Genomic DNA, 57,671 nt, shown 5'->3' on the forward strand with positions numbered 1-57,671 from the left:
AGAAGACGTAACCGGCGGCGCCGTCGTCGGAGTCCAGCATCACCGGTCCCCCGGGCTCCGGCGAGCGCATCGGCTCCCGCAGGTCCAGCGAGGTACCACGTAGCTGGGCCACCGGCAGCAGCTGCTTCGTCCAGGCCACGTCGCCCTGGAAGCGACTCCAGTCGATGTCCTGCCCGGATTCGTGCAGCTCGGCGACGATCGAGGCGAGGACACCCGCCACCGCCGGTACGTCGGTGACGCCGGCCAGCCGGTCGCAGACGTCCACCGCACCGGCGAGGTCCTCGGCCGGCGCTCCCTCGTCGGCACCGACGACGGCGGCGAGTGCCTGCTCCAGGGGCACCCGTCCGTACGCGAAGTCGAGCAGCGGCGCCCACGCTTCGGGTAGCCGCACGGCGGTTTCGGGCACACCGCGTTCCCGCAGGGCCACGGTCAGGGCGATGCCGGAGCAGATGCCGACCAGCCGGCCGGAGAAGTCCACGAGTTGGCAGCCGACCGCGTCCTCGAACCGGGTCACGATCTCCCGGACCGCCGGGGTCGACCGGTCGACGGCCAACAGCCATGCGGGCGGGCGGGGGGCGTCAACGGGACGGATCGCGGCCGGCACCGGGCGGGACCGGGTCGCGTCGGCGGGGGCGGCGCGGAGCAGCCTGGCCCGCAGGGCCGTCACGAGCGCGTCGGCGTCGTGGCCGGCCACCGCGATCCGGGCGGCACGGTGGGGTCGTGCCAGGCGGGCCGTGGCGCAGACGTCGCCGAGCCGGTCCGCAGCCGACGGCAGGAACTCCACCCACTGGGCGACGAGTTCCCGCAGCCCGTCCGGGCTGTCCGCGGAGAGCGGCAGCACCTGCGGGACCAGCTCCGCCGGGCCGGTCGGGTCGGCCGCCACCGGCACCGCCTCGGCTACGACGTGTCCGTTGGTGCCGCCGAAGCCGAACCCGCTCACCGCGGCCCGCCGCACCGGCGCCGCCGGCCACGCACGGGCGTCGGCCGGCAGGTAGAAGGGGCTCCGGTCGAGCTTGAGCCGGGGGTTGGGCGCCTCGACCGGAGTGCCGGGGAGCAGCCCCTCCCGCAGACAGGTGATGATCTTCGCGAGACCCGCGAGGCCCGCGGCGGAGTGCAGGTGCCCGATGCGGCGTTTGACGGACCCGAGCGCCACCGAGCCGGGCACGACGCCCCGCTGGGCGAAGACCTCGGTCAGGGCACGCACCTCGATCGGGTCACCGATCGCGGTGCCGGTGCCGTGCGCCTCGACGTACTGGACGGTGCCGGGATCGACCCTGTCGTACGCCTTGGTCATCAGCTCGATCTGGGCGTCGAGGCTGGGCGTGGTCACCCCCATCGTGCGGCCGTCGTTGTTCACCACGGCCTCGGTGATCGCGCCCAGGATCAGGTCGCCGTCAGCGACGGCCGCGGCCATCGGCTTGAGCACCAGCGCCGCCGCGCCCTCACCGGGTACGTAGCCGTTGGCCCGCTCGTCGAAGGTCTTGCACAGGCCCTCCGGCGACAGCGCCCCGTTACGGGAGAGCAGGACGAAGGTCAGCGGGTCGATCAGCAGGTCGACCGCGCCCACCACCGCCGTCGAGCAGGCCCCCGCGGCCAGGCTCTGGCAGGCCAGCCAGACCGCGGTCAACGACGACGAGCAGGCGGTGTCCACCACGAGGCTCGGACCGGACAGGTCGAACCGGTCCGACAGCCACGCCGCGATGAAGTTCTGCGACCGTCCCCAGAGGGCGGCCGGCGTCGGCCGGTCCGTGTCGGTCGGCGGGGTGGGCGTCAGCCCTCGGCCGTGGTCGAAGCCGTAGGAGTTCATCCGGGCACCGACGAACACGCCGATGTCCTGCCTGCGGTCGCGGGCCAGGTAGCCGGCGTCCTCCAGGGCGCGGGCGCCGACCTCCAGCATCATCCGCTGCTGCGGGTCGAGCAGGACGGCCTCGTCGGCGCTCAGCCCGAACGCCTCGTGGTCGAAGGAGAACGGGTCCTGGAGGAACCCGCCACGGTGGTGGGTGCCCTGGTGGTCACCGTCGCCGAGGTACAGCCCGCGGGCCCAACGGCCGGCCGGCACCTCGTCGACCTCGACCGAGTCGTTGCGGAGCATCCAGCTCAGGTCGACCGCGTCTTCGGCGCCAGGCAGCCGCACGGCCATGCCGATCACTGCGATCCGGCGGTCCATCTCGGTCACGGTGCTCCTTCCGTTCCGCTCGGTGGTCATGTCACTGCTTGCTGGCCGGGGCCAGCAGGGGTCGCAGTAGCGAGGTCAGTACCGGCTCGGTCGAGGGCGGAGCCGGCTGCGGTGCCGGCGGCCCGGCCTCCGACGACCGCCGGTGGGTCGGGACGCCGGTGGCGGGCTGGTCCGGGGCGGTGTCAACGGTGGCGAGGCGGGCGGCGATGTCGGCCGCCGTACGGGCCCGCATCAGCATCGACGGGTCGACCGTCACGCCGCTGCGCCGCTCGATCGCGCTGGTCAGGTCGGCGATCGCCAGGGAGTCCAGGCCCATCTCGTCCAGGCTGCGGTCATCCGGTGCCTCGCCGAGCACGTCCATGAAGGCGGCCCGGACGGCGGCGGCCAGCACGTCGTTGCCCCGTCCCCGCGACACCGGCACGTCCGGGCCGGCGGCGCGGGAACCGACCGCGACGGTCGGGTCCGTGCCACCGGAGTTGGCCGGCTCGACCACCGGCACGGGTTCGGCCGGTGCGACGCCGCCGGGGACGACCACGCTCCCGCCGGAGCGCAGGTGTGCGGCGAAGACGGCCAGCGCCTGGTCGACGCCGATCGAGTGGGCGGCGGAGAAGGACTTGTCCGCCGCCATGCCCACACCCAGCCAGTTGGGCCAGGCGTGCGCGGTGACGGTCAGGTCGGCGCCGTCCTCCCGTTCGGCGAGGGCGAGCTGGTAGGCGTTGGCCATCGCGTAGTCCACCAGCCCCCGGCCGGCGTCGGGCAGGACGCCGGCGATGGAGGAGACGAGTACGACGAACTCGGCGCCCTGCCCCCTGGCCACCCGCAGCACGTGGTGCGAGCCGGCGACCTTGGGGCCCGTGACGCGCGCGGCGTCGGCCCAGTCCCGTCGCTTCACCGCCCCGAAGGGGTTGACCCCTCCTGCGCAGTGCACGACTCCCCTCAGTCGGCCCCAGCGCTCACCGAAGTGGGCGACCGCGTCGGCCAGGGACCGCTCGTCCTGGACGTCGCAGGGCAGGTACGCCACCTCGGCCTGCTGGCCCAGCCGCGTCAGGAACGGCGAGTCCGCGCCGGCGGCGGAGCGACCGAGGACGGCGATCCGGCGGGCCCCACACACCACCAGGTGTTCGGCCAGCCGTTGACCGACCGCGCCCAGTCCTCCGGTGACCAGGTAGTAGCCGTCGGCGGAGAGTTCGGGCCCGGCGCCCGGGATGGCCACGGCCGGCACCGGGACGAGCCGGGTACCCCGGCGGTAGGCGGCGACCGTGTCGTCGTCGGGTTGCAGCGCGGCCAGTTCGGCGGTGATCCGCGCGGCGTGCTCGGCGACCGGCTCCCGCGGGTCCAGGTCGAGGACCGCGAGGGGATGCCGGTTCTCCGCGCAGGCGGCCCGTACGGCGGCCGCTCTGGCCGCCGCGGTCGGCAGCAGGGTGATCCGTTCGGCGGGCTGGACGGCGGCGCTGGACCAGGTGGCCCAGACCATCCTGGCACCGGCCGGCAGGGTGGTCAGGAGTGACCGCAGCCGCGCCCAGAAGGTCTCCAGGTCCGCGTCGGTGCCGGACGGGTCGTCGACGACCACGAGGCGGGCGGCGGGACTGTCGTCGGCGACCACCCTGGCGCCGGCCGCGAGGAGGGCGCCCACCATGGCGGCGCGGTACCGGTCGGCGGCGACGACCCGCACGGTGATGCCGGGTTCCAGCACGCCGGGTGCCAGGTCGTCGGCGTGCCACTCGGTGCGGTACGCCTCCTGGCGCCCGGCGTCGGGCGGCGTCGAGGCGGTCGGGGGCACCGTCCGGTCCCGCCAGTAACGGTGACGGGCGAACGGGTAGGTGGGTAGATCGGTGATCCGTGCGCCGGGTGCGGACAGGGCTGGCCAGTCGATGTTCCGCTGGCCCCGGCGTACCGCGTCGACGACTGCGGCGTGCCGCTGCGACAGTGGGGCCGCGCCGAGGTCGGCGGTCAGCCCCGTGACGTCGTCGTCGGCGGCGGCGGCGGCGACCGGAATGTGCCCGGCGGCGACGGCGCGCAGCTCCTGCGCGATCTCCCCGGCCGTGGTGCCCCGCACGGCCGTCTGGAAGGCGAGTGGGGAGCGACCGACGTTGGCGGTGTGGCAGAGGTCCGCGGTCTCCCGGTCGTCCCGCGACCGGGCGAACCGGTCGGCGTACATCCCGGCCAACACCCGCACCGCATCCTCCGACGCCGCGGACACCCGCACCACAAAACTGTCCTGCCCCACCACCGGCGCCCGCCCCACCACCGGCGCCTCCTCCACCACCACATGGGCATTAACCCCACCCATACCAAACGCCGACACCGCACCCCGACGAACCCGCCCACCCCGAGGCCACAACACCGGCCGATCCACCACAAAGAACGGCGACTCCTCAAACCGAATATGATCATTCGGCCGCACCACATGCAACGTCGGAGGAATCACCCCGTTCTCCAACGCCAACACCACCTTCACCACACCAGCCAAACCCGCAGCCGGCTCCAAATGACCCACATTCGACTTCAACGAACCAATCCCACAAAACTGCACCCGATCCGTGAACACCCGCCACGCCCGAGACAACCCCTCCACCTCAATCGGATCCCCCAAACCCGTCCCCGTCCCATGCGCCTCCACCATCTGAATCCCCACCGGATCCACACCCGCATCCCGCAACGCCGCACCCACAACCTCCGCCTGCGCCGCAGAACTAGGAACCGTCAAACCACTCGTCCGACCCCCGTGATTAACCGCCGAACCCTTCACCACCGCCCGAACCCGATCACCATCACGCAACGCATCCCGCAACGGCTTCAACACCACCGTCACCACACCCTCACCCGGCACGAACCCATCCGCCGACGCATCGAACGCCCGCGACGCACCAGTGGGGGACAACGCGCGCAGGCTCCGCATCGCGTGGTAGTGCAGAGGCGACATCGCCAGTCGTACGCCGGCGACGACAGCCTGGTCGCACTCGCCGTTGCGCAGGCTCCGCACAGCCGTGTGCAGGGCCACCAACGACGACGAACACAGCGTGTCGATGGTCATGCTCGGCCCCGACAGATCCAGGAAGTAGCTCACCCGGTTGGCGAGGAAAGCGTTGTGGTTGCCCAGACCGCTCGGCGCGTCCAGCTCCGGCTCGATGTTGTGGTCCTTGTAGTGCTGGTAGCTCGCGCCGACGAAGACACCCGTTCGGCGGGGGGCCGCCAGCGGCGGCACGCCGGCCGACTCCAGCGCCTCCCAGGTGGTGCGGAGCAGCCAGCGGGCCTGCGGGTCCAACACCTCCGCCTGCTTGGGGAAGAAGTCGAAGAACTGGGCGTCGAACTCCTCGACGCCGTCGAGGAACCCGCCGGGTGGACGTTCCCCGGCGCCCCACCGGAACTCGGGCGCCGGGCCGATGCCACTCGTGCCCTGCGACAACATCGACCAGAACTCGTTCGGATCCGTCGCTCCGGGTACCGCGCAGGCCATTCCGATGATCGCGATGTCGTCCCCGTCGTGCCCGGGGCCCACATCGGTCGGGTCGGCCTGCTCGATCGCCGTTGCCGCGGTGACCGGACTGACCGGCGCGGTGACCGGACTGTCCGGTGCGGACTCCGGCTCGGCCGTGGGCCCGACGTGCGCCGGGGTGTCGGGCGGTCCCGGCTCCCCGTCCGAACGGGCCTCCCCCTCCGGTGCGTCGGCGTTCCGGGCCGGACCGCCGGGCCGGCGGTCGACCCCGATCACGGCGGCCAGGGACCGGCAGTCCCGGGCGTCCAGGACGTCGGTGGGGCTCAGTCCCACCTCGAACGACTCGGCGACGGCGGCGGCGATCTCGGTGGCCAGCATCGAGTCCATGCCGAGGTCGGAGAGCCGGCTGGTGGCGGTGACCGTGGGATCGCGCAGCACCCGACGTACCAGGGCGACGACGTCGTCCTCGCCGTCCACCCGGGCAGGCGGCGTCTCGGAGCGGGAACGGGACGCCGGGCGCGGCGACCCGGCCGGCGGTACGGGCGCCGGCACCGGCCGGTACGCCACCTCGTCGAGGGTGACCAGGACCGTACCGTCGGCGCTCAGCAGCGTCGCCGTGCCCCGCCGGGCACCGTCACCGTCCTGCGTGACCCCGTGCAGGTGCACGAAGGCTGCGGCGGCGGGATCGGCCCAACGGACGACACGACCGGCCGACACCGGCAGGTAGGTCTGGGCGGACGCCGACGGGTCGGCCATGGTCAACACCGCCATGCTCTGCAACGCGGCGTCCAGCGCGGCCACCGCACGCACCCGGAGGTCCTCCCCCTCGGCGTGCTCGATCCGGGCGAGGACACCCGTCGGGCCGAACCGGATGTCGGCGACGGCGCGCAGCGGACCGTCCAGGTCCATGCCCTTCGCGGCGAACCACGCGTACAGCCCGGCCGGGTCGAGCTGCCGCGGGTAGCGGGCGCGCAGTTCGTCGACCGACTGCCGGTCGGGCCGCTCGGCGGGCTCGACCGGGGTACCGAGGGTCAGCCGGGCGATGGCCCGCTCACCGTGCCGGATGCTCACGGTCCGGCCCGGCCCGGCGTCGGCCGGGTCGACGGTGAGCAGGTGCCGGCCGACACCCCGGGCGGTGAAGGTGACCGACTCCAGTTCGGTGCCGCGGGACAGGGCGAGGTCCAGCACCAGCGCGGCCGGCACGGTCTCCTCGCCGAAGACGCGGTGCGCCTGGACGACCCGGTCGTCGGTGGCCTCCGAGCGGGGCCCGACCGGCTCTGCCGCTGTCGGCGGGGCCGTACCCGCCCCCGTCCGGAAAGGGTACGGCGGTAGGGCCAGCCGCGGCGGACGCACGGCACCGTGCACCTTCCGCCAGTCGACGTCGCCGCCGCCGACATGGCGGAAGGCCAGGTCGACGAGGTCGGTCGAAGCGGTCGGGGCGGCTCCGTCGGTCAGCACGGTCGCGCCACGGACCACCAGGCCGGACAGGTCGCCGCCGTGGCCCAGCGCCCGACGCAGGCCGGCGCCGAGCTCGTCGGCCGTGGCGCCGAGGACGGCGAGCCGGTGCGCCAGGTGACGACGGCCCACGGCGGCGGCGAAACACAGCACCGCCGGATCCAGGGACCGGTCCCCGGCGATCAACCGCTCGACGTCACCGGCCCGACGCACCAGGGCCTGCGGGGTGTGCGCGGACAGGACGAGCAGGTGCTCGCCGGACGGGTCGAGGGACCGTTCGCCCCCGGACAGCTCGGCGACGTACTCCTCCACCACGACGTGGGCGTTGGTGCCACCCATGCCGAAGGCGCTGATGCCGGCGCGGCGTGGACCGTCGGACGGCCACGGGTGCGCCTCGGTGGGAACGACGAACCGGCCCGTGGAGAGGTCGACGTGCGACCCCGGTACCTCGAACCCGGCCAGCGGCGGGATCTCCCGGTGCCGGATGCACAGCAGGACCTTCAGCAGGCCCGCCAGACCGCTCGCCGGTTCCAGGTGCCCGATGTTCGCCTTGACCGAACCGATGTAGCACGGACCGGTCCGGTCAGGTGCGGCACCGAACACCTCGGTCAGCGCGGCGATCTCGATCGGGTCACCCAGCCGGGTCGCGGTGCCGTGCGTCTCGACCAGCGACAGGTCCGCCGCCGAGAGACCGGCGTCGGCCAGCGCGGCGCGGACCACCGCGGCCTGGGCCTCGCTGCGCGGCACCGGCAGGGCGCTGCCCCGGCCGCCGTGGTTCACCGCCGCGCCCCGGATCACCCCCCAGATCCGGTCGCCGTCGCGCACCGCGTCGGCGAGCGGTCGCAGCATGACCGCGATCGCGCCCTCGCCGGGGACGAAGCCGTCGGCGCGCTCGTCGAACGGTCGTGGCCTGGTCGGTGACAGCGCGCCGAGCTGGCTCAGGCTCCGGTAGTACCAGGGGGTCAGACCGACGTGGCAGGCGGCGACGATGGCGGCACCGCACTGCCCGGCGCGCAGGCTCAGGACCGCCTGCTGCACGGCCACCAGGGCGGACGAGCAGAGGGTGTCCACGGTCTGCGACGGCCCGGTCAGGTCGAGGGCGTAGGAGATCCGGTTGGCCAGCACCGCGTTCATCGAACCGAGCGCGGTGTGAGGGCTGATCCGGTCCAAGCCCTGGGCGTCGCGGTGGTGGGTGTAGGTCGCGCCGACGAAGACGCCGATGTCCCGCCGGCCGGCCAGGCCACTCTCGTCGACCACCGACCAGGCGTGCTCCAGCAGCAGCTTCTGCTGAGGGTCCATCTCCTCGGCCTCGCGGAGGGAGACGCCGAAGAACCTCGGGTCGAAGCGGTCGATGTCGGAGACGAAGGCACCCGTCCGGCAGTAGGTGCCGGTCATGTCGGGGCCGCGTTCCTCGAAGAGGGCGTCGACGTCCCACCGGTCGGCGGGCACGTCGGTGAAGGCGTCGCGTCCGGCGCGCAGCATCTCCCAGAACCCGTCCAGGTCGGACGCGCCGGGCAGGTCCGCGGAGACCGCCACCACCGCGATGTCGGTACGTGCCGGGTTCCCGGCCGCCGGCTCACCGTCGAGTCGGTCGGCGGACCGTTGCGGCGGTTCGGCGGCGGTGTCGGCCGACGCCCGCGGTGGCGTCGGCGCGGACCCGGCGGACGCCGCCGGGGACGCCCCCAGCGGTTGCGGCTCCGCCGGGTTCCGCTGCGCCGCGGGCTGCCCGGCGGAGGGCTGGACGGACACGGCGTACCGGTCGACGAGCGCCTGGGCCAGTTCGGCGAAGTCGCCGTACTCCAGGAAGAGAGTGGCGGGGAGAGTCACGTTCCACCGGCGGGACAACTCCTCCGTCAGCTCGACGCTGAGGATGGAGTTCATGCCGTAGTCGCTCAGCGGCGCGTCCCGGTCGAAGTCGGGGATCTCCAGCCGTTCCGCGAGGAACCGGGCCAGGTCGTCCTCGACCCACCGTCGGGCCCGGTCGTCGGCGTCGACCTCTCCGGTGGCCCCGTCGGGAGTGGACCCGCCGGTCCGCTCCGGGCGGGTCGTCGCGGGGCCTGCGGTCGGGGGCGGAGCGTCGGTGGCCGACACGTCGGGGTGCGCGACGACCACCTGCCGCAGGTCGTGCCGGAGCACGGCGGTCAGCGCGTCGAGCGCCTCGACGGTGCCGAGCGGCCGGACCCCGCGTCGCCGGAGCTGCTCGGCGACGGCGGTGCCCATGCCGACCTCGCCCCACAGTCCCCAGTCGACACTGATCCACGGCCGGCCGTGGGCGTGCGCGTACGCGTCGAGGTAGGCGTTGGCCGCCGCGTAGCCGCCCTGGCCGAGGTTTCCGAAGGTTCCGGACACCGAGGCGAACAGGACCGCGAAGTCCAGGTCACGGACGTCGAAGGCGGCGGCCAGCGCGCGCACCCCGTCGACCTTGGGCCGCAGCACCCCGACGAGGTCCTCCTCGGTGGCGGAGCGGAGCAGGCCGTCGCGCAGGGTGCCGGCCGCGTGCACCACACCGTGCAGCGGGCCGTGCTCACGCTCGATCCGCCGGACCACCCCGGCCAGGGACTCCGGGGCGGTGACGTCCACGGCGTACGAGACCACGGTGCAGCCGGACGCCTCCACTGCGGCGAGGACGTCCGGGGCGACTCCCGTACCGCCGGAGCGGCTGACCAACGCGACCAGCCCGGCGCCGTCCCGGGCGAACCGGGCGGCGACCGCCAGGCCGAGACCGCCGTGCCCGCCGAGGATCAGGTACCGGCCGCCCCGGCGGACCGCGGGTCGCCCGCCGTCCGCCCCCGTCGCCGGTACGCGCTGCGGTACGTGCCGCACGCCGTGGCGGTAGCCGACCTCGACCGGGCCGTCGCCCAGTTCGGCGATCAGGGCGTCGGCCGACCCGGAGTCGAGGTCGACGAGGCGGGGACGCAGCCCGGGGTACTCGATCGCGGCGGTTCGCACCAGACCCCACAGCGCCGCACGCGCGGGTTCCGGTCGGTCGCCGTCGCGGACCGGCTGGGCGTTGTCGGTGCCGACCAGGAACCGTGCCCGGCGGTGCCGCTCGGCAAGGGTACGGATCGCCGCGGTCGCGGTGTGCAGCCCGGCCCGCAGTTCGTCGGCCTCCTCCCGGGCCGCGCCGGTGTTCCACAGGTGCACGACGCCCTCGACCGGGTCGGCCAGTTCCGACCAGAGGCGGCGGAACCAGTCGTCGTCGGGACGCTCGACCACCCGGCGGTCGGCGGTCTCGCCGGCCGGTGGGTCGACCGGGCCGGCGACCACCTCGACCACCCGGGCGCCCTCGCCGCGCAACGCCCGGACGGTCCGCCCGCCCACGTCGTCGGGGTGGCCGTGGTGCAGCACGACCCAGGTGCCCCGGGCGGGCGGGCGCGGCGGGGCCGGTGGTGCCGACGTCCACCGGATCGCGGTCACCAGCCGGGGCAGTTGCCCGCTGGTCGGGACCCGCCGCATCCGGATTCCGGTGAACTCGATGACGACCTCGCCGGCCGGGCCGAGCAGCACGGCGTCGGCGACGGAGTAGGCGTTGCCGACCTCGGTGCGGTGGACCCGTACCGTCACCTCGTCGACCGACGGCGGCAGCTCGGCGAGCAGGCGCATCCGGGCCATCCCGATCGGCAGCATCGGGTACGGGCCGTCGCCGTCACGCAGGTCCTGAAGTGCGCAGCTCACCACCTGGAACACGCCGTCGACCAGGAACGGGTGGGAGTACCAGGGCCCTGGCTCGGCGACGGCCCGCAGGACAGCCTCGGCGGTCCCGTCGCCGACGGCGAGCGTCCGCACCGTGCGCAGCTGCGGGCCGTACTCGAGCCCGGACTGCGACCAGGTCCGGTAGAGCCGCTCGGGGTCGACCGACGTCGGGCAGGTGACCTCGAGCGGGGTCACCGTGCGCTCGTCGGGCCGGAGCAGTCGCCCCCGGCCGGTGGAGATCGTCCGCAGTCCGGTTTCGGAGGCGACACTCAGCTCGAACCGGGTGTCGTCGCCGACGGTCACGTCGAGCCGTACCCGCGCCTGCTCGTCCTGGTCGACGATCAGCGGCCGGACGAAGGCCACGTCGCCGAGTTCGATCGGGGTGAGCGCCCGACGGCGCAGCACCGCGAGGACGGCCATCTCCACCTGCACCGAGGCGGGCAGCACCCCGATCCCCGCGAAGCGGTGCTGGTCGATGAAGGACTCGCTCCCAGTGAAGGTCTTCTCGTAGGTCTCGACCCGGTTCGTCACGATCCCTCGCTCTGGTGCTCGTAGTGACGGTCGAACAGCGGGTGGCCGACGACCAGTTCACGCGCGGCGGCGGACAGGGAAGGGTTTCCGGCCGGCGCCTCGGGCGCGGTGGTGCCACCGCCCCGGGTGACCTGCGGCGCGGCCAACGGTCGCCCCTGGAAGGGGTAGGTGGGGATGGTGGTGGTGCGGTGCCCGCGTTGGTGGTGCAGAGCGGGCCAGGTCAGGTCGGTGTGGCCCTGGTTGTAGTAGTCGACGAGGTTGTCGTGGAGTTGACGCTGGTCGGTGTGACCCCGACGCAGGGTGTGCAGCCAGGTCAGACCCGCCTCGGGAAGAACCTGACGACTGATCGGGACCAGGACCGGATGCGGACCGATCTCCCAGAACACCTCCGCACCACCCTCACGCACCAACCGCACCGCCTCGGCATACCGCACCGGCCGACGGATCCCCTCGGCCCACACCCGCGGATCAGTCACCGACTCCCCGGTGTGCCAACCACCCGTGATCGTCGACGCGAACGGCATCCCCGGCGCCCGCAACACACCACCGGCCACCGCCTCCGCGAACACCGGCACCGCCGCACTCATCGCCTCCGAATGAAACGCGTGACTGACCGTCAACCGCTGCCCACGCCCCACCGCCCGACAGAACCCGTCCACCGCCTCGACCCCACCGGCAACCGTCACATTCGACGGCCCGTTGTAAGCCGCGACCTCCACCCCCGGATGCTCCACCAACAACCGATGCACCACATCAACATCGGCATTCACCACCGCCATCGCCCCACCCGACGGCTGCGCCTGCATCGCCTGCGCCCGCGCCCGCGTCAACCGCATCAACTCCGGCAGGTCACACACCCCCGCCGCCCACGCCGCCGTCAACTCCCCCACACTGTGACCCGCCACCACCTGCGGACCCACACCCCACGACCCCAACAACCGCACCAACCCGACCTGCACCGCAACAATCGCCACCTGCGCAAACCCGGTCTGCCCCAACACCTGCGCCGGCGCATCACACAACAACCCCGGCAACGACCACCCATCCAACGAACCCAACAAACCCGCACACTCATCAATAGCCTCACGGAACACCGGCTCCGCGGCATACAACCCCGCACCCATCCCCGGATACTGCGAACCCTGCCCCGTGAACAAGAACCCCGTCACCGGCCCCCGACCGGCCAACCGACCAATCGGCCGATCCCCCGACGCCACCCGCCGCAACCCCGCAGCCAACTCATCACCATCAGCACCCGCCACCGCAACCCGGAACCGATGCACCGCCCGACCCACATTCGCCGTGAACGCCACATCCCCCACCTGCGCCCCCGACACCCCCACCAACCGATCCGCATAAGCCCCCGCCAACACCCGCACCGCATCCTCCGACGCCGCGGACACCCGCACCACAAAACTGTCCTGCCCCACCACCGGCGCCCGCCCCACCACCGGCGCCTCCTCCACCACCACATGGGCATTAACCCCACCCATACCAAACGCCGACACCGCACCCCGACGAACCCGCCCACCCCGAGGCCACAACACCGGCCGATCCACCACAAAGAACGGCGACTCCTCAAACCGAATATGATCATTCGGCCGCACCACATGCAACGTCGGAGGAATCACCCCGTTCTCCAACGCCAACACCACCTTCACCACACCAGCCAAACCCGCAGCCGGCTCCAAATGACCCACATTCGACTTCAACGAACCAATCCCACAAAACTGCACCCGATCCGTGAACACCCGCCACGCCCGAGACAACCCCTCCACCTCAATCGGATCCCCCAAACCCGTCCCCGTCCCATGCGCCTCCACCATCTGAATCCCCACCGGATCCACACCCGCATCCCGCAACGCCGCACCCACAACCTCCGCCTGCGCCGCAGAACTAGGAACCGTCAAACCACTCGTCCGACCCCCGTGATTAACCGCCGAACCCTTCACCACCGCCCGAACCCGATCACCATCACGCAACGCATCCCGCAACGGCTTCAACACCACCGTCACCACACCCTCACCCGGCACGAACCCATCCGCCGACGCATCGAACGCCCGCGACGCACCAGTGGGCGAGAACGACCGGAGGCGGGAGCCGAGCTGGAAGTACTGCGGGGAGAGGGCCATGTGCACGCCGGCGACGATGGCGGTGTCGCACTCGCCGTTGCGCAGGCTCCGCACAGCCGTGTGCAGGGCCACCAACGACGACGAACACAGCGTGTCGATGGTCATGCTCGGCCCCGACAGATCCAGGAAGTGACTGACCCGGTTGGCGAGGATGGCGTTGTGGTTGCCCAGACCGGCCGGGGTCTGCACCGTGTCACCGACGACCATGTCCCGGTAGTGCTGGTAGCTGGCTCCCACGAACACGCCCGTGGAGGTGCCGTGGATCCGTCCGGACAGGCCGGCGTCCTCCAGGGCCCGCCAGGCGGACTGGATCAGGTGCCGCTGCTGGGGATCGATCCACTGCGCCTCGGCCGGGGACATCCGGAAGAATCCGGCGTCGAAGGTCGTCAGATCGTCGACGAAGCCGGCACGGCGGAGGTAGACGGTGCCGGGCTTCGATTCGGTGGAGTAGTAGGAGTCGAGGTCCCACCGGGACTCGGGAACCTCGCGCAGGCAGTCCTGCCGGTTCATCAGGACCTGCCACAGTTCCGTCGGGTTGCTCGCCGACGGGAAGACCCCGTCGAGGCCGACGATGGCGATGTCGTGCCGGTCCGTCGGCGTCTCGTCGGCCGGCGCGGACTGTCCCACCGTCGGACGCTCGACCACGGTCACCGGGGAGCCGACCGGCGCGGCCGGGGCGGCGGCCACCGATGCCACGGCGCTCGGGCGCACAGGCACGGGTACCGCCGCCGGCACGGCCTGGGGCGCCGGCTCCGGCACGGGTACGGAGACCGCCGCGGTGGCCGGCGGAACCGGGGCCGACACGGTCGGGGATTGGGCCGGGCCCGGCCGGGACGCGGGCACGGACGCGGAGGTGACTCCGTACGCGTCGCGCAGCTCCTCGGCGAGCTTGTCGACCGTACCGACCTCAAGCAGCAGCGTCGCCGGGATGTCCACGCCCAGCCGGGAGCGGATGTCCTGGGCCAGCGACACGGCCAGCATCGAGTCGAGCCCCTGCTGCTCCAGCGGAACGTCTCGTTCCAGGGATTCGAGGTCGGTCTCCAGCGCCTCGGCGATCCACTCGGCGAGGGTCGGCCCGAGGACGTCGGCGCCGCCCACGATCGGACCGGGGGCGCCGGCACCAGCGGGGGCCGGACCGGCGCCGGCACCAGCGGGGGAACCGGCGCCGCCGGGAGCCTCGGCGGTGTGCCCGCCATGGAAGCCGTTCGACCCACTCGCCCCGTTCGTCGAGCCCCAGCCGTTCACGCCGCCCCGGCCGCCGGCGGCGACGAGGGAGTGCCCGTTGCGTGAGTTCGAGGTCGCCGGCGCGGACGGTTCGAAGCGGACCTGGTCGCCCGCCGAGAGGGCGGGGCTCGCCTGCGGCGGCGGGGCCGGGGCGATCCGCTTCCAGGTGACCCGGTGGGCGTGCAGCACCGGCCGGTCGCCGTCGAGGATCACCAGGCTCGCGGTGAGCAGTCCGGCGTCCGGGGCACTGTCTCCCACCCGGCGGGCGTAGACACGGGCCGAGGACGGAAGCGGGCCGAGGACGGTCAACCGCTCGACGGTGAAGGGCACGTAGAGGCCCCGGGCCCCGCACGCGGCGAGTGCCACCTGGTACGCCCCGTCGAGGAGGCGCGCGTCCACGGGCGCCGCGGCGACGGTGGTGGCGCGAAGCGCACCGATCGCCTGTCCCGGGGCGACGACCAGCGACGTCACGCAGCGGAAACCGGAGCCGTAACCGAGCCCCTCGCGCTCGAACGCGTGGTACATGTCCTCGACGTCGACGGGGGTGGCGCCGTCGAGAGCGGCCGGCGGCACGAGCGTGGCGTCGGCCGGTTCCACGTCGCCGACCCGGACGTCGCACACCACACTTCCGGTGCCGTCGCGGAACCGCACCGTGGTGCCGTCGCGCTCGCCGGTGAGCCGGGCGGGGGTTCGTACCGGCGCCCGCAGGGTCAGCTCCCGGATCGTGAAGCGGTCCTGGCCGACGATCTCGGCGACCTTGCCGGGGTACGCCGAGCCCGGCAGGGTCGGGTGACCGAGCACCAAGTGTTCCTCGGCCTCCGGGTGCGCGGTCCAGGTGTGGCCGGGCACCGGATCGACGATGTTCGGCTCCGGTACTGCCGCCCGGCCGTCGGCCGGCTCCGGGGTGGACCGCGGAACCTGCGGCCCCGGTTGCCCGGCCGGTTCGAGCCAGAGGTGCTTCTCCTGGTGGGGCGCGGTCGGGAAGCGCACGCCGGCACGCGGCTGCGGAGGCAGGTCCGCACCCGCCACGAACTGCCGGGCGACCTGTTCCAAGGTCTCCCGGTCGGGCTCGGCCCCGAGCGACGGCAGCACCGGACGCCCGGTGTCACCGTCGACGACCCCCAAATGCAGGCGGGCACCGTCGACCTGCGCCAGGAAGAGCAGGAGCTTGTCGTCGAGCTGTTCGATGCTGTCCACCACGCAGGCGAGCCGGTGGGTGCCGGTGGCCCGCTGCCGGCTGGCCGCGCAGAGTCGCACCAGTGGTGGGCAGTACGGCGAACGCAGCAACCGGACGACCCGTTCCGCCAGGGTGCGCAGCGCCTCGGCCGATCCCGCCGACAGGGTCAGCAGGTCGTACCCCGGGGTGGCCGGAACCGGCAGGGGGGCCGGGGCCGCGAGGACGACGTGCGCGTTGACGCCACCGAATCCGAAGCTGCTGACCCCCGCCACCTGCGGGCCGGACCACAGCGTCAACCGGTCCGGCACGTACAGCGGTGAGTCCTCGAAGCGGAACGCCCGGTTGGGCGAGTCCAGGTTGGTCGACGGTGGGATGTGTCCGGCCTGCAACGCCAGGATGGTCTTGATCAGCCCGGCGATGCCTGCCGCCGGTTCGAGGTGACCGATGTTCGTCTTCACCGATCCGACCGCCACGGAGCCGTTGCCGGCTCCGCGCAGTGCGGCGCGCAGGCCGTCCAGCTCGATGAGGTCGCCGAGCTGCGTGCCGGTGCCGTGCGCCTCGATGTAGCCGACGTCGTCCGGGGACACTCCGGAGACCGCCATGGCCTGGCGGATCACCGCCTCCTGGGCGGTCACGCTGGGAGCGGTGAGGAAGCCGGCGCTCCCCCCGGTGTGGTTCACGGCGGTGCCGCGGACCACGGCGAGGATCGGGTCGCCGTCGCGTTCGGCGTCGGCGAGGCGCTTGAGGACGAGCACGCCGCAGCCCTCACCACGCACGTACCCGTCGGCGGCGACGTCGAAGGTGCGGCACACCCCCTGCGGCGACAGCATGCCGTTGCGGGCGAAGGAGCGGGTCTTCGACGGGGTCAGCACCAGGTTCGCGGCCCCGACGACGGCGGCGTCCACCTCTCCCGCGCGCAGGCTCAGCGCGGCCTGGTGCAGGGCGACCAGCGAGGACGAGCAGGCGGTGTCGACGGCGAAGCTCGGCCCCGACCAGTCGAAGGTGTGCGAGAGCCGGTTGGCGACCATGGAGATGGCGGTGCCGGTGGCCACGTGCGGGTCGTGGTGGCCGATGCTGCCGGCGACCAGCTCGGGGAAGTCGCTGGCGATGGTGCCGACGAAGACACCGGTCCGCGCCCCCAGCGACGCGGCGTCGTGACCGCAACTTTCCAGGGCCTCGTCGGTGACGCTGAGCAGGAGGCGCTGGAGCGGGTCCAGTCGCCGGGCCTCCCGGTCGGTGAGACCGAAACGTCCGGGGTCGAACTGTTCCACGCCGTCGACCCATCCGGTGGGCACCTCGTCGGTGTCGGTCCACAGGTGACCCCAACCGCGGTGGCCCGCCGGCGGCGCACCGGTGCTGACCACACCGTCGGCGAGGTTGCCCCAGAACTCGTCGGGTGTGCTCGCGCCGGGGAACCGGCAGGCGAGGCCGATCACCGCGAGGGCCCCGTCGGGGGCCGGCTGGTCGGCTGGTACGGGCCGGGGTGCCGATGCGACCGCCGGCGTCTCCTCCCGCGCCTGCGCAGGCGCGGTCACCGGCGTCTCGTCGCGCACCGGCGCGGTCACCGGCGTCTCCGCCCGGACCGGTGCCGGGCTGGTGGCGTCGGGGGCATCCGCCGCTGTGGTCTGCGCCTGCGGCCCGGCGGCCACGCCCTGCCGCTCGTCGGTGGCCGCGGCCTCCTCGGGCGTGTCCTCGGGGCCGGGGTGGAGCAGGGCGGCCAGCCTGCGCGGGGTTCCGGTGGCGAAGATGACGGCGGGGCTCACCTCGACCCCGATCTCCCGGCTGAGCGCAGCCGCCGCGAGAGTGACGTTCCCGGAGTCGCCGCCGAGGTCGAAGAACCCGTCGTCGGCGGAGAACGTCTCGTGCCCGAGCACGCCGGCGAAGACCCGGATGATGGTGTCGGTCAACTGCGCGGCGGAGACCGGCGCTGTCGCCGCGACCGTCGGCGTGGCCGTCACCGGCGGTGCGGTCACGGCCTCCGGTGCGGTCGCGGCCTCCGGTGCGGTGGCGAGCGTCGCCCCGGGGGCCGTCGACTCGACGGTCGACCGGATGATGGTGTGCCGCGTCGGTTGGGGTAGCCGGGCGCGGTCGGTCTTGCCGTTGCCGGTCATCGGCAGCGCGTCGAGACGCACGTAGGTGTCCGGGACCATGTAGTCCGGCAGTCGCGCGCCGACGAACTCGTCCAGCCCGGCCTTGGTGAGGGTGCCGTCGGCGACGAGGTACGCGGTCAGCCGGGGCTCGCCCCGCCCCTCGAAGGGCACCGCGACCACCACCGCCGCGCTGACCGGCCCGAACTCCTCCAGGACGGTCTCGATCTCGCCCGGCTCGATGCGGTTGCCGCGTACCTTGACCTGGGCGTCGGCGCGGCCGAGCCACTGGATCCGGCCGTCGGTGTGCAGGCGGACCAGGTCACCGGTCCGGTAGAGGCGGACGCCGGTACCGGGGTGAACGAGGAACACCTCCGCCGTCCGGTCCGGGCGGTTGGCGTAACCCCGGGCCAGCCCGACGCCGGACAGGTACAGGTGCCCCTCGTGGCCGGGAGCGCACTCGCGCAGGTCCTCGTCGAGCACGTGCAGCGTCATGCCGGGCAACGGGTCGCCGAGCGGCAGGAACGATCCGACCGACTCGACCCGGTGGCAGGACACCCAGATGGTCGCCTCGGTGGGGCCGTACAGGTTCCACAGTTCCCGCGCCCCGCCGTGCAGCCGGGCGGCGGTCGCCGTCGGCAGCGCCTCCCCTCCGGAGAGAACGACCAGGTCCGGTTGGGGCGTCCATCCGCTCTCCAGCAGCAGCCGCCACATGCTCGGCGTCGCCTGGGCGACGTTGACCTCGGCGATGAGGTCGGCCAGCTTCTGCGGGCTGCGGGCGACCTCACGGGTGGCCAGGGCGACGGTGCCACCGACGGTCAGCGGCAGCAGCAGTTCCAGCAGCGAGATGTCGAAGGCGACGGTGGTGTGCGCGAGCACGACGTCGGTGTGGGAGGATCCGAGCCGCTCTCCGATGCCGGTGAGGAAGTTCGCCAGCGCGGCGTGGGTGATCTCCACGCCCTTGGGCTCTCCGGTCGAGCCGCTGGTGAACAGCACGTACGCGAGGTCGTCGCCGTCGATCCGGGGTGGGATCGCCAGCACCGAGCCGTCCGGCGCGGGCACCCGCAGCGCCGGCCCGAGCGAGGCCGCCAGGGCGTGGGTCCGGTCGTCGGTGAGGATGAGGTCGCACCGGGAGACCTCCAGGTACCGGCTGAGCCGCTCCACCGGGTAGCTCGGGTCCAGCGGCAGGAACGCGGCACCGGCACGCAGGACACCGAGCATGGCCGGCAGGAGTTCCGGCCCCCGGTCCGTCAGCACCCCGACCACGGTGTCGGCGCCGACACCCTGCTCGTACAGGTGGGCGGCGACGGCGTCCGCCCACGCGTCGAGGCCCTCGTAGTCGAGGTGGTGTCCGCCGACGCGGACCGCGGTCGCGCCGGGCTGCCCGGCGACGGCCGCCGCGACGAGGTCCAGCACCGTCCTGGTCGGCTCCGCCGGGGCCTGCCCCGGCTCGGCGGCGGGGATGGCCGCGACGTCGGGTAGGACATCCAGGATGCGGGGCGGGTCCTCGCCCCGCAGCAGGGTGTTGAGTGCGACGTCCTCGACGCGTTCGGTGAACTTCAACGCGTCGTCGTGGTCCATCGCGGTCTCCCGGATGAAGACCGTGGGCGGACCGACGGCGTGGCAGACGAGGGCCACCTCGGTGTCCGGGTCGACCGCGGCCTCCTCGTCCGCCTCCCGCTCCAGGACCATGATCCGGGTGAAGCTCGGCACGTCGGAGCCGAGTGGACGCTGGGCCAGGCCGAGCCGCACCTCCAGGTCGGTGGCGTAGCCGTGCCGGGTGGCCGTCTCGTCCAGCTTGTCGGCGAGCGCGCCGGTGCGGTCGTCGTCGAACCGCACCGGGACCCGCGCGGCGGCCAGCCCGTGGGTCTCCTCGGCCAGGGTCCGCAGGCGCGACGGTGCCCAGGCGAAGTCAAAGGTCGTCTCGCCCATGCGCTCGGCCAGGACGGTGAGGAAGGCGCGGATGACGCTGACCGTGCCGTCCCGGGACTCCGGTTCGTAGGCCAGTTCGTACCGGCCGTACCCCGATGACGCGGCGGAGAAGTCGTCGGCCGACAGCGGCGGCGGACGCAGGTCGGTCAGTCGCTTGCGCCACCACGGTTCGTTGGTGCGCAGCGGTTCCTGGGCGGCGGCGAGGCTCGCCAACCGTCGTTCTGACACGGCGGGTACGGGCTCGCCTGGTCTGATGCCGAGCCGCTGCGCGGCGGCCCGGCCGCTGAGCGCGCTGCCGTCGACCGCGACGAAGTCGCTCAGCAACACGTCGGCGTCGGGGGCGGCGAGCTTGAGGGCGGTCCCGGTCACCGACACCGCGACCATCGCGGCGCGACGGTCGGCCCGGGGTACGACCCGAACCTGCCGCACGAAGACCGCGCCGGACTCGGTGACCAGTGTCGGCACGGCGAGCGGGTTCGGAAAGGAGCCGTAGTCCAGGGCCCGGGAGATCCGTTCGGCCTCGGCGGCGGTGGTGCCGGCGTGGATGAGTCCGCCGGCGGCCATGCGCGCCGAGCGCAGGTAGAACCGGCGTTCCCGGCCACTGGTGTCGACGGGTTCGGGCAGGGACCGCTTCGCCAGGTGGGGTACGAGGTCGGCGAAGAGCTCGATTCCGACCTCGGCTGTCTCGTAGGTCAGCGACAGCGCCGTGGAGTGGTTGCGCACCGGGAACCACTTCTCCAGCAGCACGGCGCCGCCGTCGACGGCCTCCGTCATCACGTGCCAGGTGGCCGCGTGCCGTCCGGCACCCTCGTAGAGGGCCCAGGCGGGAACGTGGCTGCCGGAGTAGCGGGGCAGCGGGCCGTCGTGGAAGTTGATGGCCGCCACCGCCGGCAGGGCGAGTACCTGCGGGGTCAGGATCCGGAAGTTGACGATGCTCAGCAGGTAGTCGAAGGGGCGTTCGCTGAGCACCGACACCAGGTCGGCACGCGGGTCGAGGACGCGGATGCCGCGGTCCCCGGCCCAGGCGACGACGGCGGAGTCGTCGCTGAAGACACCCTCGACGCGGATCCCGGCATCCAGCAGCCGGCTCGCGCACTGGACCAGGACCCGGGTGCCACCGATGAGATAGCAGGTGACCGGCGTGCTCATCGCGCGTCCTCCTCGGTCTGCCCGGCGACCCAGGCGTCGATCTGGGAGACGACCTCCTCGTCGAGGGAGAGCTGCCCGGGCGACCACATCGGGTTCGACAGGCCCCGGTGCGTGCGCTCGCACAGTTCCCAGTCCTCGTAGTTGGCCTTGTCCCAGAGGGCGAAGACCGCCTCGTGCGAGAAGTCGCTCTTCGCGGTCTCGGAGGGGTGGAACAGCCAGAAGTGGCGGACGACGCAGGTGCCGGGGCTCTCCGGCCAGACCCACTGCATCATCACGTAGTCGGCGGTGAACCCGAACAGCAGATTCGGCAGGATGGTGATCCAATTGATCTTGCGACGGTCGGCCTCCGGCACCTGCGGCATCGGTGCCCGCTGGCTGTGTCCGGTCATCGAGACCGAGTTGAATCCGTCCCGGATCACCTGCCACGCCCCGACGATGTCGCCCTTGAGCTCGTACGTCCCGGCGTCGTCGAAGTCGGTGATCCGGTGCAGGTCCTTGTGCGCGGTCGGGAAGTGCAGGCTCTCGTTGACGTTGTGGGCGACGAGCTTCCAGTTCGACGCGACCGGGTAGTCCTTGGCCTGTACGCACTCCAGCGTCTCGAGTTCGTACGCCTGGGCGAACTGGCCGAACTCGCCCAGCGACGCGTCGAGGTCGGGGGCCTCGTCGGAGAAGGCGACGAAGATGATTCCGTGCCGGATCTCGGTGCGGATCGGCAGCAGCCCGTTCTTGGCCTTGTCGAAGAAGTGGTCGAAGTAGGTTCCGTTGAGGCTCTTGAGGGCGCCGTTGCGGTCGTAGACCCAGCAGTGGTACAGGCAGACGATGCTCTGCCGCTTGCCCACCGCCTCCTCCACCAGCCGGTAGCCACGGTGCCGGCAGTAGTTGTGGTAGGCCTGGATGCCGTTGTCCCCGTGGATGATGAGGATCGATCCGGTGCCGATGTCGAGGGTGGCGTAGCACCCCTTCTCCTTGAACCGCGACACGTGGTCGACGGGGAGCCAGCGGCGGTGGTAGATGCGCTCCATCTCCCGCCGGAACTGCTCCTCACCGGTGTAGAACTCGTGTGACCTGCCAACCCCTCCGGTTTCGAAGTAAGGGCGTTCCTCATCCTGCTTGCCGATGAGGTCGAACATGCTGAACGCGCGAGTCATCTGCTGGCTCCCCAGGAGTCAAGAAGGGCATCAACGGTGACGGGACGGACGGCCTCGGCCGCCTCGTGGGCACCCACGCGGCCGGCTGGTGATCAGAACGGGTCGTAGATGCGCTTCTCCTCCGGCACACCCGCGTCGTCGTAGAGGCGCTTGAGGCTGTCCGGCGCGAAGATCTCGTGGTCCTCGACCCCGCCCGCGATGACGCCGAGCATCTTGGTGGTCCACTCGTCGCTGGTGCTGATCGCCCGCAGCACCGCGTCGAAGAACGGCGGCAGCTTCAGCTCGGCGATCATCGTGGTGTAGTCGTAGACGCCGGCACTCTGCTCGTCGCGCTCCTTGTTGTAGTCGGCGAGCGCCTCCTCCATGATCCGCTGGCCCGACAGTCCCTCGTGGATCCGCTCGGCGAGCATCTCGCCGTGCAGGAAGGCGTCGGTGATGCCCCACCCGGTGATGGGGTCCTTGTGGTACCCGGCGTCGCCCACCAGGGCCCAGCCCGGCCCGTACGCGCGGCGGTAGTAGTTGTCCGGGTACCGCATCGGGCGCAGCGGTTCCTCCCGGCGGCCCTGCTCGCGCAGTTGCGCGCCCATCTCCGGCGCGACGTCGTCGAGGACGGCCTGGAAGCGCCGCTCCGGGTCCTGCCGGAACTCCTTCAGGTGGCGCTTGGTGCAGATGATGGCCACCATGTTCAGGTTGTCGTTGGTGGGCCAGGTGCCGAACCACTGCTCGTTGAACCCGGTCTTGTGGTGCATGCCCCAGTCGAGGCCGCTGTAGTAGGAGTAGTAGGTGAAGCCTGCGGCGGGACGGACGTTGTACAGTTCGGCGCCGACCTTGCTGGCGACCTTGGAGTGCACACCGTCGGCACCGACGACCAGGGAGGCCCGGAACTCCCGTTCCGGACCGTCGGCCTCCCGACCCCGGACGCCGACCACCTTCCCCTCGGAGAAGACCAGGTCGGTGACGGTGAACTGCTCCAGGACCTCGACTCCCGCCCCGCGGGCGGCGTTGACCAGGATCTCGTCGAGGACGATGCGCCGGGGGCAGTAGACCGCGTCGATCCCGTCGATCGGGTCGGCGAAGCCGTTGAGCTCGATGCCGTTGTTCAGGTAGTGCATCTTGCGGATCGGCGGGGTCTTGGCGTCGATCACCGCGTCGAGCAGCCCCCATGCCTTCAGGCGGGACAGCCCCGTCTGGTGCAGGTAGTGCGTGGAGATCGCGTCGCTCGGGAAGGACGACCGATCGACCATCAGGACCCGGTGGCCGCGACGGGCGAGCAGCATCGCCACAGGCGAACCGGCGCAACGCGCTCCGACGACGATGACATCGTGCATGATCGACTCCGATCGGTAGGAGGAGAAACCGGTGAGGGACAGCCAACGAGGACCGAACCCTCGGTGAACAACCGACAACGAGTACTCCGACTCACCCGCAGGCAGGCGGAATCGATCCCGGACGTCATACATCCAGCCGGGATGGTCGGCACAACAACCGCGCGCCCTCACACCTGAGAGGCAGCGCGGGTCAAACCTCTGTTCACTAACCCAGCAACGGTCGTCGACCGTCGAACAAATCGTCGACAACGGACCCGCGGCAACCCCATTCCGACATTGATCGAAATGGCAGAGGGCGGATCATTCTGACGACAATCGGAGGAAAGGTCGTGGTGCCCCGACAAACCGGGTGACTGCTGCAGCACCGTCACCGAAGTGAACCGGGCGCAACGATCGCGTACGCTTCCCGCCACGCCCGATCGAAGCGCGATCAACGCTTCGACGGCCGTCACCTGGGATCGTGGACCACAATCTGGCCTGGGAGAGAGAGGACGTCACACGCCCGCGCCCCGCAGCGACACCGAGCTGGCCGGACTGGCCGGACGACCACTCGAACCGGCAGCCCCACCCGCGAACGGCCTGGTCGGCACGCAGCAGGGGAACACGCGGTTCGGATGGGCCCGACAACCGGCAGCGTCAGGAGCGACGCAGCTCAGGGCATAGGCGGACGAAGGATGCGTCAGTCATGGCGAATCGGCGGCGCCAGCTGGGCTGCAACCCAGCTCGGGGCTGGGCAACCCCTCGACGCCACCCCCCCCCCCCCCCCGACGGACTCCATCCCGGATCGCGGCTCGAACCACAATCGAGTGCAAACCTTCTCGACTGCGGGGTCAATCAATCGGTGGTTGCGGACCACAGACACGATTCCCCTTCCGACCTGTCAACGCACATCATCGGCACATCGGCACATCGGTCGAAGGTCTTCCCGAGCCGGCGAAGAGCCGGCCCGCGCAACCGGGACCCCGAAGGGTCCGTATTGTCGGCTGCGCGTCCAGTGGCGGGTACTCCCCCTCGAGCTGATCCCATTATCAACGAATCCCGCTTCATGTGTCCAGCCCTTCCGCCATGAAGATGCCTCGGATCCACACCTGATCATGGCATTGAACGGGTCGCCACATTTCCCCGGAGAGCGCAGCTGATCTAGCTTGGAGAAGTAGGTCCGTTTAGGTGGTTTCGTTTCGTCAGGCCGGACGCCATTCCCCGCGGCGGTGGCCGCCCACCGGTCACGAAATGCAAAAGCCCAGGTAGGTCCACTGTGGCGCGACGTGCGGCATCGCCCCGGACCGTCGGCGACGACCCCACGCGCCATCACCACAGCTGCCGTCGGCAGGCGACCACGCGGGGTCGGGCGGACAGGATCAACCAGAGAGCCCTCGGGGTTCGGCCGGCGACACGATGCCGGCGTCGCGCGCCAACAGTGCGGCCTGCACCCGGTCGCCCACACCGAGCTTGGCGAAGACGGTGGACATCTGATTGCGTACCGTCTTCGCGCTGACCCCGAACCGTCGGGCGATCACCGGGTTGCTCTCCCCCGCCGCCAGATGCCGCAGGAACTCCTGTTCCCGCGGCGTGAGCTGGTCGAACGGCGGTGGCAACACCGCCGGTGACAGCGACCGGCCGGCCGGTGCGACCGACCCCGGCAACCGAACTCCCGGACCGAGCACCAGCCCGCCGGAAGCAGCGGTACGCAGCGCGTCGACCACCACGTCCGGGTCGGTGTCCTTGAGCAGGTAGCCACGGGCGCCGGCCCGCAGAGCCCGGGCGACCAGCTCGTCATCGTCTGCCATGGTCAACATCAGCACCGCGGTCCGCGGCCGGTGCCGCAGGATCTGCGCCGTGGCGCGCACGCCGTCACCGTCGGGCAGGGCGATGTCCATCGCGACCACGTCGACCTGCTGGTGGACGACCGCCGCGAGCGCCTCGGCGCAGGACGCCGCCTCCACCACCTGCGCCACCCACGACTCACCGTCGAGCATCGTCCGCAGACCACGGCGGACCACCGGATGGTCGTCAACGATCAGCACCCGCACCGGTTCCGGCATGCCCGCTCCTCCAACCACATCCGGTCGTCCCGCCGAGACCAGTCGTCCCCTGGACATGATCCGGCCACGGCAGCCGGACCCGCACCACCGTCCCGCCGGCCGGGTTGTCCCCGATCTCGCAACGTCCCCCGAGTTCGGCCGCACGCTGCCGGATCGAGTCCAGACCGACTCCGCCGGGCCGGGGACGGGCCGCGCCGACACCGTCGTCGACCACCTCCAACAGCAGAAAGCCGTTGTCATGGCCGACCCGGACGTCGCACCGACCGGCCCGGGCATGCCGGGCCACATTGGACAACGCCTCGGCCACGATCCGGTACGCTGCCACCTCCACCGCCGCTGGCAGCACCCGCAGATCGTCGCCGACGTACAGCCGTACCCGCAGCCCTGGTCCGTCGAAGCGCTGGCACTCGGCCCCCAGCGCCGCCTGCAGCCCCTGGTCGAGGGCAGCCGGGCGGAGCTGGTCGACCAGCCGGCGGACCTCCGCCGTGCAGGTACGCAGGTCCTCGGCCAGCTCGTTCAGGATCGACCCGAGGCGGTCGCCACCGCCGGCGAGTTTGCTGGCCGCCCGCACCTGCATCGACATGCCGGCGAAGGTCGGTCCCAGACCGTCGTGCAGGTCCCGACGAAGTCTGCGGCGTTCCTCCTCGCGGGCCAGGACCAGCCGTTCCCGGGAGTCCCGCAGCTCGCGGATCAACCGCGCGGTCGCCACCGCCACCGAGGCGTGCCGGGCGACGTCGCTGAGCAACCGGCGCTCCACCGGCGTGAAGCGGTCGCCGGGGCGGCGGTGCGCCACGACCAACTGACCGATCCGCTCGCCGTGAGTCACCATGGCGAAGCACTCGGTCGATCCGGTCGACCGGCCGTACACCGCGTCGGCCAGGTCGGCACCGGCCGGATCGTCGACCTCCACGGCGACGTACGGCACCCGCAGCGACAGGGCGATCGTGCCGGTCAGCAGCGCCGGCACGGCGTGCGGCTGCACGGTGTTCGCCAGCAGTCCACCCAGGCGGGTCAACACCCCGTACGGATCGTCGCGGTCGCCGTACAACAGCCGGTTGACGCCGCGCTGCACCCGGTGGCGCACCGGCTCGAAGGTGACCGCGATCAGCCCGGTCGCCGCCAGCGAGGCGTTCGACGTGTCACCGGCGAGGAGCAGGTCCCGCAGCAGCGCGACGGTGGCCACGAAACCGGCGATGACCAGCAGACTCATCACCGACCAGACCAACATCCGGTTGATCACCTGTTCCAGCTGGTAGAGCCGGTACCGCAGCACCGCCAGGGTCAGTCCGCCCGGAACGGCCACCACCATCAGCACCCAGGCACCGGCCAGGTTCAGCCCGTCGAGCACGAGACCGAGCAGGAACAGCGCCCCGGCGACGAACAGGCAGGCGAGCTGCTGACGGGTCTCACCCCACGCGCGGCGCCACCGGCGCACCAGCGACCACAGGACCGCACCCACAGCGAGCAGTTCCACGGCGATCGCCACCAGGGCGAACCGGACGAGCAACTGCGCCCGGCCGGTGGCGGCCAGTTCACCGGTCAACAGCAGGCCACGCGGGTCGTCGACGGCGGCCGCCGCGAACCCGGCGGTGGAGATCGCCGCGCAGCCGACGAGGACAGCGGCCACGACCCGCCATCGCGGACCCGGCAGCCGCCCGTCCGGGAAGACCAGCAGAGCCAGGAAGACCAGGGTGTACGGCGGCCACCACAGCCACTGCGCCAACCAGGCCAGCGGCAGCCACGACGACCAGCTCAGCGCGAGCGTCTCGCCGACGGCGAGCAGGCCGGCGGCAAGCATCAGTCGACCGACCGGGTGACCGGCGACGCCGGCCAGCACCAGCCCACCACACGCGGTGAACGCCGCGGCGAAGACCGCGGTGAGTGAGCTGGGCCCGAGAAGCGCACCGTCGCGCTGGTGGAACTGTCCGGCCAGGACGAGCAGCGCCACGACCACTGTCGCCCCGGCCAGCGGCAAGCGGCGTACGCGGTGATTGTCCGATGCCACGGCGACCTCCCGCCTCGACGAGGCCGGTCAGTGTGCCCAGCCGGCCGCGTGCATCGCGTTGTGCAGGAAGTTGCCCTGGTTGCCCTCGTGGTGCCGGGGCAACAGGTCGATGTCGTCGGTCAGCCTGCGGCCGGGCGGTGGCAGGCTGGCGACGGCCTCGGCGACACTCAACCGGGCCCGTTCGGCGACGTCCGGGTAGGTGGTGAGGAACCACTCCACGTGGTCCCGCACCGCTTGTAGGCGATGCTGGATCGCGGTGGGGTCGGCCGGCTCGTCGCCGGGTCGCAGGTCGATCAGCACCCACTGCGCATCGAACACCGGGGCGAGCCGGCGTCCGGTGGCGTCGAAGAACTCGACGGCACCACCGAGCTTGTCGCCCTCAGCCGGCTCGGCCAGCAGTTCGGCCAGGTCGGCGTAGGTGTGCGCGAAGGTGTTGTCGCTCGCGATCAGCAGGATCCGGTTGTCGGCTCCACCGCCAGTTGCCAACCCCATTGGACTTTCCTCTCCTCAGCACCAGTTCGTCGATGGCGAACGGTGGGTCGGGACGCCCCCCGGTCGTCCCGACCCACCTGCTTGCCTACAGACCTGACGCTTTCAGTGCAGGTTTGCGTTGACAGCGCGGGTGTAGTCGACCGAGGCGGTCACCTTCGGCAGGCCTTCGACGTGGCTGCCGGCGGCGATCCGACCCGACCAGTGCGCGTACCGCTCGGCGAGCAGTCCGACCCGGATGTCGCCGACGCTGACCAGACACGAGCCGATGGGATCCCGCGGCCTGCCCGGCACGTCGGCCTGGGGGCAGGCGAAACCGTACTGCGGTTGTCCCGTGCGGGGGTCGAATCCGGACCGGTCGTTGGCGCAGGGATCCCAGGAATCCGTCTGTACGCAGTCGTCGTAGTTGCCCAACGCACGCAGGAACGTGTTCCGGAAGTGTTGGTTCGCCGTCTGGTCGACGTCGGTGCGTGGCCGCGACCAGTCGCTGGGCAGCGCCCGGGTGCCGAACAGCATGCCACTCATCGCGTCGTCGGACTCCAACGCCGTGGCCCAACCCAGCTCCGAGTACGCCTGCAGCATGCGGACGGCGTCGGAGACGGCCTTGCCGCGCTGCCACAGGATCCGGGAGTTGTCCCAGCCATGCCCACCGGCCGGCGGGTTGACGCCGCTGCCGTCGAGCAACACCCGGTAGAAGTAGCGCTGCCGACCGGCGAGCATCGCGGCGGCCTTGGCGCGGGCGGTCTCGGTCGCGGCAGCGACCGGCGCCACCGGGGCCGACTCGAACGCCGGCCGGTAGTTGGTGTTCCACCGCTGGTTCAGGTAGTGCACCTCGTCGTAGCAGTAGCCGTTGGGCTCGTGCGACCGCACGTCCCACGAGCAGTAGACACCGATCGGGAAGACCCGGGTGGCGGTCTGCGCGACCTGCCAGTCACCGCCGTGCCACCTGACCCGCGACCGCACGGTGACCTGGAGGTCGCCGCTGGTGGTGTGGAAGCGCGGGCCCTCGTTCTCCACGACGTTGACGAAACGCGCCTCGTAGCAGGTGTGGAACTCGGGTCGCTTCGCGGTCGGCAGACCGTGGTCGGCGAGGTGGTACGCGTTGGGCAGGGTGGCTCGCCGCAGTGTGGACGGCACGGCGCGGGATCCCTGGACGTTCGAGCACGACGACATCGTCGACGCCTCCGGGATCCGGGCCGTGACCGCCTGGTCGGCATCACCCCAGAGGTCGTACTGCGGCAACGGCACGTCGTGGCCGTTCCACATGACGGCCCGACGGATCTCCTCCACCTGGGCGGCCCAGCCGGCCATCGCGTCGCGGTAGTCCTGCACCAGCGTGGTGAACAGCGGGTTGGTGGCGCCGCCGGTGGCGGGTTTGCTGAACTGGCGTACCCGCTGGTTGATCTGGTCCCCGGCGTCGGCGATCGCCTCCGCGCGGGCGCTGGTGACCTGGGCAGCGTAGGTCGGGTTCTCCAGTTGCAGGATGTTGTAGGTGCGGGCGGCGGTGCTCCACGCCCCCGGGTGGGCCACCCGCTCGTTGGGCCAGTCGCCGCCGACCCTGCCGGCCGCCCAACTGGTCAGGTAGTTGATCGACCCCTCCGGCAGGTAGGTGTTCAACACCGACACCGGGTCGGCCTGGTTGGCGCCCTCCGGCGCGGTGAACGTGACCTGGTTCGCGGCGGTGACGGTGGCGAACTTGAACGTCGGCGACTCCGCCTTCGGGTAGTAGACGGTGGCGTAGTCCGGGATCGGCACGCCGGCGATCTCCCTGTGGTGCACGTACGTGGTGATCACCGTGTTCAGGTCGCCCTGCTCGATGCCCTGCAGCGCGACGTGGATCGCCAGTGCCATCGAGTCGATCTTGCTTTCGATGGTCTGCAACTGGGTGGCGATCTGCCCGAGCCGGGCGCGAACCTCGGCCACCGAGCGGGTCAGGTCGGTGAGCAGGCCGACCAGGTCGGCGTACATGGTGTTGAGGGCGGTTTCGATCCGGTCGAACCGACTGTTCATTCCCACCGCGAGCCGGTTGATCTGCTCGCGCAGCTTGGCGATCTCGCCGAGGATGAGCGCGTTCGGGTCGGGGCCGCTGCCGGCGAAGAGCGACACCAGGCTCATCGCCGCGCCGAGCAGGTTACCGGTGAGCACCGCGGTACCCATCGCCGTCGCCGCCGCCGTCAGGCCCTGCCCCAGCACGGTCGTCATGTAGGTGTTGATCGCGGTCACCGAGGTCACGATCGCCTTGCCCACCGTCTGCAACTGCTTGCCGAACCGCGGGTCGGCGAAGCCCATCAGGGTGGAGAGCACGTCGACCGTCGCACCGAGACCCTCGAAGACCTTCTTGTTGCTCTCGGTCCTGACCCGCTCGGCCTCGCGGGTGGCGGCGTCCGGCTTCGGGTCCTGGTTGAGCACGTACGTCGTCGAGTAGTGGATCACCTCGGTGATCCGGGTGTCCGCGTCGGATCCCAACACCGTCAGCACCCGGGTGGCCTGCTGCTCGACCAGCGCCTTGTACCCGGCCGCGTCGCCTCTCTCGGCACGCAGCGCGGCCAGCGGCACGTAATGGCCGAGCGTGCCGGGGTTCCCGGAGCGCGGCGGGTGGATCTGCACGGCCAGCAGGGTCGCCTCGCCGGCCCGCACACTGGCGCCGGCGCGGGCCGCGAACGCTGTGTCCCAGCCGGTCGCCAACGCGTCGTCGGTGGTGGCCCGCTCGTGCAGGGTCCGCCAGGTCGAGCCGGCGACGTCCCGCACCCGGGCGTTCCACGCCGCGTCCTGGTAGCCGCCCCGGACCAGGTCGAGGGCGTCCTGGACCACGTTGGCCCCTTCGGCGCCGACCGTGCTGGTCAGGAACGCCCGGACCGCCGGACCGTTCGCCCTGGCCGGGCTGCCGGGCCCGGCGAGCTTCGCCAGCACCGCCGAGGCGAACGCGAACCGGGAGAGCTGGTCACCCCGGCTGTCCGGCACCGCCTGGTCGGCCAGCGCCCGCACCGCCGCCGCGTGCGCGGCCACGTCGCCGCTGCTGGCGGCCGGGTTCGCCGACCGCCAGTCCAGCAACTCGGCGGTGAGCAGGGCATTCTTCAGCCCACCGGTGTCCGGCCCGGTCAGCTGCACGGCCGCGGCGAACAACGCCGCCTGCGCCTGGCCTTCGTCGAACGCCACCGGGTCGGACGCCCGTACCGGTGTCTGGTGGGCGGTCGCCACCATCAGCCCGGCCAGGACGACGGCACAACCCCGCCACCACGGACCAGTGCCGGGCCGTCTCCGGCCGCGCGGTATTCCTCTCGTACGCACCACGTGCTCCTCTGGCCAGGCGGGCCGCTGCCCGGCCCGCTTCCTGTGGCGCACACAGTGCCGGGCCGGTCGTCCCGACCGACAGGGACGGTCGTCCCACCCGGGTCGGGACAGCCGTCCCGGCACCGACCGCCGGTGAGAGGCCCGTACCCATCGACGAGTTCGCGCTCCGGCGCGAACGCCCGCACCGGAGCCGTGTGCGTCGCCCGGTCGACACCAACCCGTCGGCACGTCACCAGCCCGGAGCTGTTTGTTCAGGCCGCTCCGGGGTAGGCCACCGGCATGCGACAGCTTCCCAGCGCAGCACTCGCCGGTGCTGCCGGCTCCACCGCGCTGAACATCGTCACTTACCTGGACATGACGCTGCGTGCCCGACCCGCGAGCCAGACCCCCGAGCGGACCGCCGACCGGCTCGCCAGTACCCTGCACGTCGACCTTGGCGACGAGCAGACCGCCGCCAACCGGCGCGCCGGGATCGGCCCGTTGCTGGGATACGCCGCCGGTATCGGCGCCGCCGCCCTGTACGCCCTCGCCGCCCCTGGCCGCCCCCGCTGGACCACCGCCACCGCCGCGCTCACCGTTACCGCGATGATCGCCGCCTCCACGCCGATGACCATGCTCAAGGTGACCGACCCGCGGACGTGGAGTGCCGCCGACTGGATGGCCGACCTGATACCGCACCTCGCGTACGGCGCGGTCACCGCGACGACCTACCGGGCCTTGAGGTCCTGACCCCGGGCTGGACCCGGGTGCCGTCGTCGCAGCCGCCGGTACGCCACACCGAACACGACCGTCAAGAGCAACGCCTGCCGCGAGCTACGGCTCGCCTGCCCCTGAGAAGCGGGTCGCTGCCGGTCCCTCGCTGGTGGTGCACGGGTTGCGGTGGTTGCACCGCTGCAACACCGTCCGATGCCGTTCTCGGCCCGGTGAGAGCAGCAACCGATCACCGACGAGAAGCACCCCGGCCAGCGCCAGCCATACCGGCCCGGCCCAACATGAACCCCGTGTCCGAGATCAGGGGTCAAGCCCGTGCCGGCCGCCACCACAGGGACGCGCTCGGGCCGGTCAGGGGGTTACCGGGATGTTGGTCAAGCCCGACGCGGCATTACGGAAAGTGTTCGACGCGTATACGACATTGAGGTTGCCGGAACACTTCGACCGGGAGGTGATGTAGACGGCGTAGACCCCGACCCCGCCGAGGTCGGACGAGTTGGACCGCCACACGTTGCCGCATCCGTTCTGGAACGTCGGTGTCGTGGTCGGGTTGTGCGTCTCGTACCCGTTGGCGAACGTCCCCGGCGGGGCGAACGTGCCGGTGTTGTTCTCGATCACGTACCCGCTGCCCTTGACGTCCACCCACGAGTCCGCCGAGTTCTGGCCGGCGATACCGCGCCCGTCGAAGGTGTTGTCCCGGATCACACCATTGAGGGTGCCCTCCTTCACGTCGACGTGCTCGGCAGCGACGTACGGGCCGATCCGGTTGCCGATCACCTGCACGCGGTCGGAGCGGTCGGCGCCGCCGGAGTTGCCGTGACAGTTCCAGTTCGACCCGGCCGAGCCGATGTAGACGCCCTCCCCGTATCGGGGCTGCACCAGCCCGGTGTGCTCGACCACCGAGTTGCGGATGATCCCGTCGGCCGACGAGCGACGGAAGTGCACCCCCTCTTCGTCGATGTGGTGTACATGCAGGCCGTCGATAGTGACGTGGGGGGAGTTGTCCAGCACGACACCCTTCTTCGAGTCCCTGACCGTGAAGCCGACCAGGTTCCAGTGCGGGGCGTCGACCAGCCACAACCCGTATCCCGGATCCCAGCCGACAGTCGGGTTCGGACACGACGGCGCACTGCCGGACGGCCCGTCGTTGACCAGGACCGCCGTACGCGGCCCGGTCAGGGTGATCGGTTGGGCGGAGGTACCGGACCGGCGGGCAAGGAACGACCCGCGATACTCCCCTGACGCCAACCGGATCGTCTGCCCTGGCACGGCGGCGGCCAGTGCCGTGCTGAGCTGGGCTCCGGTCGCCACATCGACGACGTCGCCGCTGCCCGTCGGCGACGGGCTCGGTGAGGATGACGGGGTCGGACTCGGCGACGGGCTGGACGACGGGCCGGGTGTCGTCGTCTGACTCGGCGACGGCGTGCCGGCGGAGCACGGCACGCCGTTGACGGTGCAGTTGTACGGCAGACCCAGGCCGCTGACGTTGAAGCCGAAGCTCTCCTGCGCACCGGGGACGATGTCGCCGTTGTAGGCGGCGTTGACGAACGTGTGATGCTGCCCGCTGCCGGTAGGCACCGAGCTCCACGAGTTGGTGATCGTGGTGCCGGCCGGCAGGTCGAACTCCACGGTCCACGTGCTGGAGGCAGCGTCGCCGACATTGACTATGGCGACGGTGGCACCGTACCCGGTGTTCCAGACCGAGGTCTGCACGATGTTGACGGTCAGCAATGGCCCCGCCGCAAGCGCGGGTACCGCGACGGTTACCGAAAAGGCCAGGAAGATCGCGGCCAGGCCGATCAGAACACGGTGACGCATCTCAGCTCCTGATCCGGTGGGAGGACGCCACCCACCCGTGCCCACACAGTGTGCGGAAGCGCTCCCATGGAAGCAATGCCGCACCAAGTGCCGTCCTGAGTCCGGGGTGGCGCGGCGCCGCGCCACTACACTCACCTACAGCCCCGGTGAAACAAAGTCAGCGTCGAGGCCAAGCCCGACGCTGATTACTGTGACGAAACCGCCGGGCAGGAACGACAGCCCGGCGTGGTAGAACAGCACCACCCCGACGGCCACGGCTCGCAGCCCGGCGACGTCGCCCCGGAACCGGCTCGGGCCGCGCCCACTCGCCTCCTCGACGCGGGAACCGTCCCGGGCAACCTGGTTCGTCAACTCCGGGGAAGTCACCGCGATCCTCGAACTCTGGGCCCGTCTGGCCAGGGAACGCTAGCGACTCTCACAAAAGCCGGCAACGGCCGCTGTCACGCCCCTGGCGGTCAAGTCGTCTCCCTGGTAACCCTCACCGCACCGGGCTGGCCGGGTGTCCCGTGCCCGGGTAGCCATGCGAAGGAGAGTCGTGAGCGGATACAGAGCTGGCCCCCTGGTCGGTTACGAGCTGCCCGCCGGCACGGAACCGGTCGCGACGGCCCGGGCGGCCGAGGCAGCCGGGGTGGACTTCCTGGTGCTGCCCGACCGGCCCGCCGCGCCCGATGACCGGCCGGGACCGCCGGCCGCGCTGATCACCGCGTCCTGGCTGGCCACACGAACCGAACGGATCGGGCTGGTGATCGAGATGCCGCCCGCGTACACCGAGCCGTACAACCTGGCCCGGATGCTCGCCTCGCTGGACCACGTGAGCGGGGGGCGGTCCGGGTGGCTGGCGTCGAGCGCGCCGGACCCGGCCGCCGACGCGAACCACCGTCGTGCGGGTGTCGACCCGGCGGTGGACCGGGCGGCGCGCACCGCGGAATACCTGCCGCTGCTGCGCGACCTCTGGGACACCTGGGAGGACGGCGCGTTCACCCACGACAAGGCGACCATGCAGTTCGTCGACGGCGACCGGGTGCACACGCTGAACCATGAGGGACCGCTGCTGCGGGTGGCCGGGCCGCTGAACGTGATCCGACCGCCGCAGGGGCATCCGCTCGTGCTGGCGGACGCCGACGACCGGGGCGCGGCGGCCGACGCGGACGTGCTGATCGGCCGGTCGCCGGGCGACGACGACCGGCCGTGGTTATGGGCCGCGCGGCCGGACGACGTCCGGCGGTCGGGGCCGGACGACGCGGACGGCGCCGTCGGCTGGCTCGTGCGGTTCGACAGCGCCGAGGAGTGCGTCGCGTTCACCGAGGCCGGGTTGCCGACGTGGACCGCCGACCGGCCCGCGGAACGGCCGTTCCTGCTGCGCGAACGCTTCGGTCTGAGCCGACCCGCGAACCGCCTCGCCCACTGCGTCGGCGCCCGGACCGGCCGGACGCGCTGACGCCCGCGCGAGAGCGCCGCCTCCGCGACAACGCGCCGCACCCCACGAGCGCCGACCGACAGGAGCCGACCGACGTGACCGCACGCATGATGCACCTCGGGCTGATGTTCTGGGCCACCGGCACCCACCCGGCCGGCTGGCGCCACCCGTCCGCCCGCGCCGACGCCGCCTACGACATCGCGTTGATCCAGCAGGTCAGCCAGGCCGCCGAGCGGGCTCGGCTCGACTTCATCTTCCTCGGCGACCGCCTGGCCAGCGACCCGGCCCTACAGCACAGCAATCCGGCGCAGATCTCCCGGCTGGAACCTTTCGTCACCGCCACCGCGATCGCCGCCGCCACCGAGCGGATCGGCATCGTGGTGACCGCCAACCCGACCTACTCCGACCCGTACGGCATTGCCCGGCTGCTCGCCTCCCTGGACCATCTCAGCGGCGGCCGGGCCGCCTGGAACCTGGTGACCGGCGCGGACCCGGCGGCGGCCGGCAACTTCGGCCGCACCGAGCACTGGCCGACCGATCGGCGCTACGACTGGGCGGAGGAGACCCTGGTCGTGGTCCGGGCGCTCTGGGACAGCGAACCGGGCCGGCCGGTGCGGCATCGGGGCACGTATTTCTCGGTGGATGGGCCGCTCGACGTGGGCCGCCCGCCGCAGGGTCAGGTGGTGCTGCTGAACGCGGGCACCTCGGACCGCGCCCGGGAGCTCAGCGCGAGCGCGGCGGACGTGGTGTTCGCCGGCCCGCAACCGGATCTGGAGGCGCGTGCGGAGTTCTACGCGGACATCAAGGCGCGGGCTGCCCGCCACGGCCGCGCCGACGACGTGACCATCCTGCCCGGCCTGATCGTCGTGGTCGCGCCAACCACCCGGGAGGCGGTGGCCCGCTACGACGCGCTGAACGCGCTGCTGCCGCTCGATCCCGAGCGGGAAACCGGCACCCAGGTGCGGGCCGGCGGCCTCGGCGAGGGGCTACGGCATAATCGCGGTTCGGCGGCGCGGCTGTTCGGGATCGGCATACCCGACGACCTGTCCGCAGCCGTGCCCGCCGCGGAGCTGGCGGCGGTGGCACCGGAGGCCCGGCAGCGGCTGGCCGACATCACCCGGCTGACCCGGCGCACCGCCACCGGACCGGACCGGATCACCTACGCGGATCTGGTGCACGCCTGCCCGACGCAGCCCGCGCACACCGTGGTCGGGAGTCCGACCGAGGTGGCGGACATGATGCAGGACTGGTTCGAGCGGGGCCTCGCGGACGGTTTCAACGTCTACCCGAGCACGGTGCCCGGTTCGGTCACCGACTTCACCGAGCTGGTGGTGCCCGAGTTGCAGCGGCGCGGCCTGTTCCGCACCGAGTACGCCGGCACCATGCTGCGTGACCACCTCGGCCTGCCGGTGCCCGCGCGCCGGCGGATCGCGGCCTGACGATACGGAAGAGGGCAGCCGATGTACGAGCAGACCGCCGAGCTGGTGCCGGTTCGGCCCGGATCCGGCACGTTCCGGCAAGCGATGTCCGCAGTGGTCGGCCCGGTCACCGTCATCACGGCGCGTGACGAGCAGGGTGAGGCGTACGGGTTCACCGCCAGTTCGGTGGTGTCGCTCTCGGAGGACCCGCCGCTGCTGCTGGTCTGTGTGGACCGCAGCGGGCGTTCGCACGACCGGCTGGTCGCCGCGCAGACGTTCTGCGTCAATGTGATCGGCGCCGACGGTCGCGATCTGGCGCTGCGGTTCGGCTCCAGGCGCGTCGACAGGTTCGCCGGGGTCGAGGTCGAGAATCTCGATTCCGGTACGCCGTCGCTGCCGGTCGCGATGGCGCGGATCCTCTGCCGGGCGTACGGGCTGCGCGACGGCGGCGACCACACGATCGTCCTGGGCCGGGTGACCGGATACGTGCGCCGAGACACCGACCCACTGGCCTGCTGGAACCACGATCTCGTGGCCGTACGGCGGGTGTGACCACTAGACGATCTATTCCAAGGGGTCAGTGGTCGTACGCGACGAGTGAGCGCATGACGGGTTCGCCGGTGTGCCAGTTGTGCCAGATCGCGGCGGTCATCGCGAGGATGCGTTGCAGGACGCGTACGGCCACGCCCGCCGGGGTGCGACCGCCGTGTTGCTCCAGGTCGAGTTGGCCCTTGAGGGTTTGGTTGACGGACTCGATGCGCTGGCGCATCGCGCGGAGCAGTACCCGGCCGGGGCGTGGTTTCTCGGTCCGGTACGCGGGACGGATCATGGTCACGCCACGCTCGGTCAATAGTCGTTCCGTGGTGGCGTCGCGGTAGCCCTTGTCCACGATCAGGACCAGCCCGTCGGGATGGGTCAACAGGCCGGTGTCCAGGTCGAACAGGTCGACCAGGACCTCTCGTTCGTTGGTCTTGGCGGTGGTCAGGGCGAACGCGACCGGCAGTCCGTGCACGGTCGTGACCAGGTGCAGGCGTAGTCAGTCCCCAGAAGCGGCGGGAGTGCGAGGCGCAGTAGCCGTAGGTTGCCCACTCGGCCAGGTCGGAGCGTTTCACGGTCTCACGAGAGCGTCCGCATTCCACCCGGGGTCGAGTCGGCGATACGGACCGGGTCGTGCCACAGGTCGGTGTCCAGGACGAGAACCCGGATGTGGTGAGTGATCTGGGCGCCGAGTGCGCGGAGCCGCTTGTTGTATCCGGGCTGTTTCGGAAGGTGGGGGAACAGATGGGTCAGGTTCGCGCGGGCGTGGCGGATCCATCGGGCTTCCTTGTGGTGGCCGAGCAGGGCTTGGAGGACCGCGAGGGTGATCAGCTCAGCGTCGGTGATCCTCGGTGCGATCCCGACCTGTGGCCGCTGCCGATGGAGCTGCGGTGAGGCTTTCAGCTCGTCGTCGATCCTCACGTACAGTGCGGTGGCGAGGGTGTCCCGATCGACGTGCACGTGGCCTCCATGGTCATCGTTGCTCGGCAATGTCGATCATGGACGCCCTCGCCTCTCATGTCGCTACCCCTTGGAATAGATCGTCTAGGCCGCCGCAGTCGTCAACACCATCGCCGGAGACAGGCCGAGGAAGCGGGTGGTGAGCCGCTCGAACGGCGCGACGTCGCCGGTGGCGAGGAATCGGTGCCGGGCCGATTCGTCGCCGGTCGCGCGTGCCACCCGACCCTCGGCGAGCATCCGGTAGACCGTCTTGGCCGTCTCGTCGGCGCTGGACACCAGCGTGACCCCGTTGCCCATCACCAGGCTGAGCAGCCCGGCCAGGAGCGGGTAGTGCGTGCAACCGAGCACCAGCGTGTCCACGCCGCCCGCCTGCAACGGCAACAGGTAGCGCTCGGCGACGCTGCGCAACGCCGGGCCGGACGTGATGCCCCGCTCGACGAACTCGACGAACCGGGGACAGGCCACGCTGGTGACCGACAGGTCCGGGGCGGCGGCGAACGCGTCCTCGTAGGCGCCACTGGCTACCGTGGCGTGGGTGCCGATCACACCGACGTGGCCGTTGCGGGTGGCCGCCACCGCCCGCCGCACCGCCGGTCGGATCACCTCGACGACCGGCACCGCGTAGCGTTCCCGGGCGTCGTGCAGGCAGGCCGCGGCGGCGCTGTTGCAGGCGATGACGAGCAGCTTGACGCCCTCGTCGATCAGCCGGTCCAGGCAGGCCAACGAGTAGCGGCGCACGTCGGCCATCGACTTCGACCCGTACGGGACATTCACGGTGTCGCCCAGGTAGAGCAGGCTCTCGGCGGGCAGCTGATCGGCGAGGGCGCGGGCGACGGTGAGCCCGCCGACGCCGGAATCGAAGATTCCTATCGGCCTGTCGGGCACCACGCCTCCCGGTCTCAGAAGTGGTCGAGCAGCTCGGGGAACCGGGTAAGGGTGAGCACGCCCGGATCGGGGTCCAGCTCCTGGTGCTCCAGCACCCAGGTGTTCTCGTTCGGGATCAGCACCGCGCCCATGCCCACCTGGCGCGCCGGGTGGATGTCCGACTTCGGGGAGTTGCCGATCATCCAGGTGGCGGCCGGGTCGAGGCCGAGCCGGTCGAGCAACGCGCGATAGTCGGCGGTGCGCTTGTCGTCTACGATGTGCACACCGGAGAAGAACCGGGCCAGACCGGACGCATCGTACTTCTGCTGCTGCTCCGCCAGGTTTCCCTTCGTGAACACGTGGAGGTCGTGCCGGCTGACCAGCTCGCCGAGCGTGTCGGCGACCCCGGGGATGAGCTCGACCTCGCGGTCCACCAGGGCGCGTGCCAGCTCCTCGATCTGCCGCCGCTCCTCGGGGGTGCCGGGCCGTTCGCGCAGCCGCTCGAAGCAGGCGTGCAGGCTGCGCAGGAACATGGCGCTGCCGAAGCCGTGCGTGACCGCGTTGGCGCGCTCGATCTCGTCCAGCAGGGCACGGACCTCGACCCGGTCCAGCGTCGGGTGGGAGAGCCATTCTATGAACGCGTCGATGACATTCTCGAAGAGAACGTTGTTTTCCCACAACGTGTCGTCCGCGTCGAAGACCAGGGTCAGGCCTGGAGACCTTCTCATAACTTCCGGCTTGCCTCTCGAATAGACGTTCGCCGATTCTATCATCACCGGACGAACACCGTGTCCCCGACCGGAAGGCGTTCGGCGAGGCGGTCGGCGAGATTCCGCAGCCGGACCGAACCGGCCCGGTGCGGCACGGCCACCAGCACCGATTCGGAAACGATCAGTGGGGCGCCGACCGCGCGCAGTCCGTGCGCGGCGAGGGTCCGGCCGGAATCTACCACGTCGGCCACCGCGTCGGCGATCCCGGCGTGCACGGCGACCTCGACGGCGCCACTCATCGGCACCACCCGGGCCCGCACGCCCAACTTGGCCAGATGCCGCCTGGTCAGGGTGGTCAGTGCAGTGGCGATCCGCTTGCCGTGCCACGTCCGCGGGTCCTCGTCGGTGCCGGGCGGCACGGCGAACCGGACCACCGAACGGCCGAAGCCGAGCGGCAGCAGCTCGCGCAGCTCGTGGCCGGAGTCGGCGACCAGGTCGCGGCCGGTGATGCCCGCGTCGACGTACCCTCCGGCGATCATGGCGGGAATGTCCCGGGCCCGCAGGTAGAGAATCTCGGCGGACCTGATCGGGTCGGCGCTGAACAGCCGCTCCCGGGCCGGCGCGAACGAGAACCCGGCGGCGGCGAGCAGACGGGCACTGTTCGCCGCGAGGGTGCCTTTGTTCGGCACCGCGATGCGCAATAGGGGGGTCGTTCCCGGTGTCACTCCTGCGGTTCTGCTCATGACAATTCCGCTCCGTTTCCCGGTAGGAGGAATCCGAATGCAGAGCCGTACAGGTCGAGTTCGGCGCGCAGACACTCGGCGACCACTCCGGGGTCGCGGAATCCGTGCCCCTCGTGCCGGAAACGCAGATAGCGCACGGCCACCGACGAACGGCACAGGCGTTCCACGAACCGGTCGGCGTCCCGGGGCAGGCAGATCGCGTCGCGGGCGCCCTGCATGAGCAGCACCGAACCGCGGATCCGGTCCGCGCAGGCCATCGGCGACCGGTCGGCGACCGCGTCGCCGATCAGCCAGTCGGCGTACCGGGACTCGAAGTCGTGGGTGGCCGCCGCCCAGGACGCCGCGTCCAGCACCGGGAAGGAGACCGCGGCGGCGCGGAACAGGCCGGGTTCGTCCACCAGCGCGCGCAGCGCGGTCCAGCCGCCGGCGCTGGTGCCGCGGAGGGCGAGCCGGTGCGGGTCGGCCCGGCCCTCGGCGATCAGCGCGCGGGCGACGGTGGCGCAGTCCCGGGCGTCGGCGATGCCCCAGCGGTGCCGCAACCGGTCCCGATACCCGCGGCCGAAGCCGGTGGAACCGCTGTACTGGACGTCGGCCACGCCGATGCCCCGGCTGGTGAAGAACGCGATGGCCGCCTCCACCCCACCGGGGCGACTCCGGCTGGTCGGGCCGCCGTGCGCCTGGATCAGATAGGGCGGGGTCTCGCCGGGTGGGCCGGTGACCCGGGGGTGGCACGGCTCGTAGACGTAGGCGTGCACGCCGGCGTAGGTGCGATGCACCGGCGGCGGCAGGTGGCCGGCGGGGACGCCGGGCGTGGTCCACAGCACGTCGGTGCGGCCGCCGCCGGTCAGCACGACGGCCGGCGGGCGGCCCGGTCCGGCGGCCACCGCGGCGATCCGGTTGCCCGACGCCGTCACGGACTGCCAGTCGGTCCAGCCGTTCAGATCCGGTCCCGCGGCGGTCAGGCCCCCGTCGGCGCCGAGCACGCTGAGCCGGCGGGCGCCGGTGCCGTGCGCAGCGGCGAGGGTGCCGCCGGGCAGCGCGGCGACCGTGCTCGCGCCGACCCGCCACAGCGCCTCGCCGAACTCCTCGGGGCGCGGACAGATCGGGTGCCAGCGGTCGTCATCGTCCACCCGGTACGGGTTCCACCAGCCGTTGCGGTCGCTGACCACCACGAGCGAGCGGCCGTCGACACTCCACTCGACCTGGGTCACCGACTCGTCCGGACCGGTGGCGAGGCGCCGGACGCCGGTGAGGCGGCCGTCCGTGGTGATCCCGGCGACCATCACGTCGGTGCGTACCCACGGCATGTCCGGGTGGTTCCAGCCGGTCCAGGCGACCCGGGCGCAGTCCGGGCTGACCCGGGGGCCGGTGAGGAAGTCGTGGGTGCCGGCCAGGACGCGTTCCGACCGGCTGCCGTCCAGCGGCACGGCCACCAGTTGGCGGCGCACGCCGCCGCTCTCGCGCAGACACCACACCTCGTCGCCGCGGATCACCGGGTCGGCGTAGCGTCGGTCGCCGCTCGCCGGTCCGAGGGCGACGACGGTGCCGTCCGGGACGTGCCGGTGCAGGCGCTGGTCGTCCCAGTGCACGAAGACCGTCTCGCCGCGCGGGCCGGCGGTCCACGGGCGCCCGCCGTACTCCTGGTAGGCGGTACGGACGTCCCACCCGGGCGGCAGCACGTCGGTGACCCGTCCCGGTGCGCTGGCGGTGAGCAGGTGGTTGCGGCCGTCCGCGGGATCGGCGGCCACCCAGCGGACCCAGCCACCGGCGAAGCCGGTCCAGTCCACGGTGCGGGGTGCCTGCGCCGCGTCCTCGGCCCGCCATCCGGAGGGCCAGGAGCCGTACGGGACATGCAGGGACATGGGACTCCTCTCAGTCGACGGCGGCCCCGGCCCCGAGCAGCAGGGTGACGAACGCCGCGACGGCGTCCTCGTCGTTGCCGGGCAGCAGGTGCGCGGCTGCCGCGCGTACCGCGGGTTCCGCGTTGGCGGGTGCCGCGGACACGTCGGCCGCGGCCAGCATCGGGATGTCGTTGAGCCCGTCACCGGCGGCGGCGACGAAGGTGGCACCCAGCGTCCGGGCGAGCCGGCACATCGCCGCCGCCTTGCCGGCGTGGGGCGGGTTGACCTCCACGTACCGGCCGCCGGACGCGGTGACCTCGGCACGGTCGCCGAGCACCCGCTGCACCCGGGCCACCTCGGCCGGTCCCGCCCGTTCCCCGGTGCGGACCAGGATCTTGGAGGCGGTCTCCCGGCCGGTGAAGGCGGTGACCCGGCGGACGTCGTTCCAGTGCACGGCCGCCTCGGGCGGAAAAGGGTCGCGCAGCACGGTGGCCTCCGCCAGGTCCAGCGCGTACGTCCAGGACGGGCAGTGGGCGGACAGGTCCCGCACGAGGTCGCCGACCAGGTCCGGCGCGAGCCCGGCCAGCCGGACCGGCGCCTCGCCGGGCAGTTGGACGAGCGCACCGTTGCTGTACCCCCAGCACGTGGTCGCCGGGATCGCCGCCCGGACGGCGGCGGGCACGTCCCGGGCCGGCCGGGCGGTCAGGACCGCCACGGCCAGCCCGGCCGCGCACGCCTGGCGCAGCGCCGCCGCCACTCCCGGCGCCACGGTCCCGGCCGGATCGAGCAGGGTGCCGTCCAGGTCGACGCAGAGAAGGCGGCGGCCGGCCATCAGGACACCGCGACCTTGACCCGGGACGTGTGCGCAATCCAGAAGACGGCGAGCACGGCGACGCCGAGGAAGGCGAGGCCGCCGACGGTGAGCGCGGCGGCCCGGGTGCCCGCGGTGTCGCGGACCGCGCCCGCCACCGCGGCGCCGATGCCGGAGCCGACCGCGAACAGGGTGACCAACCAGGCGAAGGCCTCGACGATGGTGCCGGTCGGTGCGAGTTCGTCGGTCAGGGTGAACGCGATCACCAGTAGCGGCGGCAGGAAGAACCCGGCGACGAAGACGATGACGGCCATCATCCAGACCGGGGCGAGCGTGCCGACCAGCAGGTAGGAGGTGCCGAGGCAGGCGCTGAACACGACGATCCGGGTGGCGGCCGGTGTCTTCCACTCGATCCGCCCGTTGGTCAGCGCGCCGGTGAACGCGCCGACCGCGGAGATGCCGAGCAGCACGCTGGCACCACCCCACACCTCGGTCTGCTCGGCGTAGGACACCAGGATGATGCTCACCGCGCCGATCGGGATGACGGTGGCGGCGATCCCGACGAGCATCAGCACGAGCAGGGGACTGCGCAGCGGGCCGAGCAGCCCGGCATTGGACGCCGCGCCGCGCCACTGCCGTGACGGCGGCGAGCTGGCGAACACGGCGGTGCCGGCCAGGCACAGCACTCCGGTGAGGACCAGCGCGACGCCGGGCGAGGCGACCGCGACGGTCAGCGCGATCAGCAACGGCCCGGTCACGAAGATGACCTCTTGGCCGACCGAGTCCAGCGAGTACGCGCGTTGCAGGTTCTTCTCCCCCACCAGGCCCGGCCAGAGCGCGCGCAGGCAGGGTTCCAGCGGCGGGGTGGCCAGGCCGCAGAGGGCAACCCCGATCAGGACCACGGCACGGTTGTCGGGTGCCGCGGCGACCGCGATGATCGCCAGCGACGACACCGGCGCCGAGACCGAGAGCACCGTGGTCTGGCCGCGCCGGTCGATCAGCCGGCTGAGCGCCGGGCCGCCGACCGCCTGCGACACGGTCAGCACGGCCAGGGCCAACCCGATGAACTGGTAGCCGATCCCGTTCTCCCGCAGGGTGAGGGTGAGTGCGAGGGCCACCATCGAGGTGGGGAGCCGGCCCACAACGGCCGCGCAGAGCAGCCGGGTCACCGCGGGCAGGCGGAGCATCGCGAGGTAGGTCAAGTGGCTTTCCGTTCCGCGAAGTGCACCGTCAGGGCGGCGAGGCCGGTGGTGTCCAGGGTGAACCGGACGTCGGCCGAACCGCTCCGGCGCCGGTGCGTGGAGTTGTCGGACAGGGGGATCCAGAGCCAGCCGTCGTCGAGCAGCGTGCGGCCGATGATGTCGACTCCGGTGAAATGCGGGATGGCGCGGGTCACGTCGGGCGAGACGTCGTGCACGTCCACGCCGCAGACCGCGCCGGCGGCATCGAAGTTTACCCAACAGAGCAGGCTGCGCCGGACCGACCGGGGCGGCGAGGCGTCGGTCACCTCGTGGAGCACCACGTGCAGGGTCCGGGTCTCCTCGTCCCAGGCCACGAGCGGCGTCCGGACCGTCATGCCACTGCCTCCCCGGCTCTCATATGTACTGCAGGCGGTCCAGGCCGGTGACCGGCGGCGGGTCCAGTAGGGCGGGCCGCAGCTCGATCTCGCCGAGCACCACGTCCGGCGGGGTCGCGGCGGCCCAGGACACCACCGAGGCGACCGACTCGACGCTCATCTTGGTGTCGGCGATGTCGTCGTCAAAGTTGCGGATGGCGCCCGGGTTCAGCAGCGTGGTGCGGACCCCGTGCGGGCGTTCCTCCATCAGTAGCACCTCGGCCACCGCACGCAGCGCCGCCTTGGTCGCGCAGTAGGCGACACCCTCCTCGAACGGGCGGACGCCCGCGTGCGAACCCATGATGACGATGTGCCCGCCGGCCGCGCGCAGCTTGGGCAGGGCCACCTGGACCACGCGTACCACCGAGGTCAGGTTGACCGCGACGGCCTCGTCCCAGTCCTTCGGGTCGAGGTCGGCGAGCCGGCCGAAGCCGCGGGTCACCGCGTTGAGGACCAGCAGGTCCAGCCGGTCGGTGTCGGACAGGACCTCGGCGACGGCCCGGCTGACCGTCGGGCCGTGGGCCAGGTCGGCGAGGACCGGGTCGTCGTGGTCGGCGCAGGAGTTGCGGTTCAGGCAGCGGACGAGGTAGCCGTCGGCGAGCAGCCGGGTACGGATGGCCCGGCCGGTGCCGCGGTTCGTCCCGGTCACCAGTGCGATCCGCTCAGCCACGACGCACCAGCTCCATCAGCTCGCGCCAGCGGGCGATGATCTCGGCGGCCGGCGCGCCGCGCCGGAACAGGTCCTTGTCGTAGGGCGTGCCGTCCGGTGCCCGCAACCGCATGCAGTCCGGTGAGATCTCCGAGTTGATGACCAGACCGTGGTCGTCGTCCTCCGCGACCACGAGGCAGAAGTCCCACAGTTCCAGGGGTTCCAGCCGGTCGCACAGCAGGCGGTTGCAGTTCAGCGCGATCTGCCGGTACGCGGCCACGTCCACGCCGAGGTCGCGCAGGTAGTCCTCGCCGATCGGCTGGTCCTCCGGGTCGGTGCGGTAGTCGAACTTGACCACCGGCGGGTCGAACCGGTGCCCCTCCGCGTACAGGCCGGGGTACTTGCGGATGGTGGAGCCGGTGGCCCGGTTCTTGACGATCACCTCGAACGGTACGGAGGGCCGATAATCGGCCAGGTAGGTGACCGGGCCGAGCCGTTGGTGGAACACCGTGTGGACGCCGTTGGCGGCGAGCAGGCCGGACACGTGCTCGAAGAAGTCCAGCCGCAGTTCGGCCGTGCCGTCGACGAGGTCGTCACGGTCGTACGTGAAGCTGCGCAGCGACGGGATCATCTCCACCACACAGCGGCCAGGTTCGACGAGCCAGATCTTCTTGCTGCGCCCGACGATGTCGGGGTCGCCGGTCGGCAGGGCGAGGTCGGTCACGGCGTTCCACTCCTTCAGGTTTCAGCGTTCCTGGTCGAACAACTCCCCCACCCGGGTCAGGAACTCGGTCAGGTTCGGCTCGGTCACCAGGTCGAACGCCTCGGGCAGGGTGAGCCAGCGCAGTTCGGCGGTCGGTTTCTCCGGGCGGGCCGCCTCGGGTGTGGCCGTGGCCAGGACGAAGCGCAGGTCGGCATGCTCGTGCGCGGGTTCGGTGGCGCTGGCGGGCACCGGCAGCACGGCGACCTGCCGCACCGCGCTGTCCGGCCAGGGCGTCACGTCGTCCAGGCCGGTCTCCTCGCGGGCCTCCCGCAGCACCACGTCGAGGGGGTCGCGCTCGCCCGGGTCGCCGTGCCCGCCGACCTGCAACCACGCCTGCATCCGGGCGTGCCAGCGCAGCAGGACCCGGCGGGTCGGCGGGTGGACGATCAGGGCGGACGCGGTCAGGTGCACGGGCATGTCCCGCGACCACGGGTCGCTCTGGTCGAGCAGGGCGAGCGTCCGTTCCTTGTCGGTGGTCTCGGCGGTAGTCGCGGGGTGGTAGGCGGTCAGCAACCGGACCGTCTCGTGCTGCATGGAAACTCCTCACTGGAGGCGGCCTTCGTCCGTATACGGTAACCACGTGATTACTACCCCTCACAGCAGGGCGGCGGGGCGGTATCCGGCGGCGTCCGGGTCGGCGGTCACCTCCCGGTCGATCCGTTTCACGATCTCGGCGACCTGGTCGGCCGCCGCGCCGGTGAACAGCAACCGGTTCGCCAGCAGGGCGTCCAGCTCCGTCCGGCCCAGCGGGAAGCGTTCGTCGGCGGCCAGCGCGTCCAGCAGACCGTTCTCGCCGCCGCGCGCACGCAGCAGGCCGGCGTGCCGCACGGCGTGCTCCTTGATGATCTCGTGCGCGGTCTCCCGGCCCTGCCCGGCGCGCACCGCGGCGAGCAGCATTCGGGTGCTGGCGAGGAACGGCAGGTAGCGCTGGAGTTCCAGGTCGATAACGGCCGGGAACGCCTGGAACTCGTCGAGCACCACGAGAACGGTCTCCAGCATCCCGTCCAGGGCGAAGAACGCGCTGGGCAGCGCGGTGCGGCGGACGACCGAGTCGGAGACGTCACCCTCGTTCCACTGGCCGCCGGCCAGTTGCCCGGTCATGTCGGCGAGACCACGCAGCACGACCATCAGGCCGTTGATGCGCTCGCAGGAGCGCATGTTCATCTTGTGCGGCATCGCGGACGAGCCGACCTGCCCCTCGGCGAACCCCTCGGAGGCCAGCTCGTGCCCGGCCATCAGCCGCAGCGAGGTGGCCAGCGACGACGGCCCGGCGGCCACCTGCACCAGCAGGCTGAGCACCTCCCAGTCGAGCGACCGCGGATAGACCTGGCCGACGCTGACCATCGCCCGGGTCACCCCGAGGTGGGCGGCCACCCGGTCGTTCAGTCGGCCCAGCCGATCCCGGTCGCCCCCCAGCAGGTCGAGCATGTCCTGCGCGGTGCCCACCGGCCCCTTCACCCCCCGGATCGGGTACGCGTCCAGCAGGTCGTCCAGGCGCCGCACCGCCAGCAGGATCTCCTCGGCCACCCCGGCGAACCGCTTGCCGAGGGTCGTCGGCTGGGCGGGCACGTTGTGGGTACGGGCGGCCATCACCGTGTCGGCGTACTCCGCGGCGAGCCGCCCGAGCCGCACCAGCACCGCCACGCAGCGGCGGCGGACCAGGGTCAGGCTGTCCCGGATCTGGAGCTGCTCGACGTTCTCGGTGAGGTCACGCGAGGTCATGCCCTTGTGGATGTGCTCGTACCCGGCGAGCCGGTTGAACTCCTCGATCCGGGCCTTCACGTCGTGCCGGGTGACGCGCTCGCGCGCCTCGATGGCGGCCAGGTCCACCTGGTCGAGCACCACGCGGTAGGCCGCGACGGCCTCGGCCGGCACGTCCACGCCCAGGTCGGACTGGGCCTCCAGCACGGCGATCCAGAGGCGGCGCTCCTGCACCACCTTGCGCTCGTCGGTCCAGAGTTCCACCATCTCCGGCGACGCGTAGCGCGCGGCCAGCACGTTGGGCACGATCGGCTTCTCAGGCATGTTTCCTCATCGCTGTGGCACATGGTCGAGCGTGAGACCATGGTTGTCGGCATGGGTGACCCAGTAGTCGCGCAGCAGGCCCTTGCGAAGCAGGGACTCCGCCCACGCCTCGGCCGCCCGCGGGTCACGGGCGAACGCGAAGCAGGCGGGCCCGGTCACGCTGAGCGCAACGGCGTCGACGGCGGGCGAGGCGCGACCGGCGGCCAGCACGTCCTCGACGGGCCGGCCCTGGAACATGATCTGTTCCCGTTTGAAGTGGCTGGTGAAGGTGATCTCGTTGACCGCGTCGCAGAATCCGTCGAAGTCGTGCTCCGCGACGGCCGGGGCCAGCCCGAGGAACACCAGCTGCGCGGTGCGCCGCGCCTCCTCGGACGAAATCGGGGTGACCCGCTTGAACCAGTCCAGCTCCTGCTGGCCGCCGAGGTGCCGCCCGTGGGTGATCAGGATCAGCACCGGCCACGGCGGGAACGGCAGGCTCACCACCGGCCGGGGCACCGGTGCGGGCGGCGCGTAGCGGCTGGGCCGCAGGAACGCGGCCGGATCGGCGGCCATCTCGGGCGGGTTGCGGTGGCCGCCGTCGACCAGGAAGCCGCCGGTGGCCGCCAGCCCGGTGCTCGCACCCGAGGTGCGGCCCCGGCCCAGCAGGCGGGAGAGCTCCGGCAACTCGACACTCCGGCCGCAGATCTCGGCGTACGCACGACCGACCGCGAGCAGCGTGGCCGTCTTGGACCCGAACCCGGTGTGCTGCGGCAGCGGCCTGGTCAGGTGCACGTCGACGGGCGGGCCCTCCCAGCGCTTCTCCAGCGTGGCCAGGGCGGCGAGCAGGCCGGTCGCGGTCTCCTCGGCCGCGCCGCTCACCCGGGACGCGCCGAGCACCGGCTGCACCTCGGCGATCAGGCCGGGCCGGCGGACCGCCATCGCCGCGATGCCGTTGCGGCGCAGCGACCCGGCGTCCAGGTTGATCAGGGTGAAGCTGAGGCGGGACGGCCCGGACACCCGGACCGCTCGCGGGGTCACCGTCCGCTCCCGGCACCGGCGGCGACGGCGTCGTCGTAGCGCCGGGCGGCGGCGGTGAGCCGGTTCCGCGCGGCGGCCGTCCCGGTCGTCCACAGCTCGGCGAGGGTGGCGTAGACGTCGGCGACCGCGCCGATCGCCTCCGGGGCGAGCGGCGCGGGAGGCGCCCACTCGGCGCGCGGCACCCCGTCCCGGACGTACGCCTGGACGCGGTCGCGCAGCCCGGGGTGGATCGCGCGCAGCAGCTCCTTGCAGACCGGCGTGTCGCCGAGGTAGAAGCGGTTCTCATCCGGGGTGCCCGCGTGGTCCACGATGATCAGGCGGCGGTCGTCGTCGTACCCGAACTCGGCCTTGCCGTCGACCAGGGTGAGCCCGATACGCTCGCAGCGTTCGCCGACGGTGGCGCAGACCCGGCGGGCGGCCACGGTCAGCGCGGTCAGGTCGTCGGGGCCGACGCCACCGACCCGGGCCGCCTCGGCGCGGGTGAGGAACCGGTCGGTCTCCTCGAACTTGCTGGTGAACTCGACCATGTCGGCGGCGAGCCGCCCGGTCACCGGGTCGGGCGCGGGCACGTCGGCGGGGTCCAGCGCTCCGGCCGCGATCCGCCGGTGCACGGACGACTCGGGGCGCAGCTCGCGCCGGTAGACCACCTGGAGCGGGATCAGCCGGGCGGGCCCGGTCAGCCGGGTGCCGCTCAGGTCGCGGCCGAGCAGCCTGATGCGGATGGTGTCCGCGGCGACCTGCTCGACAAAGTGCGTGGCGAGCCCGGCGTCGTGCAGCAGGCCGAACGAGTGCACCGCCATCGCGCAGGAGGCGCGCCCCTTGCCCGGGATCCGGTCCGGCATCACGCCGTGGTCGAACACCGAGTATCGGTCGGAGAAGGTCATCAGGGCGTCACCGGCCCGCCCCTCGGCGGGCGGCACCAGCACCCGAAGGTCCTTTGTCGACCACTGCTTCACGATCGCCTCCGCGAGCGTCGTCACGAACCTACCGACAGGGGGACGGTTCAGGGACGCCGGCCGTGACAGAGTGGACGGAACTTTCGCCTTCCCGGACAAGGATTCCGACGTGAGCACACTTGCCGTCGTCAACGCCGCCGCCGTCTTCTCAGGCGACCTGGCCGCACCGATGCTGACCGGTGCGGACACCGTGCTGTGCGCGGACGGCAGGGTGGTCGCCGCCGGTCCGGCCGACACACTGGCCGACGGGGTGGCGGACGCGGACGCGGTCCTGGACGCCGCAGGCGGCACGGTGGCGCCCGGCCTGATCGATTCGCACGGCCACGTGACTTTCGGCGACTGGACCCCCCGACAGCAGACGGTCGGCTTCCTCGAGAGCTACGTCCACGGCGGGGTGACGCGAATGATCTCCGCGGGCGAGGTGCACGTCCCCGGCCGCCCCCGCGACCGCGAGGGCGTGAAGGCCCTGGCGGTGGCCGCGCGAGCGTCGTTCGACGCGATCCGCCCCGGTGGTATGCGGGTGCACGCCGGCAACGTCCTGCTCGAACCCACGCTGGACGAGAGCGACTTCCGGCACCTGGTGCGGTGCGGTGTCTGGCTGGCCAAGTTCGGCTTCGGCGCGTACACCGACCCGCTGGACGCGGTGCCGCAGCTGCGGGTGGCGAAGAGCTGTGGTCTGCTCGTGATGTGCCACGCGGGGGGCGTCAGCGCGGCCGGCTCGGGCGCCCTGCGCGCCGACGCGTTGCTGCGGCTGGACCCGCACGTCTGCGGGCACGCCAACGGCGGCCCGACCGCGATGCCGGACGCCGACGTGGACCTGCTGATCGTGGAGAGCGCGATGGCCCTCCAGGTGGTGCAGGCGGGCAATCTGCGGTCCACGCTGCGGCTGGTCCGGCGAGCCGCCGAGCAGGGCGCGCTCGCACGGGTGGTGGTCGGCTCGGACACGCCGTCGGGGTTCGGGGTGATGCCGCTGGCCGTCCTCAAGACCGTGGTCGAACTGACCTGCCTCGTGCCGCTCGACCCCGCCGTCGCGTGGGCCCTGGCGACCGGCAACGTGGGGCGGGTCTGGGAGTTGCCGGCCGGGCGGATCGCGGCGGGCGCGGCGGCGGACCTCGTCGTGTTGTCGGCGCCGCGGGGCGGGGTGGCCGACGACGCGGCGGGAGCGATGCGCAACGGGGACGTCCCGGCGATCACGGCTGTGGTCACCGACGGGCAGGTCCGGGTGCTGACCAGCCGGAACACTCCCGCGCCCGCGCACCCTGCGGCGCTGACGCCGCCGGGCACGAGGCCACGCTGAACCACCACCACCTCCCGGCCAGACCGGGACGGACCCGCCCGTTCAGGCCGGAGCGAACCGACCCGGCCGAAACGCCCCGGCCAACTCGTGCTCACCACCCCCGGTGACCTCGCGCGCCGCGATCTCCCCGAGCAACGGCCCGAGGGTGAGCCCGCTGTGCGTGACGATCACGTAGAGCTTGTCCTGCCCCGGCACCGGCCCGACGATGCTGCGCCCGTCGCGCGGCATCGGGCGGACCCCTGCGAAGGCGGCCTCGACCGTGACTCCCGCCGCCGCGGGCAGGACCTCCGGCAACCGGGCCAGCACGGCCGCCGCGGCCACCCCGGTGTCCTGCGGCAGCCGCACGTCGACCTGCTGGCAACGCAGCACCAGTCGTCGTCCGTGGTGCGGCCGGATGCTCAGACCCGGCGCGTGCACCACCCGCCCCAGGCTCACCCCGGGCGGCATCGGCGACGTCTGGACCAGCAGCCCGCGGGTCAGGACGCCGGGATCGTCCGGGCCGGCCAGGGGCAGTCCGTAGCCGCGCCCGGCCAGCAGACCGGCGGTGGTCCGACCCGCGCAGCAGACCACCGCGTCGGCGGTGATCCGCTCCCCCGACACCAGCCGTACGCCGTCGCCGGCGAGCTCGGCGACCGGTGCGTCCAGGCGGACCCGCAGGCCGTGCCGCCGCCCGGCCGCACGCAGCCGTTCCAGGAAACGGTCCGCGACGACGTAACCGTCGTCCGGGTAGTGGACCACCGGGCCGGCGTCGTCCGGGATGCGCAGCGCCGGCTCGAGGCGGCGGGCCGCACGGGGGGTGTACTGCTCGGCGGCCCAGCCCTTGGCCCGGTACGACGCGGTGGCCTCCAGCAGCGTCGTGGCGGCCTCCGGGCTGTCGGTCCAGTGCAGGTTGCCGGCCGGATGGAAGCCGTTGTCGGGTATCTCGGCCGCGAGGCGCCGGTGCGCGGCCTGGGCCTCGTGGGTGAGCGCCCAGTAGTCCGCGTTGCCGTCGTCCACCGGGTTGACCCAGGCGAAGCTGTGCGCGGACAGGGTCCGCTCCGGCGGATCGGCACCGAGCAGCGTGACCGAGGCTCCGGTACGGGCCAGCCGGTACGCCACGCAGGTGCCGACCGCCCCCGCACCGACCACGACGATCCTCATCGGACGCCCCGCGCGTTGTGCCGCGGGTCGGACGAGCCCGGCGCATCGGGCGTGCCGGGCGAGCCCGGCGTGCCGCCGGAACCGGGCGGGCCGAACGCGCGCCCGCACCGATAGCCGCCGGTCAGCGCGGCGGCCAGCGTCGCGCCGGAGCCGGGATAGCCGGGTCCCATCGGGCCGGCCGCGACATTGCCGCACGCGTACAGGCCGGGGATCGCACTGCCGTCCGCCCGCAGCACGGCACCGGTCGGGCCGGTCCGGACGCCGCCCTTGGTGCCGATCATGCCGGAGCGCACCTCGACCGCGTGGTACGGCGGCTCCTCGATCGGGCCCAGGCACGGGTTGCCGGGTTGCCGGTCGTCGCCGTAGTAGCGGTCGTGCTCGGTCTCGCCGCGCCCGAACTCCGGGTCGTGGCCGTCCCGGGCGTGGGTGTTGAACCCGGCCACCGTCCGGACCAGACCGTCCTCGTCGACGCCGCAGTTCTTGGCGAGTTCGGCGAGCGACGTGCCGTGTCGCCACCAGCCGGGCGGTGGGGCGCCGGCCGGCGTGCCGCCCACCGCGTAGCGGCGTCGGAACGCGTCGTCGAACACCAGGTAGGCGGGACTGTGCCGCAGCCGGTGCAGGGTCGGGTCGAACGCGTGCAACGCGCGGGTGATGTCGTTGTAGTTGACCGCCTCGTTGACGAACCGGCGGCCGGTCCGGTCCACCAGGATCGAGCCGGGCAGGCATCGTTCGGCGACCAGGTGGCGGGTCAACGGTTCACCGTCGTACGTCTCGTCCGGGTCCTGGACGATCGGCGCCCACCAGGCGTCCGACATCGCGTCCAGCGCGGCGCCGGCCGCCATCGCCATGACCAGGCCGTCGCCGCGGTTGCCGGGCGGGCTGACCGGCGCGCTGGCGGGCTCACGCAGAAACGCCCGCCGCAACACCGTGTTCCACTCGAAACCGCCGCTGGCCAGCACCACGCCGAGCGCGGCGGGCAGGTCGCCGGCGTCCGTGCGTACCCCGGTTATCCGGTTGTCGTCACTCAGCAGGCCGCGCGCCGGGGTGCCGGTGCGGAACCGGACGCCGCGGTCGTCGGCGGCGGCGACCAGGCCGGCGACCAGGCCAGCGCCGACGGCCACCACGCCGTCGCGTTCGCGGCGGGCCACCTCGGTCTCGTCGCGGGTGCCGGGCCAGCGGCTGCGCTGCCGCTCGTCGTACGTGAGGGCGGCGGTGAAGTGCGGGCCGACCCGGATCCGGTCGAGCAGGCCGGGACGGCCGGCGGTGGCGTAGGGCAGCACGTCCAGGCAGCGACCGCCGCCGGGCAACGCGCCGGGCCAGTCACTGTGGTAGTCGGGCCGGTCGATGGCGGCGACCCGGACCGGCGTGTGGGACAGCAGGTAGTCGACCATCGGGCCGACGGTGCCGAGGAATAGGTCGATGTCGGCGTCGGGCACCGCGCCCTCGGTGACCCGCTTCAGATAGCGACGGGCCGCGTCGCCCGAGTCGGTGAGACCGAGGGCGCCCAGCATCGGGTTCTCCGGCGCCCAGATCATGCCACCGGAGACCGCGGTGGTGCCGCCGAGGCGGTCGGTGCTCTCCAGCACGGTGACCCGCCGCCCGGCGTCGGCCGCCAGGCAGGCGGCCAGCAGCCCGGCGCCGCCGGATCCGACCACCACGACGTCGGTGGCGTCGGAGACATTCATCGGGTACGCCAGTCGCAGCCGGCGGGTACGGTCAGCGCGGCCGAGCGAACCTGCCCGTAGTCGGCGTCGACGCCGGGGGCACGCTGTCCGAGCGCGTGTTGTTTCAGCGCCTTGAGCAGGTAGCGACGGGTGGCGATGATGCCGGTGTCGCTGCGGCCCGGGTTCTCCCGGGTGCGGTCGACGATCGGGCCCATGCTCTCCTGCACGGCGATGTCCTGCATCACCAGGCCGCGGATGCCGGAGAAGCTGCGGCCGTCACGCATCTCGCTGCGGTCCTGACCCCAGGCGTTCTCCCGGCTCCAGCCCGCGCGGATGTTGTCCGGGTCGAGGGTGGCCAGGTCGAGGCCGAACTGGCTGGCGAACACCGTCGGGTCTACGGGTCGCTCCTCATTGTACCAAAGGTACCACATGATCGTGCGGTGGTCGTCGACCGGCACCCAGGCGTGCCAGAGCCGGTCGCCGGACGGCAGTTCGGGAACCACCGTGTAGAACGGCATGGCGAACGGCTTGACCCGGACGAGCTGCTCGCCGGTGGACAGGTGCCGGACGGCGGCGAAACGCAGCCCGTACGGCTGTTCGTCGATGTCGTCACGCGGGGCCACGTCGTCCAGCAGTTCGCGCAGGGCACCGGCCCGGGCCTCGGTCTCGTGCAGCAGGGCGACGTGCGCGGAGTCCACGTCGGCCTCCAGGCCCTGCAACCAGTTGCACTCGACCGGCGCGATGAGGCCGAACACCTGCTCGGGCGGCAGCTTGTGGAAAGCGAAGCCGGGCAGCGGCGGCGCCTCACGGGTCGGGTCACCGGGCCAGATCCAGATGATGCCGCCAGCCTCGGCGACTGGGTAGGTGCGCAACTTGACGCGAGAGGCGAACTTCGTCAGCTCCGGCGGCTCGGACGGGGTCTCCAGCACCTCGCCGGTGACTGAGAACTTCCAGCCGTGGTAGACGCAGCGCAGCGCGCAGTCCTCGTTGCGGGCCAGGACGAGCGAGGCGCCGCGGTGCGGGCACGCCTCGGCGAAGCAGCCCAGGGTCCCGTCGGCGGCCCGGAACAGCACGAGCTTCTCGCCGAGCAGCTCGACCGGGACCGGTGCGCCGCCAGGTTCCGCGACCCGGGCCGAGCGCATGACGGGCATCCAGTACTCCCGCAGCAGGTCGCCCATCGGCGTACCGGCCCCCACCCGGGTGAGCTGGTCATTGACTGTCCTGGTGGTCATCGACGTTCTCCGTCCGTCCCGCGGGTCGGTCACTCCTCTGGTGGACGAACGGACGGGACGATGCGTGACAGCGCGGTGACGTTCAGCCATGAAGTCTCTTGACACTGACGTACCTCTATGTTGAGGTTGTTTTACCCAGCCGACGCATTCGCGAGTTGCCCAGGCGTTCCCGGATAAGCCGCGCGACCCCTTCAGTGCAACCAGGAGTAGATGCTTCGCGACTGCAGCCAATCGACCTTCAGCTGCCCACGGAGTGAGGCTCGATGAAAATCCGTCAGGTCCTGTTCGTCAACCTTCGGCGCATCGAAAGAGAAGGAATGGAGTCCCTGCTGGCTGCGCGCCGGCTGGGCTACGAGGTCGTGCTGCTGGGCCGCTCACTGCCGGACTTCGCCGCGCCGCTGGTGACCGATTTCCACCAGGTAGACACCTACGACACCGAGTTGGCCCTGGCCGCCGCCAACGAGCTGGCCAGCAAGTACGACATCGCAGGGGTGCCCAGCTTCACCGAGATCGACGTTCAGCTCGCGGCCGCGATCGCGGCGCAGCTCGGGTTGCCGGGGATGAGCGCCACCGCCGCGCTACGCGCCCGAAACAAATTCGAGATGAAGAATGCGTTACGAGATCTCGACGGTGTCCTGCCGGAATTTCGCCGGGTGCGGACGCTGGCCGAGCTTCGGCGGGCGGTCGACCAAATAGGGTTTCCTGCAGTCATCAAGCCGACCGGCGCCTCCGGCTCCAAGGGAGTTTTCGAACTGCGCCGGCCGGAGGACGTGGAACCGGCGCTGGAGCAGCTCGAACGAATCGCCAGCCCGCAATTCGACGCGGTGTTCCGGCAGTTCGGGGCGGAATTCATCGTCGAGGAATACCTGGACGGCACCGAGTTCAGCGTGGAGGGCATGGTCGCCGCCGGGCAGGTGCACGTGGTCGCCGTGACCGACAAGATCACCTCGGTGCCGTACCACCTGGAGGTCGACCACCGGATGCCGGCCGCGATGGGCGCCGAGACCCTCGCCGGCGTCACCGTCACCACCGGCCGGATCGTCACCGCGCTGGGCTTCGACAACTGCGCCTTCCACCTGGAGGCGAAGTGGGGCCCGAAGGGGATGCGGTTCATCGAGGTGGCCGCGCGGCCGGCCGGTGACTACATCGCCTCGCACCTGATCCCGCTCGCCACCGGCGTCGACTACTTCGCCGACCTGATCCGGATCGCGGTCGGAGAGGCACCGGTCCTCCAGCCGGACCGCGCCCTCCACGCCGGGCTTCGGTTCGTGCTGGCCGACGGGCCGGGTCGCTTCGACGGCGTGGACGGGGTGGCCGCGGTGGCCGGCGACCCGGGCTACCCGCACCTGTTCTTCGAGCACCCGCCGGGCACCGCGATCGCGTTGCCGCCGGAGAACTTCGGCCAGCAGCGGGTCGCCGCAGTCGTCGCCCGGCACGCCACCCGCGCCGGCCTGGACGCGCTGCTGGACGCGGTGCCCGGCAAGGTCACCGCCCGGATGGACGCTCCGCCGCCGCGCCGCTCCGCACCAGCACCAGCACCAGCACCAGCACCCGCGACGCTTCGAACCCCGACCCTGGACGGGATGTCGAATAGATGAGAGTCGCCCTGTTCGGGTGCGGCCGGATGGGTCTGGGCTGCGCACACTCGCTGGCCACCGATCCCGCCGTCACCCGGCTCACCCTGTTCGACACCGACCCGGACCGGGCCCACGACACGGCCCACCGGATCACGCCGTACGCGACCGGCACGGTCACCGTGGCCACCGACCCGGATGCCGCCCGGGCCGGTCACGACGTGCTGGCCACCGCGCTGCCGTGGGCCGCCTGCCGGGACCTGATCGGCACGGCGGCCCGTACCGGCGTGCCGATCGCCGGGATCGCCCGGCCGCACCAGGACGACCTCGCCATGCTGGGCGACCTGGACCGGCCGGGCACGTCCACCGTGCTGCTGCCCATCGGCCTGGAACCGGGGCTCACCGAGCTGCTCGCCGCGGAACTCGCCGAACGCCTGGACTACACCAGGTCGGTGGAGATCTTCTGCGGTGGCATCCCGAGCACGCCGCGCGAACCGGTCGGGCACGTCTCGTTCTTCGGCGGTGAGAGCGCCCACCACCTGCCGATCGCCCAGCGGGACTCGCTGGCCACCCGGCACGGCCGGCTGGTCACCGTCCCGCGCTTCTCCGGCCTG

General features: G+C 72.0%; 34 protein-coding genes and 1 pseudogene (2 of these 35 only partly in view). 7 read left to right on the plus strand and 28 right to left on the minus strand.

Going from position 1 to position 57,671, the window contains the following annotated elements; genetic code table 11:
* From GA0070616_RS02625 to GA0070616_RS02665, 9 genes are all read right to left on the minus strand, one after another.
* Positions 1 to 2,167, minus strand: the start of a protein-coding gene (locus GA0070616_RS02625) for a type I polyketide synthase (RefSeq protein WP_245712929.1). It extends 4,214 nt beyond the left edge of the window; only the first 2,167 of its 6,381 coding nucleotides appear in the window; its start codon is at positions 2,165 to 2,167; its stop codon lies beyond the left edge, outside the window.
* Positions 2,168 to 2,207: 40 nt separating this feature from the next.
* Positions 2,208 to 11,291 carry an SDR family NAD(P)-dependent oxidoreductase gene (locus tag GA0070616_RS02630; protein ID WP_091075663.1) on the minus strand — a complete coding sequence of 3,028 codons (9,084 nt, stop codon included), beginning with the start codon at positions 11,289 to 11,291 and terminating at the stop codon, positions 2,208 to 2,210.
* Entirely contained in the window at positions 11,288 to 20,992 is a 9,705-nt protein-coding gene (locus tag GA0070616_RS02635; protein ID WP_091075666.1) for a type I polyketide synthase, read from the minus strand. The genes GA0070616_RS02630 and GA0070616_RS02635 overlap by 4 nt, the downstream gene beginning before the upstream one ends.
* The gene (locus tag GA0070616_RS02640) at positions 20,989 to 22,140 is read right to left on the minus strand and encodes an aromatic ring-hydroxylating oxygenase subunit alpha (RefSeq protein WP_217628175.1); all 1,152 of its coding nucleotides are present in this window, start codon (positions 22,138 to 22,140) and stop codon (positions 20,989 to 20,991) included. Before GA0070616_RS02640 ends, GA0070616_RS02635 begins: the two co-directional genes overlap by 4 nt.
* Before the next feature lie 92 nt (positions 22,141 to 22,232).
* Entirely contained in the window at positions 22,233 to 23,468 is a 1,236-nt protein-coding gene (locus GA0070616_RS02645; protein WP_091075670.1) for an NAD(P)/FAD-dependent oxidoreductase, read from the minus strand.
* A 1,358-nt stretch (positions 23,469 to 24,826) separates the two neighbouring features.
* On the minus strand, positions 24,827 to 25,510 hold the full coding sequence (locus GA0070616_RS02650) for a response regulator (RefSeq protein WP_091075673.1): 684 nt from the start codon (positions 25,508 to 25,510) through the stop codon (positions 24,827 to 24,829).
* Positions 25,479 to 27,515 carry a sensor histidine kinase gene (locus GA0070616_RS02655; RefSeq protein WP_245712624.1) on the minus strand — a complete coding sequence of 679 codons (2,037 nt, stop codon included), beginning with the start codon at positions 27,513 to 27,515 and terminating at the stop codon, positions 25,479 to 25,481. The genes GA0070616_RS02650 and GA0070616_RS02655 overlap by 32 nt, the downstream gene beginning before the upstream one ends.
* 27 nt (positions 27,516 to 27,542) lie before the next feature.
* On the minus strand, positions 27,543 to 28,007 hold the full coding sequence (locus GA0070616_RS02660; protein WP_091075677.1) for a hypothetical protein: 465 nt from the start codon (positions 28,005 to 28,007) through the stop codon (positions 27,543 to 27,545).
* Between the two features lie 102 nt (positions 28,008 to 28,109).
* Positions 28,110 to 31,292 (minus strand): methyl-accepting chemotaxis protein, encoded by a 3,183-nt coding sequence (locus GA0070616_RS02665; protein ID WP_139128833.1) that lies wholly within the window; start codon positions 31,290 to 31,292, stop codon positions 28,110 to 28,112.
* A 282-nt stretch (positions 31,293 to 31,574) separates the two neighbouring features.
* On the opposite strand from GA0070616_RS02665, the gene GA0070616_RS02670 reads away from it, so the two are divergent.
* Positions 31,575 to 32,024 (plus strand): hypothetical protein, encoded by a 450-nt coding sequence (locus GA0070616_RS02670; protein ID WP_091075681.1) that lies wholly within the window; start codon positions 31,575 to 31,577, stop codon positions 32,022 to 32,024.
* A gap of 333 nt (positions 32,025 to 32,357) precedes the next feature.
* On the opposite strand, the gene GA0070616_RS02675 is transcribed toward GA0070616_RS02670, so the two are convergent.
* Positions 32,358 to 33,824, minus strand: coding sequence for a cellulose binding domain-containing protein (locus GA0070616_RS02675; RefSeq protein WP_091075683.1), 1,467 nt, complete (start codon positions 33,822 to 33,824; stop codon positions 32,358 to 32,360).
* Between the two features lie 135 nt (positions 33,825 to 33,959).
* The gene (locus tag GA0070616_RS02680; RefSeq protein WP_091075685.1) at positions 33,960 to 34,190 is read right to left on the minus strand and encodes a hypothetical protein; all 231 of its coding nucleotides are present in this window, start codon (positions 34,188 to 34,190) and stop codon (positions 33,960 to 33,962) included.
* Positions 34,191 to 34,359: 169 nt separating this feature from the next.
* On the opposite strand from GA0070616_RS02680, the gene GA0070616_RS02685 reads away from it, so the two are divergent.
* The 3 genes from GA0070616_RS02685 (at position 34,360) to GA0070616_RS02695 (ending at position 37,211) form a co-directional block, all read left to right on the plus strand.
* Positions 34,360 to 35,262, plus strand: a complete 903-nt coding sequence (locus tag GA0070616_RS02685; protein ID WP_245712625.1) for an LLM class flavin-dependent oxidoreductase — start codon at positions 34,360 to 34,362, stop codon at positions 35,260 to 35,262.
* A gap of 74 nt (positions 35,263 to 35,336) precedes the next feature.
* Positions 35,337 to 36,680, plus strand: coding sequence for an LLM class flavin-dependent oxidoreductase (locus GA0070616_RS02690; RefSeq protein ID WP_245712626.1), 1,344 nt, complete (start codon positions 35,337 to 35,339; stop codon positions 36,678 to 36,680).
* A gap of 21 nt (positions 36,681 to 36,701) precedes the next feature.
* Complete coding sequence (locus GA0070616_RS02695) at positions 36,702 to 37,211, plus strand: flavin reductase family protein (protein WP_091075688.1); 510 nt, start codon at positions 36,702 to 36,704, stop codon at positions 37,209 to 37,211.
* Between the two features lie 25 nt (positions 37,212 to 37,236).
* Here GA0070616_RS02695 and GA0070616_RS29395 read toward each other — a convergent pair.
* The 14 genes and pseudogenes from GA0070616_RS29395 to GA0070616_RS02765 all read right to left on the minus strand — a co-directional run bounded on the left by GA0070616_RS29395 (position 37,237) and on the right by GA0070616_RS02765 (position 50,174).
* Positions 37,237 to 38,156: pseudogene (locus tag GA0070616_RS29395) on the minus strand (IS982 family transposase).
* Positions 38,157 to 38,240: 84 nt separating this feature from the next.
* Positions 38,241 to 39,041, minus strand: coding sequence for a glutamate racemase (murI, locus tag GA0070616_RS02705; protein WP_091089710.1), 801 nt, complete (start codon positions 39,039 to 39,041; stop codon positions 38,241 to 38,243).
* A 14-nt stretch (positions 39,042 to 39,055) separates the two neighbouring features.
* On the minus strand, positions 39,056 to 39,748 hold the full coding sequence (locus GA0070616_RS02710) for an HAD family hydrolase (RefSeq protein WP_091075690.1): 693 nt from the start codon (positions 39,746 to 39,748) through the stop codon (positions 39,056 to 39,058).
* Positions 39,749 to 39,792: 44 nt separating this feature from the next.
* The gene (hisG, locus tag GA0070616_RS02715; RefSeq protein WP_245712629.1) at positions 39,793 to 40,419 is read right to left on the minus strand and encodes an ATP phosphoribosyltransferase; all 627 of its coding nucleotides are present in this window, start codon (positions 40,417 to 40,419) and stop codon (positions 39,793 to 39,795) included.
* Between the two features lie 50 nt (positions 40,420 to 40,469).
* Positions 40,470 to 42,335 (minus strand): S9 family peptidase, encoded by a 1,866-nt coding sequence (locus GA0070616_RS02720; protein ID WP_091075693.1) that lies wholly within the window; start codon positions 42,333 to 42,335, stop codon positions 40,470 to 40,472.
* Positions 42,336 to 42,345: 10 nt separating this feature from the next.
* On the minus strand, positions 42,346 to 43,146 hold the full coding sequence (locus GA0070616_RS02725; RefSeq protein ID WP_091075695.1) for an HAD family hydrolase: 801 nt from the start codon (positions 43,144 to 43,146) through the stop codon (positions 42,346 to 42,348).
* A complete protein-coding gene (locus tag GA0070616_RS02730; RefSeq protein ID WP_091075697.1) occupies positions 43,146 to 44,327 on the minus strand; it encodes an MFS transporter in 1,182 nt (393 codons plus the stop codon). The genes GA0070616_RS02725 and GA0070616_RS02730 overlap by 1 nt, the downstream gene beginning before the upstream one ends.
* Positions 44,324 to 44,701, minus strand: a complete 378-nt coding sequence (locus tag GA0070616_RS02735; RefSeq protein ID WP_091075699.1) for a hypothetical protein — start codon at positions 44,699 to 44,701, stop codon at positions 44,324 to 44,326. The genes GA0070616_RS02730 and GA0070616_RS02735 overlap by 4 nt, the downstream gene beginning before the upstream one ends.
* 19 nt (positions 44,702 to 44,720) lie before the next feature.
* A complete protein-coding gene (locus tag GA0070616_RS02740) occupies positions 44,721 to 45,410 on the minus strand; it encodes an SDR family oxidoreductase (RefSeq protein ID WP_091075701.1) in 690 nt (229 codons plus the stop codon).
* Positions 45,403 to 46,113, minus strand: coding sequence for a phosphoribosylaminoimidazolesuccinocarboxamide synthase (locus GA0070616_RS02745; RefSeq protein WP_091075703.1), 711 nt, complete (start codon positions 46,111 to 46,113; stop codon positions 45,403 to 45,405). The genes GA0070616_RS02740 and GA0070616_RS02745 overlap by 8 nt, the downstream gene beginning before the upstream one ends.
* A 21-nt stretch (positions 46,114 to 46,134) precedes the next feature.
* Positions 46,135 to 46,686: an NUDIX hydrolase gene (locus GA0070616_RS02750; RefSeq protein ID WP_091075705.1), complete on the minus strand. Its 552-nt coding sequence runs from the start codon at positions 46,684 to 46,686 to the stop codon at positions 46,135 to 46,137.
* Positions 46,687 to 46,746: 60 nt separating this feature from the next.
* A complete protein-coding gene (gene purB, locus GA0070616_RS02755; protein WP_091075707.1) occupies positions 46,747 to 48,177 on the minus strand; it encodes an adenylosuccinate lyase in 1,431 nt (476 codons plus the stop codon).
* Between the two features lie 6 nt (positions 48,178 to 48,183).
* Positions 48,184 to 49,194, minus strand: coding sequence for a beta-ribofuranosylaminobenzene 5'-phosphate synthase family protein (locus GA0070616_RS02760; RefSeq protein ID WP_091089714.1), 1,011 nt, complete (start codon positions 49,192 to 49,194; stop codon positions 48,184 to 48,186).
* Entirely contained in the window at positions 49,191 to 50,174 is a 984-nt protein-coding gene (locus GA0070616_RS02765) for a phosphoribosylaminoimidazolesuccinocarboxamide synthase (RefSeq protein WP_245712630.1), read from the minus strand. Before GA0070616_RS02765 ends, GA0070616_RS02760 begins: the two co-directional genes overlap by 4 nt.
* A gap of 85 nt (positions 50,175 to 50,259) precedes the next feature.
* Here GA0070616_RS02765 and GA0070616_RS02770 point away from each other — a divergent pair, with 85 nt between their 5' ends.
* Positions 50,260 to 51,447, plus strand: coding sequence for an amidohydrolase family protein (locus GA0070616_RS02770; RefSeq protein WP_091075709.1), 1,188 nt, complete (start codon positions 50,260 to 50,262; stop codon positions 51,445 to 51,447).
* Positions 51,448 to 51,489: 42 nt separating this feature from the next.
* Here the strand turns inward: GA0070616_RS02770 and GA0070616_RS02775 are convergent, their stop codons facing one another.
* Genes GA0070616_RS02775 through GA0070616_RS02785 form a run of 3 tightly spaced genes read right to left on the minus strand, consistent with a single transcriptional unit; the run spans position 51,490 to position 55,483 of the window.
* Positions 51,490 to 52,587: an NAD(P)/FAD-dependent oxidoreductase gene (locus tag GA0070616_RS02775; protein WP_091089723.1), complete on the minus strand. Its 1,098-nt coding sequence runs from the start codon at positions 52,585 to 52,587 to the stop codon at positions 51,490 to 51,492.
* Positions 52,584 to 54,272 (minus strand): FAD-dependent oxidoreductase, encoded by a 1,689-nt coding sequence (locus tag GA0070616_RS02780; RefSeq protein ID WP_245712631.1) that lies wholly within the window; start codon positions 54,270 to 54,272, stop codon positions 52,584 to 52,586. Before GA0070616_RS02780 ends, GA0070616_RS02775 begins: the two co-directional genes overlap by 4 nt.
* Complete coding sequence (locus GA0070616_RS02785) at positions 54,269 to 55,483, minus strand: Rieske 2Fe-2S domain-containing protein (RefSeq protein WP_091075712.1); 1,215 nt, start codon at positions 55,481 to 55,483, stop codon at positions 54,269 to 54,271. The genes GA0070616_RS02780 and GA0070616_RS02785 overlap by 4 nt, the downstream gene beginning before the upstream one ends.
* A 263-nt stretch (positions 55,484 to 55,746) precedes the next feature.
* Between GA0070616_RS02785 and GA0070616_RS02790 the strand changes: the two genes are divergently transcribed.
* Together GA0070616_RS02790 and GA0070616_RS02795 are read left to right on the plus strand one after the other, a co-directional pair.
* Entirely contained in the window at positions 55,747 to 57,081 is a 1,335-nt protein-coding gene (locus GA0070616_RS02790) for an ATP-grasp domain-containing protein (RefSeq protein ID WP_091075714.1), read from the plus strand.
* A protein-coding gene (locus GA0070616_RS02795) for a saccharopine dehydrogenase family protein (protein WP_091075716.1) crosses the window boundary here: on the plus strand, positions 57,078 to 57,671 show its 5' portion. 555 nt of this gene lie beyond the right edge of the window; the window shows 594 of its 1,149 coding nt (coding positions 1-594); its start codon is at positions 57,078 to 57,080; the stop codon falls past the right edge of the window. Before GA0070616_RS02790 ends, GA0070616_RS02795 begins: the two co-directional genes overlap by 4 nt.

The sequence above is a fragment of the Micromonospora nigra genome (assembly GCF_900091585.1).
GTDB classification, from domain to species: domain Bacteria; phylum Actinomycetota; class Actinomycetes; order Mycobacteriales; family Micromonosporaceae; genus Micromonospora; species Micromonospora nigra.

Bases quoted from the DNA above. Each gene is read 5' to 3' on its own strand.
- GA0070616_RS02710 (WP_091075690.1), bottom strand. From the start codon at position 39,748: ATGAGAAGGTCTCCAGGCCTGACCCTGGTCTTCGACGCGGACGACACG.
- GA0070616_RS02660 (WP_091075677.1), bottom strand. From the start codon at position 28,007: ATGGGGTTGGCAACTGGCGGTGGAGCCGACAACCGGATCCTGCTGATC.
- GA0070616_RS02650 (WP_091075673.1), bottom strand. From the start codon at position 25,510: ATGCCGGAACCGGTGCGGGTGCTGATCGTTGACGACCATCCGGTGGTC.
- GA0070616_RS02780 (WP_245712631.1), bottom strand. From the start codon at position 54,272: ATGAATGTCTCCGACGCCACCGACGTCGTGGTGGTCGGATCCGGCGGC.
- GA0070616_RS02750 (WP_091075705.1), bottom strand. From the start codon at position 46,686: ATGCAGCACGAGACGGTCCGGTTGCTGACCGCCTACCACCCCGCGACT.
- GA0070616_RS02670 (WP_091075681.1), top strand. From the start codon at position 31,575: ATGCGACAGCTTCCCAGCGCAGCACTCGCCGGTGCTGCCGGCTCCACC.
- GA0070616_RS02640 (WP_217628175.1), bottom strand. From the start codon at position 22,140: ATGACTCGCGCGTTCAGCATGTTCGACCTCATCGGCAAGCAGGATGAG.
- purB (WP_091075707.1), bottom strand. From the start codon at position 48,177: ATGCCTGAGAAGCCGATCGTGCCCAACGTGCTGGCCGCGCGCTACGCG.
- GA0070616_RS02645 (WP_091075670.1), bottom strand. From the start codon at position 23,468: ATGCACGATGTCATCGTCGTCGGAGCGCGTTGCGCCGGTTCGCCTGTG.
- GA0070616_RS02735 (WP_091075699.1), bottom strand. From the start codon at position 44,701: ATGACGGTCCGGACGCCGCTCGTGGCCTGGGACGAGGAGACCCGGACC.
- GA0070616_RS02695 (WP_091075688.1), top strand. From the start codon at position 36,702: ATGTACGAGCAGACCGCCGAGCTGGTGCCGGTTCGGCCCGGATCCGGC.
- GA0070616_RS02775 (WP_091089723.1), bottom strand. From the start codon at position 52,587: ATGAGGATCGTCGTGGTCGGTGCGGGGGCGGTCGGCACCTGCGTGGCG.
- GA0070616_RS02675 (WP_091075683.1), bottom strand. From the start codon at position 33,824: ATGCGTCACCGTGTTCTGATCGGCCTGGCCGCGATCTTCCTGGCCTTT.
- GA0070616_RS02635 (WP_091075666.1), bottom strand. From the start codon at position 20,992: ATGAGCACGCCGGTCACCTGCTATCTCATCGGTGGCACCCGGGTCCTG.
- GA0070616_RS02785 (WP_091075712.1), bottom strand. From the start codon at position 55,483: ATGACCACCAGGACAGTCAATGACCAGCTCACCCGGGTGGGGGCCGGT.
- GA0070616_RS02725 (WP_091075695.1), bottom strand. From the start codon at position 43,146: ATGGCCGGCCGCCGCCTTCTCTGCGTCGACCTGGACGGCACCCTGCTC.
- GA0070616_RS02720 (WP_091075693.1), bottom strand. From the start codon at position 42,335: ATGTCCCTGCATGTCCCGTACGGCTCCTGGCCCTCCGGATGGCGGGCC.
- GA0070616_RS02790 (WP_091075714.1), top strand. From the start codon at position 55,747: ATGAAAATCCGTCAGGTCCTGTTCGTCAACCTTCGGCGCATCGAAAGA.